We start from the raw sequence: 49,962 nt of genomic DNA, 5'->3' as shown, positions 1-49,962 counted from the left end.
GCGCTTCGGCGGATCCCCGATCTAAATTTCGGTGCCCGTGTTCAGCACGATATGCAGGTCTCGGATTATTCCGGCGGCATCCAGCAGGGCAGCCCTGACCTGATCGGGCGATCGGTTATCCAAGCCGAGGGCCACAGCTGTCGTCTGCAAGTCGATCACGACGTCGGCCGCCGTATGATTGCCCGGTATGCCGGCCTGCTCTCTCATGTAGCGGATAGTATTAACTGCCCGATTGAGCAGCCGCCCGGATTCTTTCGGGTTCATTTTATCTATATCATTAGCGGCTCGGACAAGTTCCGCGATGAAATCGGTGGTCGGGCTCATTGCAGTAGGTCCCTATCAACACCCAGCTAAAACGCGGATTCGCGAACATCGGACGAAGCTGTTTGTGGATCTCGTATGACGAGGGAGGGTGGCGTGACTGGCGCGATATCGGACTGCGCAATCAGATGATGAACGAAGGCTCGTCTGACGATCCGGTCTACGTCTCCGTTGCTGGCATTCTCCAACCTTTTCAACGAATAGCCCTCATCGAGCGCTGACTGTCGCAGGCGGCCTGAGAGGGAAACCACGTCATCTGCCAAGACGTTGGTTCGGTCTGAAATCCAATCTTCCAGCCAATCGTCGATGATGCGCATGTTGTCACCTTCGAACTTGAATCGTGCTCCGGCATCGCCATAATTCTTGGAACGGCATTGAGTTCCGGCCGGCAGTCCGCCGCTGCAAAGTCGGCCAGTCAAGCGCCGCGATCCGAAGCAGCCACACCTTCCCTTCGATCCCATACCGGACCGGGTCGAGCCTTGCCTCGCACTCCTGAAGAGCAGTCGGCCGCAGGGCGACGAGTGGTCCTATGAAGTCAAATGGGATGGATACCGCCTGGCTGTGCATATCGAGCCGACCGGCGTCCGGATCATTTCCCGCGGCGGGCACGACTGGACGCATCGGTTCCCGGCAATCTCTGACGCCCCCAAGGCTCTCGGCTCGACCACCATGATCCTCGATGGCGAGGCGGTGGTGCTCGATGAGCAGGGGCGATCGGATTTCGGCCTGCTGCAGAACTCCTTGGGTGCTTCCGACAAGGGCGGTGGCAAGCTGCCATCCCGCAACTCGATCCTCTATGCCTTCGATCTGCTATATCTCGACGGGCACGACCTTCGCGGCCTCGATTATGCCGCCCGGCGTCATCTCCGCGATGACGCGCTCGACGAACCCGGCGGGGCGATCAGGATCTCGGAAGAGTTCGACGCGGATTCGGACGAGCTGCTGGCGCATGCGTGCCGGCTCGGCCTCGCGTGTCACCGGTCATGTCATCACCATAACGAAGGCGCGGGCCTGCGTGTGGTGAAGCGATCGAATTCTTCCGGCGAGGGGAAGGCGAGTATGTTCTCGTAGGTCCGGGGCTCGGGATATTCGAATTGCCTGACGACCGGCGTGCCGCCATGGCTGAAGTTCCATTTCAGCTTTTCCAGCGTCGAGGCGGATTCGGGCGCGTATTCCAGGTCATAGAACCGGTAATCCGGCAGGAAGGATACCAGTTTCTGGAAATCATCCGGGCCGGCGAGATGGCCGTGAAATTCGAAGGCGACGATCGGCCGGCGCAGCGCGATAGTTTCACGCAGACCCTTCAGCACCCGGCGCTCGAACCCTTCGACGTCGAGCTTAATGAAATCCACCCGCGTTATCCCCAGCCGGGCGATAAGCTTGTCACCCTCGAAAACCGGCAGGTGAAGGATCCGGCTGTGGCCCGACGGCGTGTCGTCGTCCACGAACCCGCTGGCGCCGAGATTGCCCTCGAGGTTTTCGCGGAACATGAGGACGTCGTCACAGTCTCCGAGTCCGGCCTGATGGAGCTGGATATTGTCGAACCCGTTCGAGCGGATATTCTCGGTCAGGTGCCTGAAAACCTCGGGGTTGGGTTCGAAGCAGTGGATCTCCGCAAAGTCCTCGTGGAGGTGGATGGCATGGTTGCCGATGTTCGCCCCGATATCGAGGGCGACGGCGCCGGGCTCGAAGCGGCCATGCAGGAAGTCCAGGAACCGCCCTTCGAAGGAACCTTCGACGAAGATGGCTTCGTCTATGCTTTGAGCGGGATCGAGGTTGAAGACATATCCCCGATTGGTCCGGTGCGTGAAGACGTTGCTTTCCTTGGCGAACTGTCTGCGCCGCATCGGCTCTATGATCGTTCTGTCGATCGACCTGCGCATGACATAGATGGCATTCGGCAATACTTGGTTTATCTGCATCTCGTGCCCCAGGCCGTTCTGCAACGAGCGCCGGTCGACCACGGCCACGCCGGCGGGAGGAAGTTTACACGCCGACCGAATCCGCCGGTACGGCTACGAAAGTGCTAGTTGCAGCGGAATGGGCTGCACGAGCCTCATCCCTCTACTCCCAATGGGTAGGGGTGGACGGGCAGATGCAGGCGCGCCCTGCCGGGCTCGACGTCGCGGCGCTCTTCTGCATCCGAAGGTGTTCCGCCCGAACGGGGATCGCAGGCAGTGAAAAAGGGCGGAGCCGGGACGCCGCCCTTTTTCCAAGCCATACCCTTCGCTATTGCGAAGAGTGCCTTCGTTACGGGTTGATCTTCGGCGGCTCGCCGAAGATCGGCATGGCGGGCTGGGCCGGCGCACCGTCCACCGGGATCATCTCGAAGCACCGGGACCAGCCATACCGCTCCGGCCGAACCGGCGACTGGCTGAAGATCAAGTGCATCCAGAGCGACAGCTTCGCCATCATCGGCTACGAGCCCTCAACAGCGCTTCCCGGCGCAATCGCCAGTCTGTTGCTGGGCGCGCGGTACCGGGACGGCTACAAATACGTCGGTAGCGTCGGTACCGGCTTCAAGCATGACGAGGCTCGACGGCTGAAGAAGATGCTCGACAAAATCAAGACGCGAGTGCCGGTTGACAAGGTCCCGGGCAAGAGCCTGGTGATGACCGGGCCGATGTATGTCGCAGAAATTGAGTACCGCGCATGGACGAACGACGGGAAGCTCCGGCACGCGTCGTTCAAGGGGCTGCGCGATCCCGACGAATTGCCCGAAGTCTTCCGGCTGTCGGATTAATCGATGTGACTACACGTCACAATCTCGAATGGCGAATTCGTGGATGACTCATAGTCCAATTGGAGTCACAATTTCAAATAGCAGTCTCGACGATGTTGTTTCCAACCACACTGGAGGCAATTATTGCGCTCTCCTCCGAGCTCGAAGAGCATTTGCAGTTTCAGATTGAAAGACATGAACAGCGCCTCGCGGAAATCGCTTTTGGTGTGCGGATATTCGAGCGGGACGGTCCTGACGGCGAACTTATCGATATTACTCCGAACGAGGAGGCGCGCTGCCGTAACATTATCGTCGCTTGTCGGGGTGTCCTGGACAGCACCGAGGTTGCCAGAGATTTTCGACGCCTTCGACGGCATTGATGGATGTCAACGAAGGTTAACGGGCTTTGGGGTAATCGGTTGTATCGTTCTGAGACAGGATGACCGGTATGCAGAATTACTATTCAAGTAAGTCGCACCCAAAGGACGTCACAAAAGGGCAGCAACCCAGCGATCTGAGAGCACCACATTCGTCTGCTGATTTCGACTTGTCTCGGAAAGAATCCGGCTGGCACCTCAGCGTACTGAGCGACCGCGGCTTCTTATGGCTGCGGGCAAACTTCCCAGACTGGGATGAAATGGGCCAGATACTTAGTCTTGCTGATGCAAACGCGTTTCTGAGGCGCGCAAGGGAACATAGGTTGAGAACACAATACACGGGACCCTTAGGTCGCACGGTGATCTGAATCCGAGGCCGTGTCAGACGCCTTGGCTGAGCGAGACCACCTGAAGGAAGACTTCATCGCTTTCCTCCACATGGGTAATAGCGGGCTGCGTCGGATCAGGATGACGAGATCGAGCGACCCATGCGTCGAAATCACGCCAGTCCTTGCGCTTTGTTCCGGGCGCCCTCATGAAGGCCTGCTTCCTCAGGGAAAGTTCTCCGGCATTAGCTGATGTAGGCCAACTGCCGAGAGAGCGCCAGATAAGGCAAGCCGTCCGGATGCTCATGCCTGCCGGCGGCGGAGTATCCACAATGCAGTAGGCGTGGTTTTGCAGGACGACTTTAATCGTCGTCGTTGGCAGGCCCAATTGCTTTGCGATCGTCGGGATGGTCTCCCCGTCAGCACGCAATTTCACGATCAGGTTGTCTCGCATGACCTTGTCCATCCCCGGCATATAAGCGAGTCGCGAAACGGGATGAAGAGCAGGTCAAAAGAATGGGGCGCCAAGTGGAAATCTCTGACAAGACTGGCAGAGTGTATGAAGATCCCCAAGAGCCCGACACAGGCAATGCTTGATCCCTGTGCCGGGCGACGGCATGCGGATAGGAGAGTACCCGGCGATGCGCGCGGCGTGGATATGGCGGGCGGTATCTATTAGCGCAAGTGAATGCAGTGTGGCGGATTGGCGCACCCCCTGGGATCAGTTTTTCAATCGGCCACGACGCCGACACGCTTGCGATTGACGACAATGGCGTAGCCGCAAAGGCCAAGGGCTCGTCCCCGCCAGTTACGATCTGATACCCAAATCAATCCCTTGGACCATCACTCGCATAGGTATGGCCACGCAGGGGAAGGGTAACTCTCGAAAATGACGGGGCAACGAGGATATTGGCTCGCGGGTGGAACGTCTGCCCTCGGTCGCAGTTCGAATAACGGGCGTAGCAACCCTTCCAAACATCGGCACCTTCACCGATGTCCGCTGCGTCTCCGACTACTCCAGACAATCCCCCAACTCAGCCCGCTTCGGCGGGCCTTTCTTTGAGGCGCGATCTAGCCCAGCTTCCGCCTCAGCGCTTTCGGTAGCGCGTCGTCCGAAAATATTGACTGCATTCCCTAGGGGAGGAACGACTTAAATTACATACCGCGCTTCCATCCCGCTTTCATGACTACTGCAGCAAGACAGCAACAAGCCCCGAACGAGCTAGTAATTGCGTTGAGTCAGGGCAACCGGAGCGATGGTCTGCCGCAACTTTTCCCAAATTCGGCGATATCACTTTTTACCTAAGGACGGTTATGGCCCGAAGGGTTTCTAGGATTTTTCCGACCGCCTCTTCGCGACAAAAGTACATCACCGTCTGGCGCTCTCGCCGCGTTTCGACAAGCTTTGCATCCCGAAGTTTCTTGAGGTGCTGAGATAATGCGGATTGACTGATATTGACGGCTATCGCGAGCGAGCCCACATCCCACTCTTTTTCACTGATCAATTCAAGGACACGCAAACGGGCGGGATGAGCCATGAGATCAAGGAGCGCGGATGCCTTTATAAAATTGAACGCGAATTCCGTCGTCATATGTCCTCTGCACCATATCTCGGGTTCCCGATATCATATCAGGCATCCTTCTATGGTGACTCGAATGATTCGCTAAGCCATCGCCGATTTTGCTCATCTCGACGACGCGGGGCTCAGGATATCAACTTAATTGATGTTATTGGAACTTTCGCGATGTCCGTTTACGGAATCGGCTTTTTTCTGCTTTCTGCTGGATAGCCATTACCGGCGTAGTCTTGCTCGATCAGAACGATCGCGTCACGCATTTTCACCACTTGTTTCTCGATTTGTTCCCCAGAGAGTGGCGGGTCGGCCTTCTCTAGATGCCGAACCATTCTGTCGCGGGCGCGGCTGTAAACAGTCGCTCTAGCTGATGGTGTCTGTTCCGGGAGGTTTTCCACCATCGACCGAAGAAGCGACAAAAATGCGTTCATGTTCCCCCCAATAAAAAGGCTCGCCGGTCGACGAGCCGAGATCGCCGGAACTCTGGAGTGTCCGGGGTAGAGCAGACGTAGCGTCGCCCCACCAATCGGCAAGTCCTTCAAATCGGATAGACGTCTTGATGACCGACCGGGGTCTTCCGACATGGATGGGTCGCAACTGGCTAACACTTCCCGCGCATTGAAGCCGCGGCTTTCCATAATTTTCGCGACCGGACAAAGTCGGCCGCCCGCTCTAGCGCCTGACGATGCAATCTGCGTTGTTAAGCTATACCGTACAGCGGAGCAGGAGCGCGCGCTCGAGCATTTAGGTCGACGAAAGAAGGTGGTGACGGGAAGTGCGGATCTGGTGCAGGCACTCGGCATGGTTGATGTCATCACAGAGAAGTCGAATCGATCATCTTCTCCCAGTCCAGCTTCGTCGGCCAACGGCCGTGTGCGAGTCTGAAATCGAGCATCCAAAGCCGATCGCAGCCCCATAACGCTTCACCGTCGACAAAGAAAAACGGGACGCCGAATACGCCTCGCGCGATAGCCGCATCGACTTCTCTTGCTAGCATTTCCTTGATCTCTGGGCTGCGTAACGCCAGTTGCAGTTGGTTTGCATCTGCGCCCAACGCGGCAGCTTCGCTAACGGCGAACTCCGGCGGTGTTATATCCCTACCGTCCACCCATAAAGCGGCAGAGGCGTGCCGCACAAACTGTTGAGCCATTTGGGGTTCTCGATCTCTCAGCCAAAGATATGCGCGGCATACCGCGAGAGAGTTTATGTTCTTGAGGCCGTGCCGGCGCAGCGGAACGTCAAGCATGGCTGCCTGCCGTTCGGCATCCATCCACGAATAACCGGATTTCAGCGGCGTTTCGGGTATCGGTTTCAGCCCCATGACTTTCGTTATTGTCACTCCGACGAGCACAGGATGCCAATGCGCGGTGCGGTGATGTTTTCCGGCGATCCTGTCGATTTGCGTCGTTGCGAGGTAAGAAAACGGGGAAATCGGATCGAAGTAAAAGTCGAAGCCGCGATTTGTCATCGGGCTAGGCGTCCTGAGGGCTCGGTGGCAAAAGCCCTAAGCCGTGCTTTCGAAATCTTGCCGAAGCCGACCTTTGGCAATTCCTTGAGAAACCGAACCTCCTGCGGGACCTTGAATTTGGCAAGCGATTGCTGGCATTGCCGGACGATCACGTCGGCGATGTCCTCTCCATGTCCGGGCTCGAGGACGACAAAAGCGACCGGCACTTCGCTGCGAAGGGGATCGGGCATGCCGACCACCGCGACCTCCGCAACGCCCTCGACCTTTTGGATGACGGCTTCCACTTCGCTTGCCGAGACGCCTTCGCCACCGACCTTGATGACATCCTTCAAGCGGTCGACGAAGACGATGCTTCCATCGTCGAGCAGTCGGACCTTGTCACCGGTCTTGAACATGCCGCGGTCGTTGAAGGCGTCCGCTGTCGCCCGCTCGTCTCCGAAATACTCATTGAACAGCGAGCGGCCACGCACGCCGCCCACAAGCAGTTCACCCTCGCCACCCGGTTTCACCGCCGAGCCATCCTGGTCGACGATCGCTATCCGGTACCCGATCGACGGCCGCCCGATCGAGTTGGGTAAAAGGGAAGCGAATGTGTTACCCCCGATGATCGGCTGCGAGATCATCTCCGTCATACCCCAGGCCGACGAAATTTTTTCGATCCCGTATCTGCGCTGCACTTCGGGAATCTGGCGGTTGGCGATCCACATTCGGAAAAAATGTGCTTCCGGCTTTTCCTGGTGTTGCAAGGCTCCCATCGTGAACGGCACGTGGGCGGCAATTGTCGAGCGATGTTTCTGGGCGATCGGCCAGAATCGGCTCGCAGAAAACCGCGCCTGCAAAACGGCAGTGCCACCTACCCAAAGGATCGGAAGGTACGTCCAAGAGAAACCGACGACGTGGTAGAGTGGCAGGAATAGCTGAACCACATCGTCCGGGCGAAACCCTTGCTGCTGCGCGCCAACGCAGGAGGCCCAAAGAAAGTTCTCGTGGGTCCACAAAACGGCTTTCGCGCGGGCGGTTGTTCCGGTCGTAAACAATATCAGTGCCGGAGCAAGCGGTTCAGGAGACCTTTGCGCGAATGGCGTCGATTGCAGGTTGGAGAACGCCTGGGCACGTTCGGGCTTGGTGCCCGCGAGAGGGGGGACGCCCGCATCTGTCTCGGTTACAGCGATCCATTCAAGATCCGGGACATGAGTGGAGACAAGATCCGCGAGCTTGGGCTGCGTGATCGCGGCCCGAGGAGCCGCCGTTTCGGCAAGGCTTGCCAATTCTGGTCCTGCGGCCATTGCGTTGGTGGCAACACAGATTGCACCAAGCCAGGCGCATGCGAAACGGGCGAGCAGGGCCTCCGGGCAGTTTTCCAGGTGGACAAGTATCCGGTCCCCTTTTCGTATCCCACGTGCGGCCAGACCACCCGCGATACGGGCGGTCTCCTCGGCGAACGAAGCGTAAGTCCAGGTTATCTCAGGACCCTCACCCGGTACCCAAACCAGCATCCGGTGATTAGGTATAGTTGCCGCCCGCTCCCGCAACAGCGAGGCCACATCCATCCGGCCGAAAGGCGAAAGCGGGAGATCGTCGTTCATGCACAATGGCCCCGGCCTCATTGTTCTATTGTGATCATTGCGGCTCGATACCTGCCATCTTCACGTAACGCGCCCAGTCGTCGACCTGTTTGACCAAAAGCTCCTGGCCTGCTTGAGGGCTGCTTATGAATGGATCGCCGCCATTTTCCGTCAGAAACTTGACGGTCTCGGATTTAGCCAGGATTTCCCTGAAGTAGGCATTGATCTGATCGATGACGGGCTTGGGAGTCGCCGCGGGCACCATGGCGGCAAACCAGCTCAGCATCACGAGATCGGGTATCCCTACTTCTGCGAACGTGGGATAGTCCGGAGCAGCTTTGATCCGCTCGGGCGTACTGACCGCGAGGATGCGGGCCCGTCCTTCACGGGCCTGCGCCAATGCGAAAACAGGGTTCATCATCGCGAAATCGATGGCGCCACTTTGAAGGTCGTTGAGTATATCGGTGTCGGTCTTGTAGGAGATCGCGACAGTCTGGAGTTTCGTCGCATCGGTGAACATTCGACCCATGACCCGTCCTGTCGTATTGGACTGGGCATAACTCCCCTTGTCGCCTTTTCCCTTCATCCCGTTCACAAGCTCGGCCACGTTCTTGTAAGGGCTAGCGACCGGAACGATCAACATGAAAGCCTGCTGGTTGATGGTTGCGGCGATCTGGAGGTCTTTCGCCACGTCGATCGGCGGCTTCTTGAACAGGTGCATGTTGGCCGCAACGGAGCTGGCTGCATGAACGTAGATGTTGTATCCGTCCGGCTTGGATCTCGCGACATACTCTGCTGCGATGTTTCCAGCTGCCCCTGCCTTGTTCTCGACGATGACAGTCTGTTTCGAAAGTGACTGGAGTTCCTTGCCGAAATATCGAACCAGGATGTCGGAACCCGATCCGGCTGGAAATCCGGTAACCAAGGTGATCGTGTTACTTGGAAAGGCGGCCTGCTGCGCAAACGCGGCTGCGGATGTCATTCCCGCAAGTGATAGCGCCAGGAAAATTCGACGTAGAAGCATGGTCTTCCTCCCTTGCTCTGTTTCCAGCAATTTCCCATCGGCGCGTCAAGCGCGGCCATGGGCTTCGTCCTCGGCAGCGATTGAGCCTCCCGCTCGATCACGTTGCCGTGCCCGCGAGCTTAACGATCACACGGTGGCTCGCCAGGGGCTGGTTCTGGAAAGGGGGGTACCAGATTTGGAACAGACGCCAAAGGCGATTTCAGATGCCAACCCGCTTATGGAGGCTCTCGGCGAGGTAGTCTATAAACGCCCTAATCTTCCTCGGGGCATAGTCGCGAGCCAGGTAAGTTGCTGATGTCAGTAACGGCGGGCACTCCCAGTCGAGTTCGAGCCGCGTGAGGTCTCCCGCTTTAACGGATTGTTGACACATGATGTCAGGCATGAGGCCAATCCCGAGCCCGCGAACAACAAAATCGCGAACCATGATCGCGTTGTTGGCAACCGCGCGGGGCACTACTTGGGCCGTGGATTCTCCGTGCCCCGCCAACCAGGGGAACACCCTATCTCGCACCTGAAATTGATGGACTATCAATTGGTGAGACGACAGATCGAGATATCTCAGCGGTGAACCATGGTTTGCAACGTATTCGGGTGCGGCGTAGAAGCTGCGAGGCAGCTCGATCAGATTGCGGGTCGGATTGAACGTCTCCGCTGGTTTCCCGAAGTGGATCGCGACGTCGAACGGCTCGTCAGCAACATTGACATGGCGATTATGCGCCTCGATTTCGAGGCAGACGGCAGGGTGGATACGCGCAAAATCCGCAATTGCCTCGGAAACCCATTCGACGAAAAAGGTCGGCATGCTGACCCGGAGAACGCCAGAAAGCTCATGCTGAATCCGGGACGTTTGAAGATCGGCTTTCTCCAGTTCTTCGGCAATGATCTCACATCGCCGAAACAGCGCCTGACCGCTCTCCGTGAGACCCAGAGACTGTGATCCGCGTTTTAATAATGCTGAGTTGAAATGTTCCTCAAGGCTCCGCAATCGACGGCTTATCGTGGATTTTGGAATCTCCAGCCGCTGGGAAGCTTTGTTGATGCTACGGGCGTTGACGGTTTCGTAAAACAGCATCAACCCGTTGAGATCGAAATGACTTAGGTTTTTCACAAGCCTTCCTCCACATTTTGCCAACTGAGTTTATGTTGACGTGTCGTGACTATGGAGTCAGGTGGAAATCGAGCCGCAACCACTATTTCTACGTTTCATGCCGATAGCAGCTGATCAAGACGTCCGCCAAATCAGGATTTTCGAACGCATCAGGCGACCTCGCGAACGTCGCGTCGTTGAACTGCCAGCCGGGAGACCACTCGCTCCACAGGATGCGGCAGGGGTCGCGGCGGTGTTGCAACAGGTATTCGCGGCCACGCCCCGTCTGGAACAGAGGCCGATACCAGAAGACTTTTTCCAACGCGGGAGCGGTCGGGTGCCGTTGCCCGGTGACATCGATAATGTCGTAGCTGGCGCAGAAGACGAGGTCGCCGATCCGTTCCAGTCGTAGGGCCGCCGCCACGCAAGAGGCGTTTCCGTCCCAGTCGAAGCCTCCCAGAATGGGTCTCCGTCCTTCTCGGGCTCGATGAGTTTGGCTGCTGCTGGGTCTGAATAGGCCGCACTCGAAGGGAAAGCTGTCCCGCACGGCTAGGGCGATCGTGGGGACGTCGCTGATCGGCGCGCGTGGCGCAACGCCTGATGATCAGGAGGCGATCGACGACACCGTTGCTGGAGTTTGCGGAGCGAGCGTCTGGACGCCGGGGGAATGCCTGGCGCATGACCGGAATCGGCGAAGGAACCCGGATAATCGCCCATTTCCCGAGAGGCGTTTGATTGAGCGGCGATATCTTCATCAGATGAAGTCGATTTGTGCTACCGCCGATTCGAGCTCCTCTTCATCGCGCATTCCGCTCTGAAAAAGCTTCAGCAGGGTCGCCGCCAGTCCTTCCGCCTGCCTGCTCTTCTTTTCAATGCCAACTTCGGTGCAAGTTAAATCGAACACCCGCTGGAGCAAATCCAGCTCCTCAGGCTGCAACGGCTCACCATGTGTAAAACTGACATGCTCGGTAATCATGAGACGACCTCCTGGAGAGCCAATAGTATCCGGGCATTACTAAGGATTGCTTTACCCGGCTGAGGAAGGATCATCTAAACTTCTTGCCCGCCGAGTGCGTCACGGAACTGGACATCTCCCAACATCGCTCGTCTGTCGGATCTGCTTTAAAGCAAGAAGAAATAGGCAAGTGACAACAGGCCTGCCGTCCAAGCTGCAGTGATCATTAGCATTAAACCGAGGATGATTTTCTCCATGCAGCGGACATGCTGTACCTGCGAAGCAAATCAACCTCTATAGGACCTTAGTCCCGGCTTACGTCATCGGCGTTGCTAGTTTGCGCGGAATTGGCGATCAAGACTTCCCAGACTGATAGCGGGCACGCTCCCCTGAGTTGTGTGCATCGTCAGGATCTCGGCTTGCACCAACAGGCCGGTTCTATGCACGCGGCGGATGGCTTGGTTCAAAACGCGGAGCGCGTCGACCAGATGCTCTTCGGCTTCGGCCCGTTCTTCGAGGGCTGAGAGCTCTATGTTCATACTGGCTGTTTTACGCCGAAACCTTGCGCCGGTCACACCGCCGCGCCCCAACAGGGAAAGCCCGACCTCAGTTAGTAAGCCTAGTCCCCGTCTTTGCGGCTTTGCGGGCGATTTCCCCGAATGTCTGCACTAGCTGAGTCATAGTGTTCGGCTCGTAGTAGTAGTCGTCCTTGCCGCTCGAGCAAGCCTGGAGGAGCTCCTTGCCCTTCTCGGGTGCCATGAAGGCAATCGTGTAGATCTTGATGCCACTACCGGCAGCATCCTTGTCGTCCTTTGCCTGCTGACAAATGGCAAGCACTTGGTCATGGATCTTCTTGTTCCAGACCCCGCTGTTGCCGGTCATCTCACCATCGGTCATGAAGACGATGAAGCGCTCGAAGTATATATTCTTTTTCGCGTCGTGCGCCCTCTTCTCGGTGGTGTTTGCGCTCTTGAGGGCCGCCAAGGCATTAGTGAGAGCGCCGCTTGCATCAGTGCCGCCATCCGGCTTATCCGTAAGCTTGTTCACATATTTGGCAACATCGTTCGTGCCCCACTGGATCGTCTGTTCAGCCTTTGTCTTGTCATCGTAGGAATCGGCACCAACGCGGATGAGGCCGGATTTTGGATCAGCCTTTTTCAGCTCATCGAACATGACGCCCGCGGCGGCTTTAAGAGAAGCGATCTTGGCGATGTAGTTGGGAACATCGACCCAATCCTCTACAACCCGTTCGCATGTTTGGGTCTCGTTGCCTGGGCAAGGGTACTTCTCCTTGCGCTGCTTCTTGACCTTCTTGGTCGGCGTCACCGGGTCCACTGTTGAAGTATCCCAAGCCATCGAGCCAGATTCATCGAGTGCAAGATACATGGAAAGCGCGTTGCCCTGCCGACCGCTCGAAGCCCTCGTATCGATGGCGACGGACAAGGTCTTAAAACCGAAGACGGCGCTCATCCCATTCATCGGGATGTCATAGGTTGAGGTCATGTGGACATCGTAAATGTCGGAGTTGCTCGTCGATGTAGTTTTGCTTTCAAACTTCGTGCTGTCTCTGAGCTTCTTCTCTTGTTCGGCACGCTCTTGAGCGCTCATGGTGCTATCGGCAGCCAGTGCCTGGGAGACGAATGCTTTGAGTCCGAGGCTTTCAGCCTCCTCTGCTGTCATGTCGCCCTTCTCAGCCATGGCGGAGGCAACAGCCAAAGCCGCAGCATCTGCGACGGCCTGAATCTTGCCCTTCTCGTCAATGGCGCGTGTCACATCGATAGCAACGCCTGCAATCCCGAATAGGACTGGCAGCAGGATAGTCGTTGTGATGGCAAAGTTGCCCGAGCGGTCCGTTAGAAGACGCGAGAGATGACTGCGCGGCACGAGAAGCCTCCAAGCCGAAGATCGTTGCGAACTGGGCTAGGCATAGTCGAAATGAGTGGAGGTCCGCTAAATCGTTCCGTTAAACTTTTAAACTCGGCGCTGAAGTTGGATCAGTGTGGTCCATGCATGATCTTGATACGTCATCGCTGGTGAGGGATGCACTAAGATCACGAGTTCCAAACCGGCACCCAAGGCACAAAACGCTCGGTAGCGGCCTTTAACCCGTCTCGCTCCCGCAAACATCAAGATGGCGCAGGCCTCCTGCTCGCAAAAAAGACTAGCAATCCGACGGCGGTAAGCAGAGCCGCACCGAAGATCATCAACATAGGGTTGAGCGAAAACAGCTCCCCCAGACAAATCGTTTTTGCGGCACCTTCTGGTTTCATTCTGCTAGGTGTCTCCTGTTCTAGGCTGCGCCAAAAATAGGTCGTACTTCCCGCGCCACCAGATTGCGTTGCGCGGTGCTACCGCTCATCTTCGTGGCGCTCCAGAATTCCAATCGCCCATTCAAGCCAGTCAGGAATACGCCGATCGCCGGCCTTCCGGTGGCGAACGGATCGGGCGTCTAGCCCAACACGCCTCGCGAGGGCTGATTGCCAATTGTTTCCGTAGACGGCCGAGGCAAGTTTTTCGAAATCGGCAGGGCTCACTGGGAGAACACGCCCATTATTCCTCGAGCTGCGCGACATTCAATTGACCTTCTTGCCCGCGGTGTGGGTCATGGACCTGAAAATCTGTGAGTCGTCCGGCGGCTTGTCCCATGCAAGCTCAGCGGAGCAACGGGGGCATGGCATGCCCGCCGCGCCACAACCGCAGCAACGCGTTCCGCTCCAAGCCCGTGTTGGATGAGCCTCGCACACCGAGCCGGTATCCTGACATGTTTTGCATGCTCGCATTCCCGTCCTCCATTTCCCATCCGGGAAATGGAGTCGAAGGCCGCATGGTCAACGAGACCGGAAGAAGAACAAATACTCAAAAACAAGATTGACGCATTGAAAGGGTAGCAGGACCAATGGCAGGGAACGAAGAGATGGCCAATGGAGCTGGTTCTGCTGACTGATTTTATGACGTGTCGGCCGTTCGAGTTGGTTCACGGCGACCGGTTTTGTCCCACCATTCGCCCACTCATAGAATTCGCTAGTCGCCATTCCGCTCAAGCATTTTGAGGTGCTCCGTACATACGTCTATGACCAACTCCAGCAATACGGCTGCCCGCTCTCCCAGCCAGGCGAGCGCCTCCTGGCTGATCTCGTAGTGCTTTGAGTACCGTGCCTTCACATAGGCCTCGTTCAGCGTGTTGAACCAGGCGCGCTCGCGATGCTGATCGCGCGGGAACGCCTCGGCGAGGCGCCGGTCCTGTTCCTCGGCAAGCGAGCGCAGAAACTTGATGTTGTGGGAGGGTGGGCCATAGTTCGTGAGCGTCAACAGAACGCACGAATAAGCCTGCTCGAGCGATTGATGGAGAAGAAACGCAGCTTCTTTATTGCGGCCCCTGCTGAGCGTGTATTGCGAGGTGTCCAGAAAGCCAACCGCAGTGGGATGCCGTTCTTCAAAATGCTCCCTCGCGACCCGCAACCGGTCGGCCGGCGACAGCGGCTGCGGCTCTGCCAGCGGCTCATCATCCAGTTCGTAGAGGACTATGCCTTCCTTGCGGATATCGGAGAAGAAATACTGCCCCTCCTTCAGGTAGGTGTTCACCTCCCGCCTGGAATGTACGATGAAGCTCACCGGTGTTTCGATCGTTTTGTCGCGGATCAGCCGGTCGGCCGCCTTGTACCAGTAGTCGGCGAATTCGCAGAGCCTGCGGTCGTTGACGATGATCAGCAGATCGAAATCCGACCGATAACCCTTCATCGTGAACGGCTCGTCGACCCATCCACCCTTGGCATAGGAACCGAACAGGATGATCTTCAGGATCCGGCCGCGCTTCTTGAAGTCGGCAGTCCCCTGTTTCAGGGCGTCCTCGAATTCTTCATGCAGGATTTCCAGGACCCTGCCGAGCTCTCGCTGTTTGCGCGGTGGTATATGATCGAGCGACGATTTCATGAGCAATCGATAGGCGAAAGATCCCGCACCGTCCACTGGCAGTTCTGGTAGTCCCCCCGCGTCGACCGCCAGGGAATTCGGGCGGCGATTTGGTGTCCGAGCAGTGAAGCGCAGGTTGCCGCGAGCGGGATGGGCCGATGGATCGAGATTGGCGGTTGTTGCGTTGTTGTCGTATGCATGGGTCCGACCAATGGCGGGCCAAGGCGTTCCATGCCTCGCGGGTGCGCCCTGACAGACGGAGTTTGCGATTGAGTGTTGCCTTTACAAAGGAAGAGAGTTCCGAAACCGCTTCGGAAACCCTGCTGCCGGATCGTCCGATTTCGCCGCATCCGAACCTGGTGACCGAAGCGGGGCTGAAGGCCCTGGAATTGCAGCTCCGGCAGGCGCGCGAGGCCTATGGCGCGGCGAGCGCGATTGAGGACGTCAATGACCGGCGGCGCCAGCAAGCCAATCCGCTTCGCGATGTACGCTATTTTGCAGCGAGAGTTCACACGGCCCAGCTCGTTCCAGATCCCACATCGGTCGAGAATGTCGCTTTTGGCAGTACGGTGACCTTCAGCCGCGACGATGGGCGCGTGCAGACCTACCGGATCGTCGGAGAGGATGAAGCGGACCCCAAGACCGGATCGATTTCTTTCGTATCGCCGGTCGCAACGCTGCTGATGGGCAAGGCTGTCGGAGATGTCGTCGAGGCCGGCGGTCAGGAACTGGAGATCCTGGCAATCTCCTGAAGTGCTCATGTAGTCGCTGTATACGTGTTCAAACGGGGCAATGGCGGGTTGAGGAGGCGTCCGGTAATGGTTATCAGGTGCTGACCGCAAACGAACCTTCAGCGAACCACGAGGCGCATCCCGGCATGACACCAGATTTTCTCGTCACCCATTCGGGTGGCTTCCATGCCGACGAACTGCTGTCGAGCGTCGTCCTGACCCGGCTTTTCCCGAAGGCTCGGATCGTTCGCAGCCGGGCGCCGGAATGGATCGCGCCCTGTGCCGACCGCATCATCTATGACGTCGGCGGCGCCTATGACGCTGTGGCCCAGATCTTCGATCACCATCAGCGTGGCGCGCCGCTGCGCGAGGATGGCCAACCCTACAGCTCGTTCGGACTGGTCTGGAAGCATTATGGCCGTGACTACCTCGCCGCCCTGACCCTTCCCGAGGCTCATATCGAGACTTTGCACGCCTCTTTCGATGCGAGCTTCGTGCTCCCGGTCGATCTGATGGACAATGGTGCGCTCAGCCCCTCGATTGCGGGGCCGCTGGCTGGGCTCACTCTGCCCGCCCTCCTGGAAACCCTGAAACCCGTGTTCGACGAGAAAGACCCGGAAGCGGAAAACCGAGGTTTCCACGCGGCACTTGCGATTGCGCGCAGTTTCGTCGAGGCGCGGATCGCCCAGAGTGCCTCCAAACTGCGCGCCGAGGCGCTCGTGCATCAGGCGATCGTGGATACGGGCGAAGAGCGCATTCTGGAGTTGCCGACCGGAATGCCGTTCCGCCCGGCAATCATCAAGGCAGGCGCCGATCATCTGTTGTTTGTCGTTCACCCGCGCGACAAGGACTGGTGCCTTACGACCATTCGCCGAGCGGATGAAGGTTTCGAAGTGCGCGCCGATCTGCCGGCGGCGTGGGCCGGCCTGACCGACGGTGATCTCGAGGCAGTCTGTGGCGTCGCAGGCGCCAGCTTCTGCCATAATGGCCGGTTCATCGCCGCCGCCAGGACCCGCGAAGCAGCGCTCGCCATGGCGGAGCTTGCGGTGAGGGAAGCTGTCGCCAACGGGTTGAAGTAAAGGCGGGGAACGGCGGCAGCCGTGGAGACTTCTTGGGCCGGGCTTGCGCTTCCGGCGCCAAACAGATGTGCTAGAAGAACCCATCATGAGTTCCTCGCGGCCCCCATCGGCATCCACGATCCTGCATCACAGCCTCAGGCATCTGAGGGCGTTCCTCGCGGTCGTCGATACCGGTTCTGTGACCAAGGCGGCCGAAATCTGCTTCGTCTCCCAGCCGGCGGTCACCCAGGCTCTGTCGAAGATCGAAAAGACCGCCGGCCTGCCGCTGTTTTCCCGCACGCCGCAACGGGTTTTTGCCAATGGCGCCGGCGAGATCCTGGCGCTGCGCATCAAGCGGGCCTTCGGTTTTCTCGATCCGGCGCTGTCGGAACTGTCGCCGCGACTGCGGGTGACGGCGACGACCGCGCAGCTGAAATCGCTGATCGCGGTTCGGGAAACCGAGAACTTTACGCTGGCGGCGAACCGCCTGGGCCTCAGCCAGCCGGCGGTCTATCGCGCCGTCAGCCAGCTCGAGGAGGAGGCGGCGCGTCCCCTGTTTGAACGGACGTCCTACGGCATCGTCGCCACGCGCGCGGCCCACGCGCTCGCTCAGGCGGCAAGGCTCGCCTTCGTCGAGCTCGAACAGGCGGATGCGGATCTTGCGGAACTGACGGCGGCCGAGATCGGCCAGATCGTCATCGGCGCGACGCCGCTTGCCAAATCCTATGTGCTGCCGAAGGCGATCGCGGGTTTCCGGAAGATCCGGCCGAACCTGCCGATCCTGATCCAGGAGGGTCCCTACCCGGACCTGCTGGGTGCTCTGCGCCGTGGCGAGGTGGATTTCATGCTCGGCGCGCTTCGGGTGCCGGCCCCGATCGGCGATGTGGAGCAGAAGGTGCTGTTCCACGACACGGTGGTCATGGTTTCCGGGCAGGCGCATCCGCTGGCCAGCCGTGAGGAGCTGACGGTCGAGGACCTTGCCACCTTCCCCTGGGTCGTCAACCAGAGCGGGACGCCGATGCGCCGGTATTTCGACAGCGTCTTTGCCGGTTCGGCAAACGGGCCGCCGAAGAGCATCGTCGAGACCGGCTCGCTGATCCTGATGCGCGAGCTCCTCGATTCCACCGACCATCTCGGCTGCACATCCCGTCTCCAGGCGGAAGCGGAGATCGCCCGCGGGCTGATGCGGGCGCTGCCTTTCGACCTCAGCCACACATCGCGGCCGATCGGGGTGACGACGAGAAGGGACTGGCTGCCGACGGCCGCACAGCAGGCTTTCCTGGAATTTCTGCCCACCTGGTCCGATCGATCGCTATAACCATAACTTATGAGTCCGGCAGATGAACTGATTGAGCGTGGAGACGCGGCCGGGCTAAGGTGCAAATGTGCCAGGCAGGTGGAGAGACTGATGTTGGCGCGGGAATCGCCCGTCGCGGCCCATGGAGGTTGACGAGAAGTTGAAAATGATGGGACGTCGAAGTATCTCGACCCGTTGACTGACATACCGGCAGTCAACGATATAGGCTACCGGTTTTGGCGGGCCTGGGCTGAAGTCCGGCAGGGCCTCCATAAGAAAATTCCGCACTCGGAGGAGGAAATACATGCTGAACAGAAGAATTCTCATTGCAGCGGCGGGCGTAGCGCTCAGCTGCCTTGCGGCCATTCCGGCAGCCGCCCAGGAAACCATCAAGATTGGACTCATCCTGCCGATGACCGGTCCGTTCGCATCGACCGGCCGTCAGGTCTCGGCCGGTGCCAAGACTTTCATGGCGATGAAGGGTGACACCGTCGCCGGCAAGAAGATCGAGCTCGTCATCCGCGACGACGCCGGCACGGCCGACCAGACCCGCCGCATCGCGCAGGAACTGGTCGTCAACGACGGCGCCAAGGTTCTGGCCGGCTTCGGCCTGACGCCGCTTGCCATGGCGGTTGCCCCCGTAGCGACCCAGGCGAAGATCCCGTCAGTGGTCATGGCAGCCGGCACTGCGTCGATCACAAAGGCATCGGAATATATAACCCGCACCTCGGGCACCCTGCCGCAATATTCTTTGCCGGTCGGCACCTGGGCCGCCGCCAACCAGATCAAGAAGGTGGTGACGCTCGTTTCCGACTACGGCCCGGGCATCGATGCCGAAAAATGGTTCACCAAGGAATTCAAGGCCAAGGGTGGCGAGATCGTCGAGGCCGTGCGCGTGCCGCTCGCCAATCCGGACTTCGCACCATTTCTGCAGCGCGTCCGTGACGCCAAGCCCGATGCGGTCTTCGTGTTCCTGCCCTCGGGCGCCGGTTCGCTGTTCATGAAGCAGTTTGCTGACCGTGGCCTTGCCGATGCCGGCATCAAGCTGATCGCGACCGGCGACGTGACCGACGACGATATCCTCAATTCGATGGGCAAGCCGGCAATCGGCACCATTACCGGACATTTTTATGCTACCTCGCATGACAGCCCGGAAAACAAGGCCTATGTCGCCGCCTTCAAGAAGGCCAATGCCGACATGCGCCCGAACTTCATGTCGGTCGGCGGTTACGACGGCATGGCGTTGATCTACGCAGCGCTCGAAAAGACCAAGGGCGACGTCACCGGACCGGCCTTTATGGCAGCCGTCAAGGGCCTCACCTGGACGAGCCCGCGTGGTCCCGTCTCGATCGATCCAGAAACCCGCGACATCATCCAGAACATCTACATGCGCGAGGTCAAGGACGTGAACGGCGAGCTGCAGAACGTCGAGTTCCAGACGTTCAAGGATCTCAAGGATCCGGAAAAGGCCGACGCCAAGTAAGGGCAGGGATCGCCTCACCCCGCCTGCGCTTCGCTCGACGCATCCTCTCCCCCGTAAACGGGGCGAGGGGGAAACCGCAAACGGCGCGGCATATGCCTCCTCCCCGGCCTGACGGGGAGGGCAGGCGGATGAGAGCAGGTTCATAACAAGAAGGTCAGGGCACTTGAGCCGCTTCGTTTTCCCGGCGACAATGCCGGGCAACATCATCGCTCGCAGCAGGGCCTCGCAGAGAAGATTTATATGCTGACAATCCTGTTCGACGGCATCGCCTATGGGATGCTGCTTTTCATTCTGGCCTGCGGGCTGACGGTGACGCTCGGTCTGATGAACTTCATCAACCTGGCGCATGGCGCCTTTGCCATGGCCGGCGGCTACGTGACCGTGGTGATGATGAACCGCTACGGCATCTCCTTTTACTGGTGCCTGCCGGCGGCCTTCATCGTGTCGGCGCTGATCGGCCTTCTGCTGGAGCGGACGCTCTACCAGTGGCTCTACCAGGCGCCGCATCTGGACCAGGTGCTCTTCTCGATCGGCATCGTCTTCATGGCGATTGCCGCGACCGACTATTTCATGGGCGGCCAGCAGCAGCTGATCAACCTGCCGCCGGAACTTTCCGGTCGCATGGATGTGTTCGGCGTCGGCGTTGGCCGATACCGGCTCTTCACCATCATCGTCTGCGCGGCGCTGGCGCTGGCTCTGCAGCTGATCCTGTCGAAGACCCGCTTCGGCAGCCGGCTGCGCGCTGCCGTCGACGACCGGCGCGTCGCCATGGGCCTTGGCATCAACGTGCCGCTTGTCTTTGCGCTGACCTTCGCCTTCGGCTCGGGCCTTGCCGGCCTCGGCGGGGCGATGGGCGCGGAAATTCTCGGTCTCGATCCGAACTTCCCGCTGAAATTCATGATCTACTTCCTCATCGTCGTCTCCGTCGGCGGCACGTCCACCGTCTCCGGCCCGTTCCTCGCCGCCCTGCTGCTCGGCATTGCCGACGTGGCGGGCAAATATTACGTGCCGGCGATCGGTCCGTTCGTCATCTACGCGCTGATGATCGTAATGCTGATCGTTCGGCCGAACGGCCTCTTCTCAAGGGGCGGCCGATGAGCGTTCTTCCGCAGGAAACCACCGTGTCGCCAAATTCCTCCACCACTGCTGCCGAAAGCCGCGCTGCCAAGCTGATGAAGCGTAGAAGCCGTATCCGCTTCTACGAGATCATCGTCTGGATCGCCGCAATCGCCGCTTATTTTCTGCTGCCCTCGAAGATGCTGATCCTGACCGAGATCGCCATCCTGGCGCTGTTTGCCGTGTCGCTCGACCTGGTGCTCGGTTTCGCCGGCATCGTCTCGCTCGGCCATACCGCCTTTTTCGGCCTCGGCGCTTATGTGGCGGGCCTGTTGGCGCTGCATTTCATCGCCGAACCGGTAACAGGCCTGATCGTCGCCGGTATCGTCTCCGGCCTGCTCGGATTGCTCACCAGCTTCCTCATCCTGCGCGGTTCGGACCTCACCCGCCTGATGACCACGCTCGGCATCGGTTTGATGATGGCGGAAGTCGCCAACCAGATGGCCTGGCTGACCGGTGGCGCCGACGGGCTTTCCGGCTTTTCGCCCGGCCCGATCCTCGGCATGTTCGAGTTCGATCTGTTCGGCAAGGTCGGGTATCTCTATTGCGTCGACGTGCTCTTCATCGGCACGATGATCATGCGCCGTATCGCCTTCTCGCCCTTCGGCCTGTCGCTGAAGGCGATCAAGGGCAATTCCATGCGCTCTGCCATGATTGCCGTGCCAGGCCGCAAGCGCATCGTCATCGCCTATACGATCGCGGCGGTGTTTGCCGGCATGGCGGGGGCGCTGCTCACCCAGACGACCGCCTTCGTCTCGCCTGACGTGCTTGCCTTCCATCGCTCGGCCGACGTCCTGCTGGTGCTCGTCATCGGCGGTACCGGCTATCTCTATGGCGGCATCTTCGGGGCGATCCTGTTCACGCTGGTCAAGGACTGGCTGTCGGTGATCACGCCGCAATACTGGATGTTCTATATCGGCTTGCTGCTCGTCATCCTGGTGCTGATCGGCCGCGACCGGCTGTCGCGCTGGGTCGAATACCTGCCGGAACGCCTCTCGAAGAAGGAGGACCGCTAATGAGCGAGATCGTTCTCGAAACCAGACACCTGGTGCGCCGCTTCGGCGCCTTCCTCGCCACCAACGACGTGAGCCTGAAGGTCGAACGCGGCGCCCGCCACGCGCTGATCGGCCCGAACGGCGCCGGCAAGACGACGCTGATCAATCTCCTGACCGGCGTCCTGCCGCCGTCGGAAGGCCAGGTCTTTCTCGAAGGCGAGGACATCACCTCGATGGCCTCGTTCCGGCGGGTCAAACGCGGGCTGACCCGCACGTTCCAGATCAACCAGCTGTTCAACGAGTTCACCCCGCTTGAAACCGTGGCGTTGGCAATCGCCGAGCGCGAGGGTGTCGGCCACAATCTGTGGCGGTCGATCGCCGGTTACGGCAAGGTGGTCGACGAGGCGGCAACCCTGCTGGCGCGCTTCGGCCTTGCTTCTGTGATGGGCGAGCGCACGGTGATCCTGCCCTATGGCAAGCAGCGCCTGCTCGAGATCGCACTGGCCTTTGCGTCGAAGCCACGCGTTCTGCTGCTCGACGAACCGGCCGCCGGCGTGCCGGAAGACGAGCGGCACGAAGTGCTGCAGATCGTCTCCGACCTTCCGGCCGACGTCACCGTGCTCCTGATCGAGCATGACATGGATCTGGTCTTCTCGTTCGCCAACCGGATCTCGGTTCTGGTGGCGGGCGCCGTCTTCGTCGAGGGAACGGTTGCGGAAATCTCCACCGATCCGCGCGTCAAGGCGGTCTATCTTGGAGAAAATGCATGAGCGCCCCGGTTCTGGTCACCGAAAAGCTGGTCGCGGGTTACGGCGAAGCAAGCGTGCTTGCCGGCATCAGCCTGACGATCGAAGAGGGCAAAACGCTGGCGCTGCTTGGCCGCAACGGCACCGGCAAGACGACCTTCGTCAACACGCTGGCCGGCGTCACCACCCATCATTCCGGCTCGATCCACCTGATGGGACGCGACGTCACGAAACTGCGAGCCGACCGTCGTGCCGCGGCAGGCATCGGCTGGGTGCCGCAGGAACGCAACATCTTCAAGTCGCTGACGGTCGAGGAGAACATGACGGCGATCGCACGCCCCGGCGTCTGGACGCTGGAACGGGTCTACACGATGTTTCCGCGGCTGAAAGAACGCCGCAAGAACCTCGGCAACCAGCTCTCCGGCGGCGAACAGCAGATGCTGGCGGTCGGCCGCGCGCTGATGATCAATCCGAAACTGCTTCTCCTCGACGAGCCGACGGAAGGCCTCGCGCCGATTATCGTCGATGAGCTGCTGGCAGCCATTCAGCGGATCACGCAGGGCGAGGGCATGTCGGCAATCATCATCGAACAGAAGGCCCGCAAAGTGCTGCCGCTCTCCGACGATGCCGTCATCCTCGATCGCGGCGCGATCGTCTACCAGGGCACCAGTGCCGATCTGCTCGCCAACGACGATATCCTCGGCCAGCATCTGACCGTGGAAAAGGGTGCAGTCCATTAATTCTGAGAGAACGTGAGGGAGGGCGGATCCGCCCTTCTTTCCGAGGCAGGCAAGTCCCGGAAGCCATGCTCAGCTATTCGCACGGCCGAAACCATCAAAGGACTGATCTCGCCGAATTCGTTCAGTGAGCCGTGCCATCCACGATCACATGGTCGTGGTCCATCGAGCATTTCTCGATACGGGCATGCACCCTGTAGACGTCCCGCAGCATGTCGACCGTGACGACGTCGCGCGGGTAACCGCAGGCGCGCATGCGACCGTTGGCGATCACCAGAACCTTGTCGGCAAAGCGCAGCGCCTGGTTGAGGTCGTGGATGGCGATCATTACGACCATGCCCTTCGAGCGCGCCCGCCGCTGCATGAAATCGAGCACTTCCACCTGGCGGTGAAGATCGAGCGCGCTGGTCGGCTCGTCCATCAGCATGATTTCCGGTTCGCGCACCAGCGCCTGCGCGATCGATACCAGTTGGCGCTGGCCGCCGGAAAGCGCGCCGAGATCGCGAAACGCGATGGAAGTGATGTTGAGCGCCCGCATGATTTCGTCGATGAACGAGAGGTCGCTGTCGCTGACGCTCCAGGACTGGCCTTGCTTACGGGCAAGAAGAATGGATTCGTAGACGGTCAGAACCGCATTGGCCGAGGTATCCTGCGGCATGTAGGTGATGGCGTTCTTGGTCCTGGCGCCATCGATGACGATATTGCCCGGCCCCTTCAGGAGACCGGTGATGCGCTTGAACAGCGTCGACTTGCCGGCGGCGTTGGGGCCGATGACGGCAATCAGCTCGCCGGCCTTCATGACCGGGGTCGTCACGTCTTCCACGAACAGCTTGCGGCCGTGATAGGCGCCGACCGATTGCAGTTGCATCGCTACCATGACCGGCTCCGATTCGAGAGGATGAGCGAGAAGAAGAACGGAACGCCGACCAGCGCCGTGATGATGCCAATCGGAAAGACGACGCCCGGAATGATCGACTTCGAAACGATCGAGGTGAGCGACAGCAAAAGCGCGCCCGACAGGATCGAGCCTGGCAGGAAAAAGCGCTGGTCCTCGCCGAGGATCATGCGGGCGATATGCGGGCCGACCAGGCCGACGAAACCGATCGTTCCGACGAAGCTGACCGGCACGGCGGCGAGCAGCGAGATGATCAGCATGGTTTCGAGCCGGATGCGCCGGACATTGACGCCGAAGCTGGCGGCCTTGTCCTCGCCGAGCCGGATCGCGGTCAGCGCCCAGGCATGGCGCGCAAACAGCGGCAGCGCAATCAACAGGACGGCGAGCGTGATGCCGATCTTCGGCCAGGTTGCCTTGGTGAGGCTGCCCATGGTCCAGAAGACGACGGCCGACAGCGCCTGCTCGGAAGCCAGATATTGCAGGAAGGCGAGCAGGGCGTTGAACGTAAAGACCAGCGCGATGCCGAGCAGGACGACCGTCTGCACCGAGACGCCACGCATCTGCGAGACGAAATGGATGAACAGCGTGGCGATCAGCGCCATGATGAAGGCATTGGCCGGTACGAGCAGGGTGGCCGCAACCGGCAGGATGGAGACGCTGGTGACGATCGCCAGGGCCGCCCCGAAACTGGCGGCGGCCGAGATGCCGAGCGTGAACGGGCTTGCGAGCGGATTGGCAAGGATGGTCTGCATCTGCGCCCCGGCAACCGAAAGCGCTGCGCCGACCACGATTGCCATGACGGCGACCGGCATGCGGATGTCCCAGACCACGGCACGGATCTGGGCCGAGACGGAGGAGGGGTCGATCAGCGCGGCGATCACCTCGCCGAGACTGTAGCGGGCAGGGCCCCAGGCGAGATCGACGGCAAACGACAGACAAAGGGCGGCTGTCATGGCAGCGAGGATCATGAGCTTGCGGCGGGCGAGGGCGCGATAGCGCTCCCGCCCGGCTTCAGCTTCGATCGGCAATGCGGCGATCTCGGCCATATCGGGTTACTTTGCCGCCTTGGCGTCGATCCAGTAGCCCGGCTGATACGGAACCGGCAGGAATTTCTCGTGGAATTCCTTGAAGGTCGCATCCGGATCGAGATCGGCGAACAGCTCCGGGTGGAACCATTTTGCCATCCGCTGTACGGCCACGAACTGATATGGGCTCGTGTAGAACTGATGCCAGATGGCGTGGACATTGCCGCCTGCAACAGCCTTGGAGCCGGTGAAGGCCGCATTCTGCATCAGGTCGTTCAGCGCCTTGCGGCTATTCTCGGCGGTGGCGGCGGCCGTCGGGCCGACATTCACGAAGTCCTTGGCGTTCTTGGTCTGGCTCCAGTTGGAACCGGTGACGACGATCACGTCCGGATTGGAGGCGACGACCTGCTCGGCATTGATCGAGCCGGTATAGCCCGGCAGGAAGTCCGAGCCGAGGTTGTGGCCGCCGGCCCAATCCACCATCAGGCCGAAATTGTCCGGGCCGAACGTGCCGCAGCACTCGACGAGGCCGGCCGCGCGATACATGAAGACATTGGGCTTCTTCGGGTTGGCCGCCTTCAGCTTGTCGGTAACGCGGGCCATCTGCTGCTTCCAGTAGGCGGCAACGGCTGCGGCGCGATCCTCGTGACCGAAGATCTGGCCGAGAACCTTGAGGCTCGGTTCGGTATTGTCGAGGATGTGTTCGCGGAAATCGATATAGACGATCTTCACGCCGATCGTGTTCAGCATGTCCTCGAGCTTGACCTCGTCTGCGGCCTTCTTGTTGCCGATCGGCAGCAGCATGACGTCCGGGTTCAGCTTGACGACGGTCTCGGTCTGCAGCGTGCCGTCGGTCAGGTTGCCGAGGAACGGCAGTTCCTTGCCCTTCGGGAATTTCGCGAGATAGGTGTCGTAGCCATCCTTGTCGGTGGTCATCAGGTCGTTGCGCCAGCCGACGATCCTGGCGAAAGGATCTTCCTTTTCGATCGGGGCGACCGAATAGAGCATCCGGCCTTCGCCGAGAATGACGCGCTCGACCGGCTTGTCGAACTTCACTTCACGGCCTGCGACATCCTTGACGGTGAAGGACTGCGCCTGCACGGAAAAGGGCAGAAAGCTTGCCAGAACAACCGTTGATGTTGCAAGCATTTTCGCGAAATTCATCTGGAAACTCCCCCGATGTCTGATAATGTCCGCATGCATATGAAATATGACTTTTGGAATCAAGTTCTATGTTTTAGAGCTTTTCCAAAGTAGTCTGACTATCGGGGCGCCTATAATGAATTCGATGAACTCCAACTATTCCATCCGTGACGAAATCCGCGACTTCTGGTCGGAGAGGGCGGCGACGTTCGACGAGAGCGTCGGCCATGAAATCTTCTCGGAGGAGGAACGCAAGGGCTGGCAGCGGCTGATCCGCAAGCATCTGGGTGATGGCGCCGGCCGCGCTGCTCTGGACCTCGCCTGCGGCACCGCCGTCATCTCGCATCTGATGAACGACGCCGGTTTCAAAGTCACCGGTCTCGACTGGTCGGATGCGATGCTGTCACAGGCGCGCGCGAAGGCCGAGAAGCGCGGCACCGATATCCGCTTCGTGTCCGGCGATGCTGAAAACACCATGGAGCCGAAGAACAGCTACGACGTCATCACCAATCGGCATCTGGTGTGGACGCTGGTCGATCCGCCGGCCGCCTTTGCGGAATGGTTCTCCGTCCTGAAACCGGGCGGCAAGCTGCTGATCCTCGACGGCAACATGGGCAAGGAGACCTGGGTCAAGGGCCTGCAGAAGCTTTGGTCAAGGGTGACCGGAAAGCCGGTGCGAAGCCATATGAGCCCGGCCATGGCGGCGCGCCACCAGAACATCCGCTCGCGCGTCTATTTCTCCGACGCGATGCCGGCGGAAGCAGTGGTCGATCTGCTGACCAAGGCGGGTTTCGTCAATATCGTTGTCGATCGCAAGCTGTCCGACATCCATTGGGCCCAGGCCCGAAAGATGCCCTTCCTGCGCGGCCTCGAACGCATGGTGCAGGAACGCTTCGCGATCTGCGCGACGAAGCCGGAATAATCTCACGATATGAGGTGGCACTTGGCGGCCGCCTTTCGCTCCACCGCAAATATGCACAGCATTTATGGTCGCCTGACATGATTGTGACCGGGCTGTGACCGCGGGGCATTAACCTTTGACGGCTTCCCCCGAAACCCGGGGGAAGCGCAAGGTAACGCGGATCACGATCGGGCCTCATCCGGGCCCCGCGAGTGTCTCGTTTCGGGACGAGCGCCCGATGCACTTAACCTTGTGATAACCGATCGATTTTTGAATGGGCTATCTTCTGCGCGTGGCCATCGACGCCGCGACTCCTCGCCATTTCCGACCATGGAGACAAGATTGTCCATCAAGCTTTTTACCCTTTCCGCGCTCGCTCTTTCCACAATCGCAGCACCCGTCCTTGGCCAGCCCACCCCGAGCATGGTGAGAAAATTCGATGCCTGGGGCGTCTATTCCTACAAGGGCGACGGCGGCGCGACCTGCTACGTGCTGACCACGCCGACGCAGATGCAGCCCGCCAATGTCGATCACGGCGACAACTTTTTCCTGGTCGCGCCAAAGCCTTCCGGATCCGGCTTCTATCCGCAGGCGATCATGGGCTACGACCTCAAGGGCGGATCGCAGATGACGGTCACCGTAGACGGCCGGACCTTTGCCCTGGAGCCGAAGGGCAATTCCGGCTGGACGAAGCAGGAAAGCATCGATGCCGCTCTTATCGCGGCGATGAAATCGGGAAGCAGCATGACGCTCGAAGCGGTCTCCCAGCGCGGCACGCAGACCAGCTACACCTTCTCGCTTTCCGGCGTGAGCGCGGCATTGACCCAGGCGGGGCGCTGCGGTTGACGGGGTTTCGCTCGCGTTGTCATGACGGATATGATGTCTGTCATGACAACGATTGGAGCGACTGCCATGAACCTGCAGATACGTGACCCCCTTGCGCATGAACTAGCCCGCAAACTGGCAGAGAAGCGAAAGATTACATTGACCGAAGCGGTGATCGTAGCCCTGAAAGCGGAGCTGGAAAAGGAAAACTCCGCACAGGAGAGGAGCAGATCGCTCGTCGAGCGGCACGCCTTCCTGGCTGAAAAGTTGAAGGCACTTGGCGCCGGTGAAGGCCGCGAGATGACCAAGGACGAGATTGATGAGATAGGGGGCCACGAGTGTTCATCGATACCTCGGTGATCGTGGCAATTCTTGCGCAGGAAGATGACGGCTCCGTCTGGTCGAAACGGATGGAGGGTGCAGAGCGCCTCCTGACCAGCCCGCTTGTTATTCTTGAGGCAACGCTGGTTCTGTCGACCAGGCGGATTGCCGATCCACTTGTGACCCAGATGGTGGTTTCGGACTTTCTCCGAAGCAGCGGCGTCGAGATCGTCCCAATCGAGGAAGCAGATGGCGAAGTGGCGGCCCTGGCTCTCTGCGATTACGGGAAGGGCAGAGGGCACCCGGCGCGGCTTAACCAGGCCGTTGCCTCTCTTATGCCTGCGCCAAAAATCGCGGCCCGTCGCTGCTCTACAAGGGTGACGACTTTGCCCGTACGGACCTCGGCTGAAACCCGTCGCCCTGCGTCGAAAATAGCCGTCGGCGGCCATGGCTTTTTCGTGACCATGCCCTAATTGACGATTGTCAAAAAGGCTGTCCGAGGTGATCGTTGTCATGTAAGACGGCAGCATAGCGCCGATCGCCGCCCGAAAGCCCGATGATGAATCATTCGACTGCCGAGACAGCCTTTCTTTCCCATAGCGGCGAAATGGCCCGTCTTATCGCGGCTTTCGATTGGGCCGGCACCTCGCTCGGGCCAATCGCGGCCTGGCCGCAGAGCCTCAAGACCACGATCTCCCTCATGCTCCGTTCGCCGGTTCCGATCGTCACGCTGTGGAACGAGGACGGTGTGATGATCTATAACGACGCCTATTCCGATTTTGCCGGACGGCGCCATCCCGGCATCCTCGGCTCCAAGGTGCGCGAGGGCTGGCCTGAAGTGGCCGACTTCAACGACAACGTCATGAAGGTCTGTTTCGCCGGCGGCACGCTTGCCTATTCCGACCAGGAAATGGTGCTCGACCGCTCGGGCGTGCCCGCCTCCGCTTTCATGAACCTCTATTATTCCCCGGTCTACGACGAGGCCGGAAAACCTTTCGGCGTTGTGGCGATCGTCGTGGAAAACACTGCCAAGGTGCGAGCCGAGCGACGGCTGCAGGGCGAGGGCGAGCGTCTGAGACTGATGTTCGATCAGGCGCCGGGCTTCATGGCCATGGTGATCGGACCGGACCATGTTTTCGAAATGGCGAACGGCGCCTACATGCGCCTTGTCGGCGGCCGGGAACTGCTCGGTCGGCCTATCCGCGAAGCCCTGCCGGAAGTGGCCGAGCAGGGTTTTTCCGACCTGCTCGATGAGGTCCGCAGAAGCGGTCGTCCCCATCTCGGCCAGGGGGTGAGCGTGATGCTGGCGCGTCGGCACGGCCAGCCGCCGGAAGAGCGTTTCGTGGATTTCGTCTTTCAGCCGATCGTCGACGATGCCGGCCAGCCGACCGGCATCTTCATCCAGGGCAGCGACGTCACCGATCAGAAGAAGGCGGAGATCGCGCTTCTCAAGGAGACCCGGCATCTCGAGGTGCTGAACCGGCTCGGCGCCGAACTTTCCGCCGAACTGGACCTGGAAAAGGTGGTGCAGATGACCACCGATGCCGGCGTGGAACTGACGGGCGCACAATTCGGAGCTTTCTTCTATAACGTGGCCAACGAGCGCGGCGAGAGCTACATGCTCTATGCCCTGTCCGGGGTTCCCCGCTCGGCGTTCGAGAAATTTCCAATGCCGCGCAACACGGCGGTTTTTGCCCCGACCTTCGGCGGCGAGGGCGTCATCCGCTCCGACGATATCCTGAAGGATGCCCGCTACGGCCGGAATGCCCCGTATTTCGGCATGCCGAAGGGTCATCTGCCGGTGCGCAGCTATCTCACGGTTCCGGTGATCTCGCGCTCCGGCGAGGTGATCGGCGGTCTGTTCTTCGGCCATGCCGAGCCGGCTCAGTTCCGCGAGGAGCATGAACGGTTGGTCGTGGGGGCTGCCGGCCAGGTGGCGATCGCCATAGACAATGCGCGGCTTTTCCGCGCCGCGGAACGCGATCTTGCCGAACGTCAGCGCGCCGAGGAAGCGCTGCAGGTGCTCAATGCCGGCCTCGAACAGAAGATCGCCTCCGAGATCTCCGAACGTATGAAGATGGAAGAGGCGCTGCGCCAGAGCCAGAAGATGGAAGCGCTCGGTCAGCTGACAGGCGGCGTCGCGCACGATTTCAACAACCTGCTGCAGGTGATTTCCGGCAATCTCCAGCTTCTCGCCAAGGACGTCGCCAGCAACCAGCGGGCAAGCCGCCGGGTGGACAATGCGCTTGCCGGGGTGCAGCGCGGTTCCAAGCTCGCAAGCCAGTTGCTCGCCTTCGGCCGCCGCCAGCCGTTGGAGCCCAAGGTCGTCAATATCGGCCGGTTCCTCATCGGCATGGAAGAGCTGCTGCGCCGGACGCTCGGCGAGGATATCGAGGTCGAGACGGTCCGCTCCGGCGGCCTCTGGAACGTGCTGGTCGACCCGACGCAGATCGAGAATGCGCTGCTCAACCTCGCGATCAACGCCCGCGACGCGATGGAAGGCGGCGGCAAGCTGACGATCGAGGCCGGTAACGCTTTCCTCGACGACAATTATGTGCGCCAGCATGCGGATGTACCAGCCGGCCAATATGTGATGCTGGCGGTGACCGACACGGGCACCGGCATGACGCCGGAGGTGATGGAACAGGTGTTCGAGCCGTTCTTCTCGACGAAGCCCGTCGGCAAGGGCACCGGCCTTGGCCTCTCGATGGTCTACGGTTTCGTCAAGCAGTCCGGTGGCCATATCAAGATTTACAGCGAGCTTGGGCAGGGCACGACCGTCAAGATCTATTTCCCGCGCATCCAGCGCAGCGAGGATCTCGTCACCGACGCCGATTTCGGCCCGGTGACCGGCGGTACCGAGACAATTCTGGTGGCGGAGGATGACGAGCAGGTGCGCGCCACCGTCGTCGAACTGCTCGGCGATCTCGGCTATGCGGTGCTGAAGGCGAAGGACGCCGCTGGCGCGCTGAGCGTCATCGAAAGCGGCGTACCGGTCGATCTTCTGTTCACTGACGTGGTAATGCCGGGACCTCTGAAAAGCACCGAGCTTGCCAGGCACGCACGCGAGCGGATGCCTGACATAGCCGTGCTGTTCACCTCCGGCTATACGGAAAACTCGATCGTGCACGGTGGCAGGCTCGATCCCGGGGTCGAACTGCTCTCGAAACCCTATACCCGCGAGGCCTTGGCGCGAAAAATCCGCCACGTGCTGAACGGCCAGCAGCACCGCAACCGGGTTAGGGCGTCGTTCGCAGCCAAGCCGCCCGCCCCGCCGATCGGGCAGCGGCCGGTTCCGCCGCGTTATTCCGTGCTGCTGGTCGAGGACGATTTCCTGATCCGCATGAGCACGGCCGATCTGCTGGCCGAACTGGGGCACCAGGTTTCCGAGGCCTCGACGGCGGAGGAGGCGATCATCATGATTGAGGAGCGCAGCTTCGACGTCGTGGTCACCGACCTCGGCCTGCCGGGTCTCTCCGGCGGCGAGTTCGCACAGCAGGCGCGCAAGCTATCTCCCGATGTCGGTATCGTTTTTGCAACCGGAAACGACCTCATTCCCGACGATGCGGCAGTCGAAGGCGCAGTGCTTCTGAAAAAACCCTACGGCAGCCAGGAGATCGCAACAGCCTTCGAGAAGATTGCGGTGCAGAAGGGCTGAGAACCGGTCTTCACGCCCGTCAGGCCGGATGACCGCGCTGTCATCCTCAATTGCGGGAGGGTCGCGGACGGCGCCTTGCGACCGCGAAGGCTGCCATGCCCCGATATGATCGGAGCCCCTCTTTTTAAACGCACCTCACCACCACTCGTAAAAATGCGATACCGGCCCGTGGCCGGTGCCGACGGTGAGGGTATCGGCGGCGGCGATCGCTCCGGCGAGATAGGTCTTGGCGACGGCGACCGCATGCGCGGGCGAGGCGCCCTTTGCGAGCTCGGCGGCGATGGCGCTGGACAGCGTGCAGCCGGTGCCGTGGGTGTTTCTGGTCGCGGTGCGCCTGCCCTCGAACCAGTGGATGCCGCTGGCGTCGGCCAGTACGTCCGGGCTGTCTTCGCCTTCCAGATGACCGCCCTTCACCAGGACGGCCTTGGGGCCGATCTTCAACAGCCGCTCGGCCTGGGCTGCCATCTCTTCGCGGGTCGCAGCGATCGTCTCGCCGAGCAGAGCAGCTGCTTCGGGCAGGTTGGGGGTGACGACGGCGGCGAGCGGCATCAGCTTGTCGGTGACAGCATCCACCGCATCGAGCGCCAGCAGCGGCGAGCCGCCCTTGGCGATCATCACCGGATCGAGCACGATCGGCACGGTATCGCGATAGGGGCGCAGCACCTCGGCGACCGCCTCGGCGATCTCGGCATTGGCGATCATGCCGATCTTCACCGCGTCGACGCGCACGTCGAGAAAAATGGAGCGGATCTGGTTTGCGACGAAGTCGGCGGGCACTGCATGTACCCCGGTGACCCCTTGGGTATTCTGGGCGGTCAGCGCGGTCAGGGCCGCCATGCCATAGGTCCCGCGCGCTGCGAAGGTTTTCAGATCCGCTTGGATACCGGCGCCGCCGGAAGGGTCCGAACCGGCGACCGACAGGACATTTTTGATGTCGGCCCTGCTCATGCGCGTGCCCTTTCGATTTCCGCGGCAATTTTGCGGGCTGCGGCTTCAGGATCGGGCTGGCCGCAGATAGCGGAGACCACCGCGATGCCCTTTGCGCCGGCACCGAGCGCCGGGCCGGCATGTTCCGCCTTGACGCCGCCGATCGCGACCGCCGGAACCGGGGCCATGGCGGCGATGCGCGCAAGACCGTCGAAACCGATCGGCTGCTTGTGGTCGGGCTTGGTGCTGGTCGCAAACACAGGACCGATGCCGACATAATCGACGATGGACGGATCCACCCGCCGCGCCAGTTCCTCTGTCTCGACCGAGAGGCCGAGAATCATGCCGTGGCCGACGCGCTGCCGCGCCATCACTGCCACCATGTCGCTCTGGCCGACATGCAGGCCTTCGGCGTGGATCGCAATGGCCGCCTCCACGTCATCGTTGATAATGAGAGGCACGCCGGTGCCGGCCAGCACCGCCTTCAGCGCCCGGCCGGTTTCGACCATTTTTGCCGTATCCGCCTGCTTGTCGCGCAACTGGACGATGGTGACGCCGCCGGCGACGGCCAGCCTTGTCGTCTCGATCATGCCAATGTCGCGGCAGAGATCGGGATCGAGGACGAGGTAGACGGAAAGGTCGAAGGTCTTTTTCATGCGGCCACGATCCTTGCCTTTGCATCGAGCGTCTCGCCGGTCAGCGCCGCGAGACGGTCGAGGAAGATCGGCGAGAAGAAGCCGGGACCGGAGGCGGTGAAGGCCGCTTCCTCGCCCGCGACAGCGAACATCGCGAGTGCGGCGACTGTCGCCTCGAAGGGATTGTCCGCGGTGGCGGCAAACGCGCCGACCAGGCAGGTGAGCGAGCAGCCGAGCGCGGTGACCCGCGGCATCAGGGCCGAGCCGCCGAGGATGCGGACTGAGCGCCGGCCGTCGGTGACGAAGTCCACCTCGCCGGTGACGGCCACCACGCAGGCGTTCTGCCTGGCAATGGCGATGGCGGAGCTTTCGGCCGCCGCGACGCTGTCGCCGCTGTCGACGCCATGGCCGCTCGACTGGCTGCCGGCCAGCGCGATGATTTCAGAGGCATTGCCGCGGATGACGGTGGGCTTCAGTTCCATCAACTCTGCAAGCGCTGCGCGACGATAGGCGGTGGCGTAATGGGCGACGGGGTCGAGCACCCATGGCTTGCCAGCTTCTGCGGCGGCCGAGGCTGCCGCCTTCATGCCGGCCAGGAAGTCCGGCGACAGAGTGCCGATATTGATCGTCAACGCCGCGGCGATGCGGGCGAATTCGCCGGCTTCTTCCTTCGTGTGCACCATGGCGGGCGAGGCGCCGGCCGCGAGCATCACGTTGGCGGCGATGTTCATCGCCACGAAATTGGTGATGTTCTGCACGAGCGGATTTTTTTCGCGCATCGCGGTCAGCAGCTGGCCGGAGGTCTGTCCTGGGCCCCCAAGGGGCAGTGTCGTCTGCATATCTGCCTCGTTCGGCGGGGCAGGCGCAGGGCGCGATGTTGAACGCCCGGACGACTCCCTCCGCCAGCATGATCTGGTTCAGGTTCTAAGGGTGCTTCTCAGCCCGGCTTTGCCGGACGCCCCTGTCTTCACCAATGGCTTACAGCAAAGACAATGCGCTTCGCCAGTGATTTTTTCTGATTTTGGGCCTTGCAGCTCTAGTCGCTAGAGGTTGTAGAGACGGGGCTCGATCCAACGGGAATGAGACGATGAACGCGACGACGCAGGCACGATACAAGGTTGGCGGCATGGATTGCGCCAGTTGCGCGACGAAGATCGACACCGCGGTGCGCCGCATGCCGGGCGTCGAGGACGTGACCGTTTCGGTTGCCTCGGGCACGATGACCGTGAAGCACGACGGCACGGGCGACCTCGGTGCCATCGAAAAGAAGGTCGTGGGGCTTGGGTATTCGCTAAGGGCACTGGGTCAGAAGGCGCCGGCTAAGGGCGGAGCGGGCGGCCCCCTCACCCCGCCTCCGCTCCGCTCGGCGGACCTCTCCCCGAGGGGAGAGGAGGACGGAGACGGTGCGGCAAGTCTTCTTCTCCCCCGCGGGGAGAAGGTAGGAGCGGAGCGGTCGGATGAGGGGGCCGGCGCGCGCAGCCACGAACATGGGCAGAGCTGCGGCCACGACCACCATCATGATGGCGCGCACGCCCAGCCCCACCACGACCACGGCACGACAGACATCGAAGGCCTGCACGGCCACGATGACGGACCGATGGACGGGCCTTGGTGGAAATCGGCCAAGGGCCGGCTGACGCTCCTGGTCGGCATCGCGTTGGCCGCGGCCTACGGGATCGGCCATCTCGTGCCCACCTATGACACCTATATCTTCACCGCCGCGATGCTGATCGGCCTCGTGCCGATCGCCCGCCGCGCCGTCATGGCCGCGCTTGCCGGCACACCGTTTTCGATCGAGATGTTGATGACGATCGCCGCCGTCGGCGCTGTTATCATCGACGCATCGGAAGAGGCCGCCGCTGTGGTCTTCCTGTTTCTCATCGGCGAACTGCTGGAAGGGGTCGCGGCCGGCAAGGCGCGGCAGAGCATCCAGAGCCTGACGGCGCTGGTGCCGAAGAACGCGCTGCTCGAAGAGAACGGCCAGACCCGCGAAGTACCGGCCGAGAGCCTTGGCATCGGCGCGACCATCCTCGTACGCCCCGGTGACCGTATTTCGGCCGACGGCATCATCATCGCGGGCGAAAGCGCGATCGACGAAGCGCCGGTGACGGGCGAAAGCACGCCCGTCTCAAAGGGCATCGACGACGCGGTGTTTGCCGGCACGATCAACGGCGATGCCGCCTTGCGGGTTCGCGTGACAGCAGCTGCCGAGGACAATACGATTGCCCGCGTCGTGCGGCTGGTCGAGGAGGCGCAGGAGAGCAAGGCACCGACCGAACGCTTCATCGACCGGTTCTCGCGGTACTACACGCCGGGCGTCGTCGCAGTGGCGGCCCTGGTCGCCATCCTGCCGCCGCTCATTGCCGGCGCGTCCTGGAGCGAGTGGGTCTACAAGGGCCTGGCGATCCTGCTGATCGGCTGCCCCTGCGCGCTGGTCATCTCGACGCCGGCGGCGATTGCCGCATCGCTGTCTTCCGGTGCCCGCCGCGGCCTGCTGATGAAGGGCGGCGCGGTGCTGGAAACCCTCGGCAGGATTACCGCGGTCGCACTCGACAAGACCGGCACGCTGACGGCCGGCAGGCCTCAGGTGACAGATGTCATCGCCTTTGGCCGCAATGCGGAAGACGTGTTGCGTTTCGCCGCCGCGCTCGAAACCGGCTCGAGCCATCCGCTTGCCGCCGCCATCCTCGCCAAGGCTGCCGATGACGAGGTCGAGATCCCGCCGGCGACGGATGCCAAAGCACTTGGCGGCAAGGGCGTGACGGCGATTGTCGAAGGCCAGGAGGTATTCCTCGGTTCGCCGAAAGCCGCGGCCGAACGGGTTTCGCTTCCGATGGCGCATGGCCGACGGATCACCGGCCTCAACGACGAAGGCAAGACCGTCTCGGTGCTGACCGTCGGCGGGGTCCTCGCCGGTGCCGTCGCCATGCGCGACGAACCGCGCCCCGACGCCAGGGCCGGCTTGAAGGCATTGACCGATGCCGGCATCAGGACCGTCATGCTGACCGGCGACAATGCCCGCACCGCCGCCGCGATCGGCAAGGACCTCGGCATCGAGGTGCGTGCCGAGCTGATGCCGGAAGACAAGAGCCGCATCGTCGGCGAACTGAAGCGCGAGGGTTATGTGGTCGGCAAGGTCGGCGACGGCATCAACGACGCGCCCGCACTTGCCGCCGCCGATGTCGGCATCGCGATGGGCGGCGGCACCGACGTGGCACTCGAAACTGCCGACGCGGCAGCACTGCACGGCCGGGTCGGCGACATTGCCGCCATGATTGCGCTGTCGAATCGGACGATGCGCAATATCTACCAGAACATTACCATCGCACTCGGCCTGAAGGCCGTCTTCCTGGTCACTACCGTTCTGGGCATCACTGGATTATGGCCGGCGATCCTCGCGGATACGGGAGCGACCGTACTGGTGACGATCAATGCGCTGCGGCTGCTGCGGGTGAGGGCGGTTTGACTGGCAGCCGGATGAGGGACAGCTCTGAAGGGGACGCACCTTTTCAAAGCGTCTGCGCAAAAACCGCGAAAGCCTCGTATGGCTTCAGCGCTAGGTTCTCACCCAGCCGGTCGACCGATTCATAGTTCGAGATCAGGCACTCGCCGGACACCCTCAATTCGCCCGGCAGCTCGACTGGCACGTCGCGGGCCGTGAAATTGGCCGCCACCACCAAACGTTCCCCGTCGAGCGTTCGCGAGTAGACGAAGACGTCCGGATGGCTGTCGAGCCAGCTCTGATAAATCCCATAGACGATCACCGGGTGGCGTTTCCTGAGCGCGATCAGCTTGCGATAATGGTTCCAGATCGACTTTTCGTCGGTCATTTCACGTTCGGCATTGATCGTCGGATAATTGGGATTGACCTCGATCCACGGCATGCCTGTCGAGAAGCCGCCATAGGGCGCGGCGCTCCATTGCATCGGGGTGCGGGCGTTGTCGCGGGCGTTTTCGTTGGCGCCCCTGATGAATTCCTCCGGCGACAGGCCGGCCTCGATATGCAGCCGGTGCATGTTGAGCGTCTCGATGTCGCGATACTGCTCGATCGTCGTGAACGGCACGTTGGTCATGCCGATCTCCTCGCCCTGATAGATGAAGGGCGTACCCTTCATCAGGTGCAGCACGGTCGCCAGCATCTTGGCCGATTCCACCGGATGGCCGGTCGCATCTCCATATTTGGAAACGGCGCGCGGCAGGTCATGATTTCCCCAGAAGAGCGAATTCCAGCCGTCGTCCGACAGCGCGTATTGCCACTTGCCGAGCACCGATTTCAGTTTCACCAGGTCGAACGGTTTCGAGCGCCATTTGCCGAATATCTCATCCCATTGCTGGGTCACATGCTCGAACTGGAAGACCATCGACAGTTCGTGGCGGTTGCGGCCGGAATAGAGGAGAGCGGAACCGGGCGTCGCGCTCCACGTCTCGCCGACGGTCAGAATATCGCGATTGCCGAATGTCTTGCGGTTCATTTCCTGAAGGTATTCGTGCAGGTGCGGACCGTCGTGGACGATTTCCCGATCTGCCTGCTTGCCGATATAGTCGATGACATCCATGCGGAAACCGGCAATCCCCCGCTCCAGCCACCAGTTCATCATCTTGTAGATCTCGTCCCGGACCGCCGGGTTTTCCCAGTTGAGATCCGGCTGGCGGGTCGAGAACAGGTGCAGGTAATATTCGCCGCTCAGCGGATCGAGCGTCCAGCCCGGCCCCCCGAAGGAGGACCTCAGGCTGTTCGGCGGCCCGCCGTCAGCGGCCGGCTTGCGCCAGATGTAGAAATCGCGGAACGGGTTGCCAGGGCCTTTGCGGCTCTCGAGGAACCACGGATGCTCGTCCGAGGTGTGGTTGACGACGAGATCGAGGACGATGCCGATGCCCAGGTTGCGCGCCTCCGATACCAGCCTGTCGAAATCGGCAAGCGTTCCGAATTCCGGGGCGATGTCCTGGTAATCGGAAATGTCGTAGCCGTTGTCGTCCATTGGCGATTTGTAGATCGGCGACAGCCAGATCACCTCGATACCGAGGGATTTCAGATAGTCGAGCTTGGAGGTGATGCCGGGAATATCGCCGACGCCGTCGCCGTTGAGATCGCAGAAACTGCGCGGATAGACCTGATAGACGGTGGCGGTGTGCCACCATTTGCGTTCTATCGGCAATGCAGCCTCCTTGATCGCGGCCGCAAGCTGATCCTGAAAGTCGTTCATCGATGCCCTCCCTGCCTCTTTAACCTGTTCGAACGCGAGAGCGCGGGCTGCGGTTCCTCACGCCAGCGGCAACAACTCGTCGGATGGAACATCGTGGCTCGCTGCGGGTTAGACCAGTGGGAAACCGCAAGAAAAGGAGACCCTTCGTGAGCAGCAAACTTCCCCCGACGCCCCCGGAAAACCTGAGCCGCAAGGGCTCCGGCGAACAGGCCCATGCGTCCGGTATCAAACCCGGCAAGCTCCAGGCGACCAATGATCCCGGCAAGCAGGGCCAGCAAGGCAATACCAAGGTCAACACGACCCATCAGGGTTATCAGCAGGACCGATAGGGAGTTCATGATGTCGACATCGACCAAGACGCCCGCAAGCATCCGCCAGGGTGGGCCGGGCGCCTCACATGAAAACGCCCCCGATGCGAAAAAGGGTGTGCCGCTCGAGGTGAAGAAGCCACCGGCCGACGACGACCAGCGCTCCAAGAGCCGGATCTCGGGTGGTGGCGGCGAACGCGACAGCCACCATACCCACGATGCGAAGAAGAAGGGTGGGCAGGCGAACACGGCGCACTGATCGGTCCACCGGATCGGGTGAAGAGATACTCTCCCGGCGGAGCGCCGGGAGTATTGTGCTTTCAGCGTCAGGCGATCAGGCGGAGGGAACCACACCCCGGCAGGCCCAGGCGACGGAGACGAACGAACGCGGACCATCCTGCCTGCCCGCTTCGTAGGCGGCCCTGACCGCGGCGTCGGTTTTCGCCCGAAGCGCCGGTTCGAGCGAGGCTACGTATTTGCCGAGCGGTCCTTCGCCGGCGGCGATCGGCGCCCAGTAGTCGTCGAAGGACTGAAAATCCATCCGGATCATCAGCGAGACTTCCGCCACGTCGACGAGACCTCTTCGGAGGAAGCTGTCCTTCATCTCGCCCGGCTGCATCATCGGCTGGAAGAAATGGTGGCTTCGCATCTGCCGGGCATTGTCGTCCAGCATCGAAACCGTGTCCCACATCATCCGCATGGCGGGCATGCCGCCGAGATGATCCCAGACGGTTGCAGCCACCACCCCGCCCGGCCGCACCACGCGCCGCATTTCGGCGACGGCCTTGTCCGCTTCCGGCACGAAATGCAGGACGAGAAGAGCCATCGCCCGGTCGAAATATCCGTTCTCGAACGGCAGCGCGCAGGCATCCGCCTGGCTGATCCTGATCCTCGGATCGGTGTTGCGACGGATCGCCTCTTCGACGAAGACGGGCGAATAGTCGATCGCCGCGATCTCGGAAAGATTGGCCGCCTTCGGCAGTGCGAATGTCAGGCTTCCCGTGCCGCAGCCGACGTCGAGAACCTTTTCCCCATCTTGAAGACCGGCGAAATCGATCAGCTGGGGTGCCAGCCTTTGGCTCCAGCGCCCCATGAGTTGCTCATAACCGGCCGCGTTGCGGACATTGAAACTCGACGTCATGACGCCCTCCCAGGCTTCCGGGATGGAGGCTATCCCTGGCCTTCCCAATTGCCAAGACGGCAGAACGGGCTATGCGGCCCGGTTGAGACATCGCGTCGATGCGGGCGGGATGCCGTTGTGCCGCGTGTTTGGCCGTGGTGGATCGGCGGCGGTCTTGTCCACTACTGTGGCACTGAAGATCAAAGTGATGAGCAGCACCGCGCTTCGGAACAAGCAGCTACGCTCCTGCGAGTGGCTGGCGCAGCTCTTCGACGGCGGTAATGCGAGGTAGCGAGTTTCCGTCTAAGAGCGGGCCCTGCGTGCCCTGACGGCCTCGCCAAAAGCCTCGAATAGGGCCCGGTTGATGGGATTGATCTGCGGATCATATTCGGCGTGCCATTGCACGCCAAGGGCAAACCCTTGCGCTTCCTTGAACCGGATCGCCTCGATCGTGCCGTCTTCCGCCACGCCCTCGACGACGATGCGGTTCCCCAGTTCGTCTACTCCCTGGCCATGGAGCGAATTGACCCGGATCGTCTCGCGGCCGAGCAGGCGGGCGAACACGCCGTCCGGGATGAGCTGGACGTCATGGCGATCGGCAAAGACGACCGTCATGTCCGGATGGATCTCGCCGTTTTCGAGCCGCGGCATGCGGTGGTTCATGCGTCCGGGCAGTTCACGGATCTCCGGGTGCAGCGAGCCGCCGGCCGCGACATTCATTTCCTGAAAGCCGCGACAGATGCCGAATACCGGTATGCCGGCGGCCACGCAGGCATTGATCAGCGGCAGGGCGACGGCATCGCGGTTCTGGTCATAGGGCTCGTGACGGGCATGCGGCTCGGTGTTGAAATGGCTCGGGTGGACATTGGCTCTGGCCCCGGTCAATAGGATGCCGTCGACGGTTTCGAGCAGCGTCGGGATGTCGGTGATCTTCGGATTGCCGGCAAACATCAGCGGCAGGGCGCCGGTGACTTCGGCGATTGCCCGGAGGTTCTGCTCGCCGACGAGCTGCGCGGAAAAGCGGTTCTCGACGTTATGGGTGTTCCCGATGACGCCGATCACGGGTCTGGTCATTGCTCAAATCCATTTTCCAGCCGCAAGGATTCGAAAAGCCTGCGGGCAATTTCAAATTTCAATTGAACGGGCCGAGTTTCATTTGCGGACCGCCCCGACCCTCGAAAGGACTTCGCTCGGGATCGCATAACGGTTGATGATGTCGCGGTTGTTTCGAAGACCGCAGATTTCGCGCTGAATGAACAATCCCCAGACGGCATCCGCAGCATCGTTGCGAAACCTCTCCCGTAGCACCTCGCTGTCGCGATCCGGGTTCCACGCATGCAACGCAGCGAGTGCTTCCTCCACCTTCAACCCCTGCCGACTAAGAGCCGCGGCGCGCTCGGACATCAGCTCGTATTCGAGAACGTTGAAGCCGGTATTGGCGAAGCCGGGCTGATAGAACGACTGGGGAGGGCGGACGCTCATGGGGGATACCTGGAGTTTCCGGCAATGTTAGCCAATTGGTGCGGCGCGTCAAATGGGGAATGGGGTCAAAGCGAGTTTGAAGATCGCATTTCGACGAGGGGACTCAAGTGGTGCGGCAAAGCGCGGTCATCATCTCCGTCGCTCCGGAGCCCTATTCCTGTCCCGCCGTTACGCCGATTGGCTAACTTCGCCGTGCGGGCCTGCAAATGTATCGTGTCGTCTTGCATCGGGAGGATGAGGATGAACAGGTGGCTCATCGCAATATTTCTCGCGTTCAGTTTAAGCAACTTTGCCTTGGCAAATGATACCTTGAAGGGCCGATGGAAGGGGAACCTAAGCTGCGATGCGGATAAAAGTCTGCAGATGGTGCTTTCCATCGACGAGGTTAAGAACGATCAGTTGATAGGGGTATTCGAGTTCCGTTCAGGATGGAAGCTGGCAAAGTACAATGTCGCGGGTGTCGCCACATCGTCAGGCAAGTTTGAGTTCGAACCCGGCTCCTGGATCATGCAGCCTACCGGTTTTCGAGCCTCGGGGCTGCGCGGAGACCTCGTTGAAATGGGAGGCCGCAAGTCCCTTCGAGGCACGCTCACGCAATGCAGAATTGGAAGCTTCGTGGCATTCCTCCAAGAGCCAATCGAAGCGCCTCCGCCTCCCCTCTCGAAAGGCATGTTCGACGCCAAAGGTCCTGCTTGGATCAATGCGGTTCGCGGCAGAATTCGCGAGTTCGTGGAGAAACACGAGGACAACCAGCATTGGTGGAATAGGCTTGAGCACGATGTCATTTTCAGTCGCGTCGACAGACCGACAAAAGATCAGCTGCTGGCGGAGGTTCGGGAAGCGCGAGCGAACGTCAAGGCAGACTCCCTGCTCGCCGACCTGGCTTCCGGCCCCCGGGAATTTCCCCAGGGCATCGGGAGAGCCCTCTTCATTTTTCGGCAGGCCCAGAAGTCGGAATGGCCGGACAAGATTAAACTCCGGGTCTACCAGGCATGACAAAAACGTGTATCCGAGGTGTTGAGACCACCATTGACGCAAGCCGCGGCATCGGCGGCTAGTCTGCCTACCTCCCTGGATGACCTGATCAGGGCGCGCGCAATGCTGGCGCCCGTTGAAGAATACCGAGGTTCGCTGGAGCAAGCCTTTGGAACGCTCGATCAAGAAAACCTGCTGACGCCCTTATGGCAAAAGATCACAGCGCTGGAATCGAATCCGGGTGTCGCAGCTGAGTTCCGCGCGGCACTCGAAAAAGCGCGACAGCAGCCAGATCCTCGCTCTGCCACCGAGAACGTAATCTTCAGTGTGCTCGGCCAGCACGAATTTTCTTCTCCCCTGACCGTAATTGCGAAGGAGGGAAGGCGGCTGGCCGCATTGACCGAAGTTGAAGTCGCAAACAGTGCTCAAAGTGAGGACAGCTCTGAACCGGGTGCAAAGGACATTGCGGCTTACATGCACGGTCTTACAGAAACCATCAACGCGACGTTTGCCGCGATGCGATGCGCACCAGGCAAATACAACTTCGACCCCATTACGATCGCCAGATGCAAGATGGGGGAACTGGAGGTGCGGCTCAAAAAAGTCGTCAAGATAAGGTGCCAGGCGGAGAAGCCAAGACAGCAATATCTCTGCCAATTCGACCACCGTTCGCAACTTGTTTCCTTCCGCACGGGACAACCCGTCCCATGGGACGAAAGCTTGTCGCTTCAGACCTATTTTCCAGGTGGCAGGCTGGCGGGTTCCTCCAGAGCGCGCTTTGTCCCCAACGTTCTCGGCTCCGGATGGATCGGCTCACGCGTCGGAGATCAGGAATAGAAACCAGGGGTCGCGGGCGACGCCGCCCAAGACACAAAACGCCCCACGCCAAAGATACTGAACAGGCGCGGGGCGTTCTTCGTCGGATCGTCAAAGGCCGAGTTCCTGATCACCTGCCGGCGATCAGTCGAGCTTGGCCTCGGCCAGAGCGGCGCCGCCTTGCGCGAGGTCTACGCTTGCGACCACCGACATGCCAGGGACGAGCCTGTCGATGAGTTTCTGTTGCGGCTCGATGGCGATCCGGACCGGGATGCGCTGGGCAACCTTGGTGAAGTTGCCGGTAGCGTTGTCGGCCTTGATGACCGAGAATTCCGAGCCAGTGGCCGGCGCAAAACGCTCGATCCGGCCGGTGAATTTGTCGTGCCCCAGGGCATCGACGGTGAAGGTCACTTTCTGGCCGGCCGTCATGCCGCCGAGCTGGGTTTCCTTGAAGTTGGCGACCACCCAGACTTTGGCAGGTACGACAGAGCCGATCTGGGTGCCGACCGAGACATATTGACCGATGCGGCCGGCGACTTCGCCGAGCGTGCCGTCCTGCGGGGCGGTGATGCGGGTATTGGCAAGGTCGATTTCGGCGAGTTTTACCGCCGCCTCGGCGCTTTCGACATTGGCCTCCAGCGACTTGCGGCTGACCACGATCGTGTTGAGGTCCTGTTCGGCGACGAGTTCGGCGGCTTCGGCCTGATGGACGGCGGCCTGGGCCTGGTTGAAGGCGGCGCGGGTCTTTTCGGCGTCGCTCTGGGTGGCGATGTTCTTTTCGAAGAGGCTCTGGGTGCGGTCGTAGGTGGTCCTGGCGGCATCGAATGCGGCGTTGGCGCTTTCCACGGCGGCCTTGGCGGACTGGATCTTGGCTTCAGCCGACTTGCGGCTCTGTTCGGAATTGGAGAGGGAAGCTTCTGCTGTGGCGAGCGCCGCTTTGGCCTGTTCCAGCTTCTGGGCGTAGATGCGGTCGTCGATCCTGGCGATCAGATCGCCCTGTTTCACCCGCTGATAATCCTGCACCGGCACTTCGGTGAGGTAACCGGCAAGCTGGGGGCTGAGGATGGTCACCTGGCCGCGCACATAGGCGTCGTTGGTCGTTTCGACCGAGCCGTGGAACGGCGGCAGGTTCCAGGCATAAAGCACGATGACAATGCCGGCGGCGCCGATGGCAAGCGCCACATAGGTGGCGATGAAGCGGAAGATCTTGGACATGGCAGTTTCGTTTCTTGTTCTTCGGTTCTTGGTCTGAGTGGCTTGCTCGGGGCTTCAGGCAGCGGCGGGCGTCGGGGTCTTGATGGGCAAAAGCCGGTGGCGGTTGCGCCAGGCGACGTGGAGGAGAAGGACGGCAAGCGCGGCAAGCGAGGCCCAGGCGGTCAGCAGAAAGGAGTCGTTGTAGGCGAGAGCATAGGCCTGCTGCTGCACCTGCCTGGCGAAGAGGGCGGCGCCTTGCGCCACCTGCTGGTTGGGGTCTGTCAGCACCTTGCCATAGGCGCCGCCGAGCTGATTCAGCCGGGTTGCGACCAGCGGATCGGTGGAGGCGAGCTCGGAGACCAGCCGGAAGGAATGGAACTGTTCGCGCCACTGCACGAAGGTGCCATAGAGGGCGCTGCCGAGATAACCGCCGACCTTCTGGGTGGCGAGGAAAACGACGATGAAGGAGAGGATGTAGCTCGGGCCGCGCTTCATCGCAGCACCCATGCCGATCATCAGCGCCGGGGGCAGGAAGAGGCCGCTCGCGAAGCTCACCAGGAATTGGCTGAGATACATTTGTTCCGGACGGGTGAGGATGGTCGACTGGCTGTCCATGTAGCTGCCGACCGCCACCAGCAGCAGCGAGACCGCGTGGATCGCCGAGGTGCTGCCGGGCTTCATGATCATGGCGCAGATGATGCCGGAAGCGACGGCACCAGCGAGGACGACCCAGTAGAGCCCGGCCAACTGCTCGGTCAGCATGCCCGTATTGCGCAGAAAATTGATCGCGCCGCTGGTCTGTTCGGAAAACACCAGGCGAGACACCATCAGAGCGCCGGTGAAATGCAGGATCTCTCGGGAGGTGAGCCAGCGGATATCGACCAGATGGTTCTTCCGGTTGAGCTCGATCGCCGCAAAGATGGCGGAGGCGGCGATGCCGGCGATGATCATCCAGGCGAGCCAGTCGACCGCCGTCCACCAGTAGAGCCGGCCGACGGTGAACACGACGGCAAAACTGCCGAGCCCGATGGCGAGGAACACGTAGCTGATGACATCGAGGCCGCTGATCACTTTCGCACGCGGCGGCGAGGCGAGCGGTAGCACGTAGACGAGGCCGAGCGAGACCATGGCGAGCCCCATCTCGACGAGATAGAGCGCATGGTAGCCGCCGATATCCATGAGATATGGCGAGATGATGCCGGTCACCGGCGAGGGGAGGGCCAGCGCCGTCAGCGAGACGCAGAGGCCGATGCTCAACTTCTTTGCCGGGGAAAACGGCTCGAGTATATAGAGAAAGCCGAGCGAGGTCATCGGCGCTGCGGCGACCCCTGCGAAGAAGCGCAGTGCCAGCGCGCTTTCGTAACTGTCCGTCCAGAAATGCGCCAGGCAGACGAGCACGTAGACGACGATCGCCACCTCGGCGAAGTTCCGGAGGCCGTATTGGGCTCGTACCTTGAAGAGCAGCAGCGTCAGGCTGGCGTTCGGGAAGAGATAGGCCGCCATCAGCCAGGTGGCTTCGGTCTGGGTCAGATCCATAGGGCCTGCGATCTGCTGCAGGTTGGTGGAGATAAAGCTCATGCCGAGCCCTTGCGTGAGCGCGATCAGCGTGCCGGCCAGCATATAGGCGGCAATCATTGCACGCGACTTCGGCACGAAGGCGGGCGGCGCGGCCGGGGCAGACGGGGGAGCGGGCTCAGGCCGCGCCTCGACGACCTCTTCGGGGTCTGTCGGCTCCGCGTTTCTGCGGAAATCCGGCCGTATGATGGTTGCGTCTTTCTGCCTTGCTGCTGTCTCACGCCGGGACATCGATGTCCTCCAGCTCGCCGATATTGGTCGTGATGCGCTCGAACAGGGCCATGGCGAGATGCATCTGGTCGGGATCGATGTCCTGAAAGATCTGCTCGCGCATGCGGTCGCCGATCGAGCGGACGAGGTTTGCCTGTTCCTCGCCATGGGCCGTCAGAAACAGAAGTTTGACGCGGCGGTCGTTCGGGTCCGGTCGGCGTTCGATCAGGCCGTTCTCCTCCATCCGGTCGAGAAGGCGCACCATGGTCGCCTGTTCGAGTTCCAGCTCGCAGGCAAGCTCGGTCTGCGTCATGTTCTGCTTCTTGGCGAGGCGGAACAGGGCGCGGGCGCGCGGATAAGTCAGCCCATGCGCCGTCACCTGCTGGTTGAATGCCGTGCGGATCTTGCGGCTGACCTTGGTCAGCGCCTCAAGGAATTCAGATGCGATTGGATCAGGTTTCATCGTGAGCTTAATGTTAGTGTGCTAAGTGTTCGTATGTGCATCAGTTAGCATGCCAACTAATTTATTTCAAGGGGAAGGCTGCGCGGTGGTCCCGCGGCAATGGGAAATGGTCTTGCCGCAAGACGCGTGGTATCATCAGCGGTAGCAATCCATGGCGCATGCGCCGCGTTCTCTGGAGGGGAAACAGATGGAGATGCATTTTTCCATAACCGCGCGTCCCGAAGCGGTGAGTTTCGATCCGCGACGAACAGCCGTTATCGTCATCGACATGCAGAATGATTTTGGCAGCCGCGGCGGAATGTTCGACCTTGCGGGTATCGATATCGCGCCGATAGAGCGATTGGTGCCGCGCATTTCACGGGTGCTCGACGCGGCGCGCAGCGCCGGCCTTGTGGTTGTCTAGCCGCGGCAGGAACACAATCCAGACCTCTCGGATGCCGGAGGCGAGCAGTCTCCCCACAGGATCAAGCACCGGCGCATGAATGTGGGGCGGGGCGTCACTGCGCCGGATGGCAGCAAGAGCGGCATTCTGGTGCGCGACACCTGGAATACGGCGATCGTGTCGGAACTGGCACCGAAGCCGGGCGACGTGGTGATTTCCAAACATCGATATAGCGCATTCTTCGAGACGTCGCTCGATTCTATTCTGCGCGCCCGGCACATCGATACGCTGGTCTTCACCGGGGCGACGACCAGCATCTGCGTCGAATCGACCGTCCGCGACGCGACATTTAGGGACTACCGTCCGGTCGTATTGCGGGATTGCACGGCGGAGCCGATTGCCGCGGATGCGCCACGCAGCAATCACGAAGCGTCGCTGCTCGCAATCGAACTGCCTTTCGGCTGGACGGCGGAGTCGGACGGTGTGATCGCCGCCTTGGAAAAACAGCGAAGGGCCGCGTGAATACGCCATCCATACGCTGATGCCATCCGGAGAACCATTGCGTCAGGTTCTCGATACCAGGATTAACCTCCCATTAACCATGGTGGGCTAGAAATGATGATGCGCGAATGACCTGCGCGCCTAACCTCTATGGGATCAACATGTACGTTGTATCGGTACTCGACAATGGCGACCAGAGGACATTCGTGTCCGAAAGCCTGAAAATACTAGACCGGATCGTCTACGCAACCATCTGCGGTTCTCCGAAGCAGTTCCTGCTGTCCGAGGTAGTCGATATCGTCCCGGTCGACGCAAAGCCGACCAAAGCTCCAACGACAAGAGACGTCGCTTCCCTCGTCCAGTAGTCCGCTCGCGGACCGAAGGATCGAAGAGAGAAAACGATCGCGTTTCCGCAAACCGCCCGCCCGCGCATCCGTAGCTGGACTGCCTGGGCGTGGGCTCGTTCGCGCGTCTGCTCACGTCGGCTGCAACCGATCACAAAACGGGGTCGTAGCCGCGGAGGGCTCGCCGGCAAACGTCGGCGAGCTTTAATACTCGCGTGCCTGACCCAAGCCGGCCGCCGCCTTACTCTGCCGCGTCGGCCTGTTCGGCCGTTATCGTGTCCTCTTTCTTGCGACCCGCGAGCACGTCGCCGGCCGTCTCGGACAGGCGGAAGAAGGAGAAGCACGAGGATGCGGAAATGATCGCGATAATGATGAAGGACATCGCGAAGGCGAAGTTGGTGAGCGTCTCGGAGCCGCCGGAAAAATAATGTAAAAGCATGGCGGACATCGCAACGCCGGTACTCTGGGCGATGCGCTGCGCCATCTGCGACAGCGACGTCGCGTGGCTCATCTCCGAATCTTCGGTTTCCGCGAATGTCAGCGTGTTCAGCGACGTGAACTGCAAGGCCCGGAAGAAGCCGCCGAGCAGAATGATAATCACCATGACCATCGGCGCCGTGCCAGGCGTGAAAGTGGCGAGCAGCGCCATCGAAGCGCTGGCGATCAGTGCGTTCCACAAGAGCACGTTGCGGAAGCCGAAACGGCGCAGGATGCGTCTCGTCATGGTTCGCATGCCGAAGGCGCCGATCGTCGACACGAAGGTGATCGCGCCGGATTGCAGCGGCGTGTAGTGGAAAACCTCCTGCATCAGCAGTGGCAGCATGAACGGAAGGGCGCCCATGCTGATCCGGAACAGCGAACCGCCGGTGACGCTCGAACGGAATGTCGGATAACGGAAGAGCTTCAGGTCGAGGATCGCGTTCGGCGTGTTGCGCGCATGACGGATGTAAAGACCGAGCAGCGAGAAGCCGACCACAGTTAGGGCCAACGCACTCGAATTCATGCCGCGGGCGAAGGAATCGAACCCGAAGATGACCGCGCCGATGCCGGCACCGGTGAGGATGAAGCCGGGGAGATCGAAAGAAGTGCGCTCCGTCGGCTGGATTTTTTCGATGAGCGCAAGCGTCAGGATGATCGCCACAATGCCGACCGGCAGGTTGATCCAGAAGATCCAGTGCCAGGAGCTGATGCCGGTGATGAAGCCACCAAGCAGCGGCCCGATCGCCGGGCCGACCACGGCGGGCATGCTCATCAGCACCATGGCGGATACCAGTTCCTCGCGCGGTACCGAGCGCACCAGGATCAGCCGCGCCGTCGGGAGCATCAATGCCCCGCCGAAACCCTGAAGGGCGCGAGCCGCGATCAGCATGGTGAGGGTGGTCGAGGCGGCACAGAGCAGCGAGGCGAGGGTGAACAGCGCGATTGCCAGGCAGAACACCCGCCGGGCGCCGAAACGGTCGGCGAGCCAGCCGCTCAAGGGCAGGAACACGCCGAGCGACAGCACGTAGACGGTGATCGTCGAATGCAGCGCGAGCGGCGGTTCGCCGAGCGCGTCGGCAATCGTCGG

At 60.9% G+C, this 49,962-nt stretch carries 52 protein-coding genes, 1 pseudogene and 1 riboswitch (1 of these 54 cut by a window edge); of the genes and pseudogenes, 24 read left to right on the top strand and 29 right to left on the bottom strand.

Annotated elements, in window-relative coordinates; translation table 11 throughout:
• Positions 1 to 21 precede the first annotated feature (21 nt).
• Both GQ59_RS16480 and GQ59_RS31925 read right to left on the bottom strand, forming a co-directional pair.
• Positions 22 to 324 carry a hypothetical protein gene (locus GQ59_RS16480; protein WP_037083055.1) on the bottom strand — a complete coding sequence of 101 codons (303 nt, stop codon included), beginning with the start codon at positions 322 to 324 and terminating at the stop codon, positions 22 to 24.
• Between the two features lie 26 nt (positions 325 to 350).
• Positions 351 to 638 (bottom strand): hypothetical protein, encoded by a 288-nt coding sequence (locus tag GQ59_RS31925; protein ID WP_152564354.1) that lies wholly within the window; start codon positions 636 to 638, stop codon positions 351 to 353.
• Positions 639 to 720: 82 nt separating this feature from the next.
• Between GQ59_RS31925 and GQ59_RS16475 the strand changes: the two are divergent.
• Positions 721 to 1,290 (top strand): annotated as a pseudogene (locus GQ59_RS16475) (ATP-dependent DNA ligase); the annotation flags it as partial.
• 20 nt (positions 1,291 to 1,310) lie between these two features.
• On the opposite strand, the gene GQ59_RS16470 reads toward GQ59_RS16475, so the two are convergent.
• Complete coding sequence (locus tag GQ59_RS16470) at positions 1,311 to 2,243, bottom strand: FkbM family methyltransferase (RefSeq protein ID WP_152564353.1); 933 nt, start codon at positions 2,241 to 2,243, stop codon at positions 1,311 to 1,313.
• Positions 2,244 to 2,416: 173 nt separating this feature from the next.
• On the opposite strand from GQ59_RS16470, the gene GQ59_RS16465 reads away from it, so the two are divergent.
• Both GQ59_RS16465 and GQ59_RS16460 read left to right on the top strand, forming a co-directional pair.
• A complete protein-coding gene (locus GQ59_RS16465) occupies positions 2,417 to 3,064 on the top strand; it encodes an ATP dependent DNA ligase (RefSeq protein WP_244447981.1) in 648 nt (215 codons plus the stop codon).
• 92 nt (positions 3,065 to 3,156) lie between these two features.
• Positions 3,157 to 3,423: a hypothetical protein gene (locus GQ59_RS16460; RefSeq protein ID WP_037083050.1), complete on the top strand. Its 267-nt coding sequence runs from the start codon at positions 3,157 to 3,159 to the stop codon at positions 3,421 to 3,423.
• 378 nt (positions 3,424 to 3,801) lie between these two features.
• Here GQ59_RS16460 and GQ59_RS16455 read toward each other — a convergent pair whose 3' ends face one another.
• The 12 genes from GQ59_RS16455 to GQ59_RS16405 all read right to left on the bottom strand — a co-directional run bounded on the left by GQ59_RS16455 (position 3,802) and on the right by GQ59_RS16405 (position 15,349).
• Positions 3,802 to 4,200: a hypothetical protein gene (locus tag GQ59_RS16455; RefSeq protein ID WP_037083048.1), complete on the bottom strand. Its 399-nt coding sequence runs from the start codon at positions 4,198 to 4,200 to the stop codon at positions 3,802 to 3,804.
• Positions 4,201 to 5,044: 844 nt separating this feature from the next.
• Positions 5,045 to 5,338 (bottom strand): ArsR/SmtB family transcription factor, encoded by a 294-nt coding sequence (locus GQ59_RS16450; protein WP_037083045.1) that lies wholly within the window; start codon positions 5,336 to 5,338, stop codon positions 5,045 to 5,047.
• Positions 5,339 to 5,499: 161 nt separating this feature from the next.
• Positions 5,500 to 5,751 carry a hypothetical protein gene (locus GQ59_RS16445; protein ID WP_152564352.1) on the bottom strand — a complete coding sequence of 84 codons (252 nt, stop codon included), beginning with the start codon at positions 5,749 to 5,751 and terminating at the stop codon, positions 5,500 to 5,502.
• A gap of 383 nt (positions 5,752 to 6,134) precedes the next feature.
• Positions 6,135 to 6,788, bottom strand: coding sequence for a 2-hydroxychromene-2-carboxylate isomerase (locus GQ59_RS16440; protein WP_037083041.1), 654 nt, complete (start codon positions 6,786 to 6,788; stop codon positions 6,135 to 6,137).
• A complete protein-coding gene (locus tag GQ59_RS31225; protein WP_037083040.1) occupies positions 6,785 to 8,374 on the bottom strand; it encodes an AMP-binding protein in 1,590 nt (529 codons plus the stop codon). The genes GQ59_RS16440 and GQ59_RS31225 overlap by 4 nt, the downstream gene beginning before the upstream one ends.
• A gap of 34 nt (positions 8,375 to 8,408) precedes the next feature.
• Positions 8,409 to 9,407: a Bug family tripartite tricarboxylate transporter substrate binding protein gene (locus GQ59_RS16430; protein ID WP_201772425.1), complete on the bottom strand. Its 999-nt coding sequence runs from the start codon at positions 9,405 to 9,407 to the stop codon at positions 8,409 to 8,411.
• Positions 9,408 to 9,576: 169 nt separating this feature from the next.
• A complete protein-coding gene (locus GQ59_RS16425) occupies positions 9,577 to 10,485 on the bottom strand; it encodes a LysR family transcriptional regulator (RefSeq protein WP_051904003.1) in 909 nt (302 codons plus the stop codon).
• Positions 10,486 to 10,573: 88 nt separating this feature from the next.
• The gene (locus tag GQ59_RS16420; protein ID WP_051904002.1) at positions 10,574 to 10,888 is read right to left on the bottom strand and encodes a hypothetical protein; all 315 of its coding nucleotides are present in this window, start codon (positions 10,886 to 10,888) and stop codon (positions 10,574 to 10,576) included.
• A 330-nt stretch (positions 10,889 to 11,218) separates the two neighbouring features.
• Positions 11,219 to 11,440, bottom strand: a complete 222-nt coding sequence (locus GQ59_RS31920; RefSeq protein ID WP_051904001.1) for a hypothetical protein — start codon at positions 11,438 to 11,440, stop codon at positions 11,219 to 11,221.
• Positions 11,441 to 11,751: 311 nt separating this feature from the next.
• Positions 11,752 to 11,958 (bottom strand): hypothetical protein, encoded by a 207-nt coding sequence (locus GQ59_RS32890; RefSeq protein WP_152564351.1) that lies wholly within the window; start codon positions 11,956 to 11,958, stop codon positions 11,752 to 11,754.
• 67 nt (positions 11,959 to 12,025) lie between these two features.
• Positions 12,026 to 13,303 carry a TadE/TadG family type IV pilus assembly protein gene (locus tag GQ59_RS16410; RefSeq protein ID WP_037083035.1) on the bottom strand — a complete coding sequence of 426 codons (1,278 nt, stop codon included), beginning with the start codon at positions 13,301 to 13,303 and terminating at the stop codon, positions 12,026 to 12,028.
• Positions 13,304 to 14,440: 1,137 nt separating this feature from the next.
• Positions 14,441 to 15,349 (bottom strand): nucleotidyltransferase and HEPN domain-containing protein, encoded by a 909-nt coding sequence (locus GQ59_RS16405; RefSeq protein WP_037083033.1) that lies wholly within the window; start codon positions 15,347 to 15,349, stop codon positions 14,441 to 14,443.
• 248 nt (positions 15,350 to 15,597) lie between these two features.
• Between GQ59_RS16405 and greA the strand changes: the two genes are divergently transcribed.
• The 8 genes from greA to GQ59_RS16365 all read left to right on the top strand — a co-directional run bounded on the left by greA (position 15,598) and on the right by GQ59_RS16365 (position 23,494).
• Positions 15,598 to 16,080, top strand: a complete 483-nt coding sequence (greA, locus tag GQ59_RS16400; RefSeq protein WP_037083032.1) for a transcription elongation factor GreA — start codon at positions 15,598 to 15,600, stop codon at positions 16,078 to 16,080.
• A gap of 125 nt (positions 16,081 to 16,205) precedes the next feature.
• On the top strand, positions 16,206 to 17,138 hold the full coding sequence (locus tag GQ59_RS16395) for an MYG1 family protein (protein ID WP_037083185.1): 933 nt from the start codon (positions 16,206 to 16,208) through the stop codon (positions 17,136 to 17,138).
• Positions 17,139 to 17,223: 85 nt separating this feature from the next.
• The gene (locus GQ59_RS16390) at positions 17,224 to 18,435 is read left to right on the top strand and encodes a LysR family transcriptional regulator (protein ID WP_037083031.1); all 1,212 of its coding nucleotides are present in this window, start codon (positions 17,224 to 17,226) and stop codon (positions 18,433 to 18,435) included.
• Positions 18,436 to 18,718: 283 nt separating this feature from the next.
• The gene (locus GQ59_RS16385) at positions 18,719 to 19,897 is read left to right on the top strand and encodes an ABC transporter substrate-binding protein (protein WP_037083030.1); all 1,179 of its coding nucleotides are present in this window, start codon (positions 18,719 to 18,721) and stop codon (positions 19,895 to 19,897) included.
• 240 nt (positions 19,898 to 20,137) lie between these two features.
• Complete coding sequence (locus GQ59_RS16380) at positions 20,138 to 20,995, top strand: branched-chain amino acid ABC transporter permease (protein WP_037083028.1); 858 nt, start codon at positions 20,138 to 20,140, stop codon at positions 20,993 to 20,995.
• Positions 20,992 to 22,029 carry a branched-chain amino acid ABC transporter permease gene (locus tag GQ59_RS16375; RefSeq protein ID WP_037083025.1) on the top strand — a complete coding sequence of 346 codons (1,038 nt, stop codon included), beginning with the start codon at positions 20,992 to 20,994 and terminating at the stop codon, positions 22,027 to 22,029. Before GQ59_RS16380 ends, GQ59_RS16375 begins: the two co-directional genes overlap by 4 nt.
• Positions 22,029 to 22,778, top strand: a complete 750-nt coding sequence (locus GQ59_RS16370; RefSeq protein WP_037083023.1) for an ABC transporter ATP-binding protein — start codon at positions 22,029 to 22,031, stop codon at positions 22,776 to 22,778. The genes GQ59_RS16375 and GQ59_RS16370 overlap by 1 nt, the downstream gene beginning before the upstream one ends.
• Positions 22,775 to 23,494, top strand: a complete 720-nt coding sequence (locus GQ59_RS16365; RefSeq protein WP_037083020.1) for an ABC transporter ATP-binding protein — start codon at positions 22,775 to 22,777, stop codon at positions 23,492 to 23,494. Before GQ59_RS16370 ends, GQ59_RS16365 begins: the two co-directional genes overlap by 4 nt.
• A 121-nt stretch (positions 23,495 to 23,615) precedes the next feature.
• Here the strand turns inward: GQ59_RS16365 and GQ59_RS16360 are convergent, their stop codons facing one another.
• From GQ59_RS16360 to GQ59_RS16350, 3 genes are read right to left on the bottom strand one after another with little or no spacing between them, the layout of a single operon-like run.
• Entirely contained in the window at positions 23,616 to 24,368 is a 753-nt protein-coding gene (locus GQ59_RS16360; protein WP_037083018.1) for an ABC transporter ATP-binding protein, read from the bottom strand.
• Complete coding sequence (locus GQ59_RS16355) at positions 24,362 to 25,432, bottom strand: FecCD family ABC transporter permease (protein WP_037083016.1); 1,071 nt, start codon at positions 25,430 to 25,432, stop codon at positions 24,362 to 24,364. The genes GQ59_RS16360 and GQ59_RS16355 overlap by 7 nt, the downstream gene beginning before the upstream one ends.
• Positions 25,433 to 25,438: 6 nt before the next feature.
• Positions 25,439 to 26,575 carry an ABC transporter substrate-binding protein gene (locus tag GQ59_RS16350; protein WP_037083013.1) on the bottom strand — a complete coding sequence of 379 codons (1,137 nt, stop codon included), beginning with the start codon at positions 26,573 to 26,575 and terminating at the stop codon, positions 25,439 to 25,441.
• 115 nt (positions 26,576 to 26,690) lie between these two features.
• On the opposite strand from GQ59_RS16350, the gene GQ59_RS16345 reads away from it, so the two are divergent.
• From GQ59_RS16345 to GQ59_RS16325, 5 genes are all read left to right on the top strand, one after another.
• Positions 26,691 to 27,476 carry a class I SAM-dependent methyltransferase gene (locus GQ59_RS16345; protein ID WP_037083011.1) on the top strand — a complete coding sequence of 262 codons (786 nt, stop codon included), beginning with the start codon at positions 26,691 to 26,693 and terminating at the stop codon, positions 27,474 to 27,476.
• Between the two features lie 321 nt (positions 27,477 to 27,797).
• A complete protein-coding gene (locus GQ59_RS16340; protein ID WP_244447980.1) occupies positions 27,798 to 28,301 on the top strand; it encodes an invasion associated locus B family protein in 504 nt (167 codons plus the stop codon).
• Positions 28,302 to 28,367: 66 nt separating this feature from the next.
• Positions 28,368 to 28,640: a type II toxin-antitoxin system VapB family antitoxin gene (locus GQ59_RS16335; protein WP_037083183.1), complete on the top strand. Its 273-nt coding sequence runs from the start codon at positions 28,368 to 28,370 to the stop codon at positions 28,638 to 28,640.
• Entirely contained in the window at positions 28,619 to 29,074 is a 456-nt protein-coding gene (locus tag GQ59_RS16330; protein WP_244447979.1) for a type II toxin-antitoxin system VapC family toxin, read from the top strand. The genes GQ59_RS16335 and GQ59_RS16330 overlap by 22 nt, the downstream gene beginning before the upstream one ends.
• Positions 29,075 to 29,160: 86 nt before the next feature.
• Positions 29,161 to 32,259: a response regulator gene (locus GQ59_RS16325; protein ID WP_244447978.1), complete on the top strand. Its 3,099-nt coding sequence runs from the start codon at positions 29,161 to 29,163 to the stop codon at positions 32,257 to 32,259.
• 135 nt (positions 32,260 to 32,394) lie between these two features.
• Here GQ59_RS16325 and thiD read toward each other — a convergent pair whose 3' ends face one another.
• Genes thiD through thiM form a run of 3 tightly spaced genes read right to left on the bottom strand, consistent with a single transcriptional unit; the run spans position 32,395 to position 34,660 of the window.
• On the bottom strand, positions 32,395 to 33,207 hold the full coding sequence (gene thiD, locus GQ59_RS16320; RefSeq protein WP_037083007.1) for a bifunctional hydroxymethylpyrimidine kinase/phosphomethylpyrimidine kinase: 813 nt from the start codon (positions 33,205 to 33,207) through the stop codon (positions 32,395 to 32,397).
• Entirely contained in the window at positions 33,204 to 33,842 is a 639-nt protein-coding gene (gene thiE, locus GQ59_RS16315; protein ID WP_037083004.1) for a thiamine phosphate synthase, read from the bottom strand. The genes thiD and thiE overlap by 4 nt, the downstream gene beginning before the upstream one ends.
• The gene (thiM, locus tag GQ59_RS16310) at positions 33,839 to 34,660 is read right to left on the bottom strand and encodes a hydroxyethylthiazole kinase (RefSeq protein WP_051904000.1); all 822 of its coding nucleotides are present in this window, start codon (positions 34,658 to 34,660) and stop codon (positions 33,839 to 33,841) included. The genes thiE and thiM overlap by 4 nt, the downstream gene beginning before the upstream one ends.
• A gap of 38 nt (positions 34,661 to 34,698) precedes the next feature.
• Positions 34,699 to 34,794, bottom strand: a riboswitch (TPP riboswitch).
• A gap of 114 nt (positions 34,795 to 34,908) precedes the next feature.
• On the opposite strand from thiM, the gene GQ59_RS16305 reads away from it, so the two are divergent.
• The gene (locus tag GQ59_RS16305; RefSeq protein WP_037083003.1) at positions 34,909 to 37,287 is read left to right on the top strand and encodes a heavy metal translocating P-type ATPase; all 2,379 of its coding nucleotides are present in this window, start codon (positions 34,909 to 34,911) and stop codon (positions 37,285 to 37,287) included.
• Positions 37,288 to 37,330: 43 nt separating this feature from the next.
• Here the strand turns inward: GQ59_RS16305 and GQ59_RS16300 are convergent, their stop codons facing one another.
• Entirely contained in the window at positions 37,331 to 39,025 is a 1,695-nt protein-coding gene (locus tag GQ59_RS16300; protein ID WP_051903999.1) for an alpha-glucosidase, read from the bottom strand.
• 146 nt (positions 39,026 to 39,171) lie between these two features.
• Between GQ59_RS16300 and GQ59_RS16295 the strand changes: the two genes are divergently transcribed.
• Both GQ59_RS16295 and GQ59_RS16290 read left to right on the top strand, forming a co-directional pair.
• Positions 39,172 to 39,354, top strand: a complete 183-nt coding sequence (locus GQ59_RS16295; protein ID WP_037083001.1) for a hypothetical protein — start codon at positions 39,172 to 39,174, stop codon at positions 39,352 to 39,354.
• A gap of 10 nt (positions 39,355 to 39,364) precedes the next feature.
• The gene (locus GQ59_RS16290) at positions 39,365 to 39,592 is read left to right on the top strand and encodes a hypothetical protein (protein WP_037082999.1); all 228 of its coding nucleotides are present in this window, start codon (positions 39,365 to 39,367) and stop codon (positions 39,590 to 39,592) included.
• A gap of 75 nt (positions 39,593 to 39,667) precedes the next feature.
• Here the strand turns inward: GQ59_RS16290 and GQ59_RS16285 are convergent, their stop codons facing one another.
• The 3 genes from GQ59_RS16285 to GQ59_RS16270 form a co-directional block, all read right to left on the bottom strand.
• On the bottom strand, positions 39,668 to 40,474 hold the full coding sequence (locus GQ59_RS16285; protein WP_037082996.1) for a class I SAM-dependent methyltransferase: 807 nt from the start codon (positions 40,472 to 40,474) through the stop codon (positions 39,668 to 39,670).
• A 282-nt stretch (positions 40,475 to 40,756) separates the two neighbouring features.
• Positions 40,757 to 41,527 carry a gamma-glutamyl-gamma-aminobutyrate hydrolase family protein gene (locus tag GQ59_RS16275; protein WP_037082992.1) on the bottom strand — a complete coding sequence of 257 codons (771 nt, stop codon included), beginning with the start codon at positions 41,525 to 41,527 and terminating at the stop codon, positions 40,757 to 40,759.
• Between the two features lie 78 nt (positions 41,528 to 41,605).
• Positions 41,606 to 41,935, bottom strand: a complete 330-nt coding sequence (locus GQ59_RS16270; RefSeq protein WP_037082991.1) for a DUF6665 family protein — start codon at positions 41,933 to 41,935, stop codon at positions 41,606 to 41,608.
• A gap of 240 nt (positions 41,936 to 42,175) precedes the next feature.
• Here GQ59_RS16270 and GQ59_RS16265 point away from each other — a divergent pair, with 240 nt between their 5' ends.
• Complete coding sequence (locus tag GQ59_RS16265; protein WP_037082990.1) at positions 42,176 to 42,931, top strand: hypothetical protein; 756 nt, start codon at positions 42,176 to 42,178, stop codon at positions 42,929 to 42,931.
• 102 nt (positions 42,932 to 43,033) lie between these two features.
• Entirely contained in the window at positions 43,034 to 43,747 is a 714-nt protein-coding gene (locus GQ59_RS16260) for a hypothetical protein (RefSeq protein WP_152564350.1), read from the top strand.
• A gap of 123 nt (positions 43,748 to 43,870) precedes the next feature.
• Here GQ59_RS16260 and GQ59_RS16255 read toward each other — a convergent pair whose 3' ends face one another.
• The 3 genes from GQ59_RS16255 to GQ59_RS16245 are packed head-to-tail and all read right to left on the bottom strand — an operon-like array spanning position 43,871 to position 47,168.
• A complete protein-coding gene (locus GQ59_RS16255) occupies positions 43,871 to 44,941 on the bottom strand; it encodes an HlyD family secretion protein (protein WP_037082987.1) in 1,071 nt (356 codons plus the stop codon).
• A 54-nt stretch (positions 44,942 to 44,995) separates the two neighbouring features.
• The gene (locus GQ59_RS16250) at positions 44,996 to 46,726 is read right to left on the bottom strand and encodes an MFS transporter (protein WP_051903998.1); all 1,731 of its coding nucleotides are present in this window, start codon (positions 46,724 to 46,726) and stop codon (positions 44,996 to 44,998) included.
• Positions 46,713 to 47,168, bottom strand: a complete 456-nt coding sequence (locus GQ59_RS16245) for a MarR family winged helix-turn-helix transcriptional regulator (RefSeq protein WP_037082986.1) — start codon at positions 47,166 to 47,168, stop codon at positions 46,713 to 46,715. Before GQ59_RS16245 ends, GQ59_RS16250 begins: the two co-directional genes overlap by 14 nt.
• Before the next feature lie 151 nt (positions 47,169 to 47,319).
• Here GQ59_RS16245 and GQ59_RS33430 point away from each other — a divergent pair, with 151 nt between their 5' ends.
• From GQ59_RS33430 to GQ59_RS16235, 3 genes are all read left to right on the top strand, one after another.
• Positions 47,320 to 47,571, top strand: a complete 252-nt coding sequence (locus GQ59_RS33430) for a cysteine hydrolase family protein (RefSeq protein WP_341872391.1) — start codon at positions 47,320 to 47,322, stop codon at positions 47,569 to 47,571.
• Positions 47,572 to 47,646: 75 nt separating this feature from the next.
• A complete protein-coding gene (locus GQ59_RS33425; protein ID WP_341872390.1) occupies positions 47,647 to 48,072 on the top strand; it encodes a cysteine hydrolase family protein in 426 nt (141 codons plus the stop codon).
• A gap of 107 nt (positions 48,073 to 48,179) precedes the next feature.
• Positions 48,180 to 48,416 carry a hypothetical protein gene (locus GQ59_RS16235; protein WP_037082985.1) on the top strand — a complete coding sequence of 79 codons (237 nt, stop codon included), beginning with the start codon at positions 48,180 to 48,182 and terminating at the stop codon, positions 48,414 to 48,416.
• Positions 48,417 to 48,636: 220 nt separating this feature from the next.
• On the opposite strand, the gene GQ59_RS16230 is transcribed toward GQ59_RS16235, so the two are convergent.
• Positions 48,637 to 49,962, bottom strand: partial view of a DHA2 family efflux MFS transporter permease subunit gene (locus tag GQ59_RS16230; RefSeq protein WP_037082984.1) — the 3' portion only. 87 nt of this gene lie beyond the right edge of the window; the window shows 1,326 of its 1,413 coding nt (coding positions 88-1,413); its start codon lies beyond the right edge, outside the window; the stop codon is at positions 48,637 to 48,639.

It is taken from the genome of Neorhizobium vignae (assembly GCF_000732195.1).
Lineage (GTDB): Bacteria > Pseudomonadota > Alphaproteobacteria > Rhizobiales > Rhizobiaceae > Neorhizobium > Neorhizobium vignae.
This window is presented reverse-complemented; position numbering and strand designations above follow the sequence as displayed.

Excerpts from the sequence above, each read along its gene's own strand:
- GQ59_RS16480 (WP_037083055.1), bottom strand. The coding sequence starts at position 324 with ATGAGCCCGACCACCGATTTCATCGCGGAACTTGTCCGAGCCGCTAAT.
- GQ59_RS31925 (WP_152564354.1), bottom strand. The coding sequence starts at position 638 with ATGCGCATCATCGACGATTGGCTGGAAGATTGGATTTCAGACCGAACC.
- GQ59_RS16470 (WP_152564353.1), bottom strand. The coding sequence starts at position 2,243 with ATGCAGATAAACCAAGTATTGCCGAATGCCATCTATGTCATGCGCAGG.
- GQ59_RS16465 (WP_244447981.1), top strand. The coding sequence starts at position 2,417 with ATGCAGGCGCGCCCTGCCGGGCTCGACGTCGCGGCGCTCTTCTGCATC.
- GQ59_RS16460 (WP_037083050.1), top strand. The coding sequence starts at position 3,157 with ATGTTGTTTCCAACCACACTGGAGGCAATTATTGCGCTCTCCTCCGAG.
- GQ59_RS16455 (WP_037083048.1), bottom strand. The coding sequence starts at position 4,200 with ATGCGAGACAACCTGATCGTGAAATTGCGTGCTGACGGGGAGACCATC.
- GQ59_RS16450 (WP_037083045.1), bottom strand. The coding sequence starts at position 5,338 with ATGACGACGGAATTCGCGTTCAATTTTATAAAGGCATCCGCGCTCCTT.
- GQ59_RS16445 (WP_152564352.1), bottom strand. The coding sequence starts at position 5,751 with ATGAACGCATTTTTGTCGCTTCTTCGGTCGATGGTGGAAAACCTCCCG.
- GQ59_RS16440 (WP_037083041.1), bottom strand. The coding sequence starts at position 6,788 with ATGACAAATCGCGGCTTCGACTTTTACTTCGATCCGATTTCCCCGTTT.
- GQ59_RS31225 (WP_037083040.1), bottom strand. The coding sequence starts at position 8,374 with ATGAACGACGATCTCCCGCTTTCGCCTTTCGGCCGGATGGATGTGGCC.
- GQ59_RS31920 (WP_051904001.1), bottom strand. The coding sequence starts at position 11,440 with ATGATTACCGAGCATGTCAGTTTTACACATGGTGAGCCGTTGCAGCCT.
- GQ59_RS32890 (WP_152564351.1), bottom strand. The coding sequence starts at position 11,958 with ATGAACATAGAGCTCTCAGCCCTCGAAGAACGGGCCGAAGCCGAAGAG.
- GQ59_RS16405 (WP_037083033.1), bottom strand. The coding sequence starts at position 15,349 with ATGAAATCGTCGCTCGATCATATACCACCGCGCAAACAGCGAGAGCTC.
- GQ59_RS16395 (WP_037083185.1), top strand. The coding sequence starts at position 16,206 with ATGACACCAGATTTTCTCGTCACCCATTCGGGTGGCTTCCATGCCGAC.
- GQ59_RS16390 (WP_037083031.1), top strand. The coding sequence starts at position 17,224 with ATGAGTTCCTCGCGGCCCCCATCGGCATCCACGATCCTGCATCACAGC.
- GQ59_RS16385 (WP_037083030.1), top strand. The coding sequence starts at position 18,719 with ATGCTGAACAGAAGAATTCTCATTGCAGCGGCGGGCGTAGCGCTCAGC.
- GQ59_RS16380 (WP_037083028.1), top strand. The coding sequence starts at position 20,138 with ATGCTGACAATCCTGTTCGACGGCATCGCCTATGGGATGCTGCTTTTC.
- GQ59_RS16375 (WP_037083025.1), top strand. The coding sequence starts at position 20,992 with ATGAGCGTTCTTCCGCAGGAAACCACCGTGTCGCCAAATTCCTCCACC.
- GQ59_RS16370 (WP_037083023.1), top strand. The coding sequence starts at position 22,029 with ATGAGCGAGATCGTTCTCGAAACCAGACACCTGGTGCGCCGCTTCGGC.
- GQ59_RS16365 (WP_037083020.1), top strand. The coding sequence starts at position 22,775 with ATGAGCGCCCCGGTTCTGGTCACCGAAAAGCTGGTCGCGGGTTACGGC.
- GQ59_RS16360 (WP_037083018.1), bottom strand. The coding sequence starts at position 24,368 with ATGGTAGCGATGCAACTGCAATCGGTCGGCGCCTATCACGGCCGCAAG.
- GQ59_RS16355 (WP_037083016.1), bottom strand. The coding sequence starts at position 25,432 with ATGGCCGAGATCGCCGCATTGCCGATCGAAGCTGAAGCCGGGCGGGAG.
- GQ59_RS16350 (WP_037083013.1), bottom strand. The coding sequence starts at position 26,575 with ATGAATTTCGCGAAAATGCTTGCAACATCAACGGTTGTTCTGGCAAGC.
- GQ59_RS16345 (WP_037083011.1), top strand. The coding sequence starts at position 26,691 with ATGAATTCGATGAACTCCAACTATTCCATCCGTGACGAAATCCGCGAC.
- GQ59_RS16335 (WP_037083183.1), top strand. The coding sequence starts at position 28,368 with ATGAACCTGCAGATACGTGACCCCCTTGCGCATGAACTAGCCCGCAAA.
- GQ59_RS16325 (WP_244447978.1), top strand. The coding sequence starts at position 29,161 with ATGAATCATTCGACTGCCGAGACAGCCTTTCTTTCCCATAGCGGCGAA.
- thiD (WP_037083007.1), bottom strand. The coding sequence starts at position 33,207 with ATGAGCAGGGCCGACATCAAAAATGTCCTGTCGGTCGCCGGTTCGGAC.
- thiE (WP_037083004.1), bottom strand. The coding sequence starts at position 33,842 with ATGAAAAAGACCTTCGACCTTTCCGTCTACCTCGTCCTCGATCCCGAT.
- thiM (WP_051904000.1), bottom strand. The coding sequence starts at position 34,660 with ATGCAGACGACACTGCCCCTTGGGGGCCCAGGACAGACCTCCGGCCAG.
- GQ59_RS16305 (WP_037083003.1), top strand. The coding sequence starts at position 34,909 with ATGAACGCGACGACGCAGGCACGATACAAGGTTGGCGGCATGGATTGC.
- GQ59_RS16300 (WP_051903999.1), bottom strand. The coding sequence starts at position 39,025 with ATGAACGACTTTCAGGATCAGCTTGCGGCCGCGATCAAGGAGGCTGCA.
- GQ59_RS16290 (WP_037082999.1), top strand. The coding sequence starts at position 39,365 with ATGTCGACATCGACCAAGACGCCCGCAAGCATCCGCCAGGGTGGGCCG.
- GQ59_RS16285 (WP_037082996.1), bottom strand. The coding sequence starts at position 40,474 with ATGACGTCGAGTTTCAATGTCCGCAACGCGGCCGGTTATGAGCAACTC.
- GQ59_RS16275 (WP_037082992.1), bottom strand. The coding sequence starts at position 41,527 with ATGACCAGACCCGTGATCGGCGTCATCGGGAACACCCATAACGTCGAG.
- GQ59_RS16270 (WP_037082991.1), bottom strand. The coding sequence starts at position 41,935 with ATGAGCGTCCGCCCTCCCCAGTCGTTCTATCAGCCCGGCTTCGCCAAT.
- GQ59_RS16265 (WP_037082990.1), top strand. The coding sequence starts at position 42,176 with ATGAACAGGTGGCTCATCGCAATATTTCTCGCGTTCAGTTTAAGCAAC.
- GQ59_RS16260 (WP_152564350.1), top strand. The coding sequence starts at position 43,034 with ATGCTGGCGCCCGTTGAAGAATACCGAGGTTCGCTGGAGCAAGCCTTT.
- GQ59_RS16255 (WP_037082987.1), bottom strand. The coding sequence starts at position 44,941 with ATGTCCAAGATCTTCCGCTTCATCGCCACCTATGTGGCGCTTGCCATC.
- GQ59_RS16250 (WP_051903998.1), bottom strand. The coding sequence starts at position 46,726 with ATGTCCCGGCGTGAGACAGCAGCAAGGCAGAAAGACGCAACCATCATA.
- GQ59_RS16245 (WP_037082986.1), bottom strand. The coding sequence starts at position 47,168 with ATGAAACCTGATCCAATCGCATCTGAATTCCTTGAGGCGCTGACCAAG.
- GQ59_RS33430 (WP_341872391.1), top strand. The coding sequence starts at position 47,320 with ATGGCGCATGCGCCGCGTTCTCTGGAGGGGAAACAGATGGAGATGCAT.
- GQ59_RS33425 (WP_341872390.1), top strand. The coding sequence starts at position 47,647 with ATGAATGTGGGGCGGGGCGTCACTGCGCCGGATGGCAGCAAGAGCGGC.
- GQ59_RS16235 (WP_037082985.1), top strand. The coding sequence starts at position 48,180 with ATGACCTGCGCGCCTAACCTCTATGGGATCAACATGTACGTTGTATCG.